Below are 41,881 nucleotides of genomic sequence, written 5' to 3'. Positions count from 1 at the left end.
TTTCTTCCCATAAATATTTTTTTTTTTTCTTTGTTTGTTTTGGGCGCTTCGTCTAAACCTTGTACCCCAAAACCCCCAACAACGTACATTTTTACTTTGACTGATGCTGAGAAACTAATTTAGTAAATTCTTGCAAAGCTCGATCGTATTCTTTACCTGCTGCATCTTTAAAATCATTATGTCCAGCAGTTTCCACAACTAAAACTCGCTTCGGTTCATTGGCAGCAGCAAACAGTTCTCTTCCGTGCCAATATGGAATAACTCGATCGGCTTTACCATACATGATTAACACTGGCGATCGCACCTTTTTAATTTTTTCGATATTATTGAACTTATCAAAAGGAAACAGCGTAATCTGTGTTACCACTCGAAAAGTACTGACAAAAGTATTCTCTAAAATTAACCCTCCTACAGGTTTCCGACTCGCTAAATCTACAGATGGCCCACCACCAACAGAACGACCATAGAGTATAATTTTGTTGGGACTTACACCTAACTTTTGTGTTAGATAATCATAAGCAGCATCAATATCTTTATAAGCATTTTTTTCGGTGGGATTTCCTTGACTCGTACCATATCCGCGATAATCATAAGCAAATACCGCAAATCCCAAGTTTCGCAACTGTTCCAGTATGATCAGACTGTCGCCTAAATCTTCTGCATTCCCATGACTGTAGAGAATGGTAAACTTAGCTTGAGGATTAGGTAAGTAGACTGCAGAGATTTTCACCCCATCTTTAGTAGTTAACTTGAGAATCTGATTGTTATCTTGGTAAGTGGATGGTTGGGGTAAAAAAATCATCCGATCGCTAAAAAAATAAGCATATAAGCCAACACAAGCATAGATAAAAATGATCGATCGCATAACTCGTAACCAAGAAAATTCACCTATTAGCAGTTTTTTCAAAATTTGTTTATTCATAATGAGTAGCTAACAATCAGGCTGATAAAATTAGCTTTCAGGGGAAATAACCCGATAATCTGTACCTATATCCAAGATCTGTCAGTTCTGCCCAAAACGCAACTGCAAAATCATTAAATCTCTATCTTTGTGAGGAAGTTAAATGTCCCTCGAATATCCCGATGACCTGAAATACCTCGACACCCACGAATATATCCGTGTAGATGGCGAAATTGCTACGATCGGCATTAGCGCCTTCGCCGTAGACCAACTAGGTGACATCGTATTTCTGGACTTGTCAGAAATTGGCGACGCACTTAGCAAAGGAGAATCTTTCGGAACAGTTGAATCCGTAAAAGCAGTAGAAGACCTCAAAGCCCCTGTTACCGGGACAGTCGTCGAACGCAACGAAGCAATGATTCAAACACCAGAAGAAATAGGCGAAGACCCCTACGGCGAAGGATGGTTACTCAAAGTCCGCATCGACGACCCCGACGAAATCAATGATGCCCTATCCGCTGACGAGTATCGCGCCCAAGTTGAAGGCGAGTAGGGACTGGGGACTGGGGACTCTTGGGACAAGGGGACTCTTGAGACAAGGGGACAATTTAATTCGCACCTGCACCCCTGCACCCCTGCCCCCTGCACCCCTGCCCCCCCTGCACCCCTGCCCTATATGGCAAATACTTGTTAAAACTTAATTAAGTCAATTGTGGAGAATCATTAAGTGGCAACTTCTAGCCCTTCTACCAAGTCTAGCCTTCAAGTCGGACAAACAGACAGTTTTGCTACCAGGCATATTGGCCCCAGCCCAGAAGAAATTAAACAAATGCTGGAATTATTGGGGCTTTCTAGCTTAGATGAACTCATAGAAAAAACTATTCCCCAAGCAATTCGCATCTCTCGTCCCTTACAATTACCAACCGCCCAAAGTGAATATACAGCCCTTGCCAATTTAAAAGAAATTGCTTCCAAAAATCAGATATTTCGCTCTTTTATTGGCATGGGTTATTCTGATTGCATCACCCCACCTGTTATTCTGAGAAACATTTTAGAAAATCCCGGTTGGTACACAGCTTACACACCCTACCAAGCAGAAATTGCCCAAGGAAGATTAGAAGCATTATTAAATTTTCAAACCATGATTATCGAATTAACAGGTTTGGAAATTGCCAACGCTTCCTTATTAGATGAAGCTACCGCAGCCGCCGAAGCCATGACCTTGAGTTATGGTGTATCTAAAAATAAAGCTAAAGCTTTCTTCGTTTCTCAAGATTGCCATCCCCAAACAATTGAAGTCGTCCAAACTCGCGCCTATCCTTTAGGAATTGAAGTCATCGTTGGCAACCATGAAAATTTCGCCTTTGACCAACCAATTTTCGGCGCGTTACTACAATATCCCGCAACCGATGGCACAATTTATGATTACCGGAAATTCATCGAACAAGCACATAAAGTTGGTGCATTAGTCACAGTAGCCGCAGATATTTTAAGCTTAACTTTACTCACTCCCCCCGGCGAATTCGGTGCTGATATTGCCGTAGGAAATACCCAGCGTTTTGGCGTACCTTTAGGTTATGGTGGCCCTCACGCCGCATATTTCGCCACCAAAGAAGAGTTTAAACGCCAAGTTCCGGGCAGAATTGTTGGTGTTTCTAAAGATGCTAATGGAAAACCAGCTTTACGTTTAGCATTGCAAACTCGCGAACAGCATATTCGCCGGGAAAAAGCTACAAGTAATATTTGTACTGCCCAAGTTCTACTAGCCGTAATTGCTAGTATGTATGCGGTTTATCATGGGGCGGCTGGAATAAAGAGAATTGCTGGAAATATTCATCAGTTAACAAACCTTTTAGCTGAAGGATTAAAGCAGTTAGGTTACAAAATCACTGGCGAATATTTCTTTGATACGATTCGGGTAGACTTGGGAAGTCGCAGTCTAACAGAAATTCTCCAAGCTGCGGAAGTTCAGCAAATCAACCTGCGAGTCTTTGATGACAAATCTGTGGGTATTTCCTTAGACGAAACTACCACTATCAAAGATTTACAAGACATTTGGCAAATCTTCGCACTAGGGGAAGATTTACCTTTTAATGCGGCAGAATTTGTCGGTGTAATTCATGAATGTGTAGGGGTAATTCATGAATTACCCCTACACATTCCCAATTCTTTAACTCGAAATAGCAATTACTTAACTCATCCCGTCTTTAACCAATATCATTCGGAAACCGAACTATTGCGTTATCTCCATCGTTTACAAGCCAAAGATTTATCATTGACAACTTCAATGATTCCTTTAGGTTCTTGTACCATGAAGTTAAACTCAACGGCGGAAATGATTCCCGTAACTTGGGCGGAGTTTGGGAAAATTCACCCCTTTGCACCCCTTTCCCAAACTAGGGGTTATCAAGTAATGTTCCAGCAGTTAGAAGAATGGTTGGCGGAAATTACAGGTTTTGCGGCAGTTTCTTTGCAACCAAATGCAGGTTCTCAAGGTGAATATGCTGGGCTTTTAGTGATTCGAGAATATCATGAAAATCGGGGAGAAAATCATCGCAATGTTTGTTTAATTCCGCAGTCTGCACATGGGACAAACCCCGCTAGTGCGGTAATGTGTGGTTTAAAAGTTGTGCCTATTAATTGCGATGAACAGGGAAATATTGATGTTGCAGATTTGAAAAATAAGGCGGAAAAACACAGCAAAGAATTAGCCGCTTTAATGGTGACTTATCCTTCTACTCACGGGGTTTTTGAGTCAGAAATTAAGGATATTTGTGAAATAGTTCACTCTCACGGCGGACAAGTTTATATGGATGGGGCTAATATGAATGCCCAAGTAGGTTTGTGTCGTCCGGGAGATTTTGGCGCTGATGTTTGCCATTTGAACTTACACAAAACTTTCTGTATTCCTCATGGTGGTGGTGGTCCCGGAATGGGTCCGATCGCAGTATCATCCCATTTAGCACCTTTCCTCCCCAGTCATTCTGTAGTAAAAATGGGAGAACAAACTGGAATAGGCGCGGTTTCTGCGGCACCTTGGGGTAGTTCTAGTATCCTGCCAATTTCTTGGATGTACATCGCAATGATGGGCGGGGAAGGGTTAACTGAAGCTACCAAAGTGGCGATTCTTAATGCTAATTATATGGCTCGTCGTTTACAAGATTATTATCCAGTTTTGTACAAGGGAAATAATGGTTTTGTGGCGCATGAGTGTATTTTGGATTTGCGATCGCTCAAAAAATCTGCTGCCATAGAAGTAGATGATATCGCTAAGCGATTAATGGATTATGGTTTTCACGCCCCTACCGTTTCTTGGCCTGTTGCAGGTACAGTAATGGTAGAACCAACCGAAAGCGAATCAAAAGCAGAATTAGACCGTTTTTGTGATGCCATGATCGCCATTCGTCAGGAAATCGCCGAGATTGAAACAGGCAAAGTTGATGCGGAAAATAATGTCTTGAAAAATGCACCTCATACCGCAGAAACTTTAATTACTGATGATTGGAATCGTCCCTATTCTCGCACTCAAGCAGCTTATCCAGCACCTTGGTTAAAAGAATACAAATATTGGCCTCCTGTCAGTAGAATTGATAATGCTTTTGGCGATCGTAATTTTGTCTGTTCCTGTTTACCGATGTCAGCTTATAACGAGTAAGTAGGTAGATATAAGAAAACTGAGGCGGGCAGGATGCCCACCCCACAAGAAAGCTGCAACTCTTGTGGGGTGGGCATCTTGCCCGCCTCATCCAAAGATAACTATTCTTACTTTATTTATTTACACCTACTTAATTGGTGATTAGGGACTTCGCATCAGCAAAGTTGAATATTGCTAGATATCCTGGCAATATGTCTGTGATTCCAGCTTGGAACTTTTCCTTTTAGTTTAAGAGCATAATTATATTACCCTGAAAATGGTATTTATCAATACCAAACTATTTAAAAAAAATATAAAGTTTTTATATGTTAATCATAGATTTTTTTATAAATTAATTATATTTTTTCTTCTACCAACAAAAAGTTTATTAGTGTTAAAATTATAATAGCTCTTTATTTGAGCCTTTTAGGGTGATACTGAACCAAGCCATTTTCACAGAATAAACTGGGTTTGCTGGCATTATTATCGGGGTGTGCCAGCATTGTTGTCCAGATAGTGAACCAAGCCATTTTCATAGAATAAACTGGGTTTGCTGGCATTATTATCGGGGTGTGCCAGCATTGTTGTCCAGATAGTGAACCAAGCCATTTTCACAGAATAAAGTAGGTTTGCTGGCATTATTATCGGGGTGTGCCAGGATTGTTGTCCAGATAGTGAACCAATCCATTTTCACAGAATAAAGTAGGTTTGCTGGCATTATTATCGGGGTGTGCCAGCATTGTTGTCCAGATAAAAGATTGACTGCGCTTTGATTTGTTCATTCTCAAAGTCCAGTCGAAATTTTTATACCTGCCTATAAATAATTATCAAGGCAATTCACCTGAATTGCTAATTGATAGTCGAGCATTTCGTTGATTTTCATCTCTTTAAAATCGACTCACTATTTATGCACACTCCACTCTCTAAAAAGATTGATCGACTTGAAAAAGCCTTAGCTCCTTTACATGAAAAATACGATCGATTAGCCAAAATGTTAAGAGTTCCATTTCGGGCGATCGGATTTTTCAAATTTCTTCAAGGCATTACCGTACACCCAACCCGTGAATCACTCCGCTATGCAGTAGCTCTGATGGATACAGAAGATCCTCAAATGTATCAGCGAGCCAGAGAAATAATACAACAAATCTTAAATTTACAAGACAAAGATTCCCACAGCAAAACTTATGGAATTTGGCCGAAATATCTCGAAGAAAAACCTTTTAAAATAGTTCAGCCCGATCCAAACTGGCGTGAATTTTTAGCTACACAACTACTACAACTCGCACTTTATCATCGTCCTAACTTACCTGTTAAGTTAATGGCTCAAGTCGATCGCGCTATCCTCTGCGCTGCAAGTAATATTCAACAGCGTGATACCCCTCTTGATTACACCAACATTGCCATTATGGGCATTTATGTAACCTTAGTTACAGGTCAAATCTACGAAATCAATGATTTGTACAATTATGGAATAAATCGTCTTCAGGAATTCTCTCAACACATCCTAGAACAAAATAATTTTACTGAATACAACAGTCCAGATTATACAGTTATTACCTTAGAAATTTTAGGTCGTCTGAGGCTATATGCCAACAATTTTAACAATGTCACAATAGCAGAACTAGTTGAACCACTCTATCGTTTAACTTGGACAGAAATAGCTGTTCATTTCCATCCCCCTACTCGCCAATGGGCAGGTCCCCATAGCCGAAGCTACAGCACCTTACTCCCAATAGAAGTATTAGCATTAATAGAACGCTCTACCTCAGAATTAATAGATTTTGGCACTTTGGAAAAGTACCCAGCCCTAGATGAATATCGCCTCCCCTTACCTTGTCCCGGAGATTTAGAAACACTATTTCTCCACTTAAATGAACCTCGGACTGTAACTCAAATCTTGTCTAAAAGATTACCCAATCAGGTTCTAACAACTTATCTTGCTCCCGCTTTTACCTTGGGAAGTGTTAATTACAGTGACTTTTGGCATCAGCGGCGACCTTTAATGATCTATTGGGGAACATATCAAGACCCAAGTTATTTAAGAGTACGCTGTTTATACAACAATGTAGATTACGCAGCAGCACAATTTTTCAGCGTGCAAAATGAGGGAAAAATTCTCAGCGGTGTTTCTTTTGCTACTGATATTAACCCGAGCAATCCTTACATTAGCCAAAAGAAGAAACATAATTCTCAATTACCGATCGAAGATTTGCGGTTGCGTTTTGAGTTTGGCGGTTCTATTGATAGGAAAAATCTCAAAGCTCAGCTTTCATCATTAGCTACTCTAAACTCAACTGTCTGTCTATCCTTTGGCGATTTAAATATTCAGATCCAAATTCCCTACGCACAATTTGGTCAATCAACAGGCAAATGGCAAATTCATCAAGACTCACAATGTTTTTATCTGGATGTGTTGCTATATTCTGGGAAGAACCAAGTATTTAATCTTTCTCATCTTAGCCAAAGCGCGATCGCATTTGCCCTCAAAGTAACAACTGAAAAAATTTTATCCTCTGAAGTCTCAATCAATATTGTTGATAACTGGCTAGAAATGGAGTGGGAAAATCTCAATCTTAAACTTTGGACTAAACCCGCCCAACAGCACTTTTTAAATATATCAGCTTGCTCATCCGTTGCAGGTAAAACAGTGTTTTGAAATATCTAAATCTTGGTGACAGACAATAAATAGGAGGTGGGGAGATACATAGCATTATTTTTTCCAGGACTTACGCAACTGGCACAATTAGTAGGGTGCTCTACTACACTCAAACCCTGATGCTGTCCATCAAATTTAAGGTCTGACGCACCCTACAACAAAAATTCAAGTGTGACACGCAGCTTTAGTCCTGTTTTCAATTTCGCAATAATCAAGTTTGCGGTGCTTCTCATGGATTAGGACTTACGCAATTCCACCAGTCTGTTGATTTGCTGATAACGTCTGTGTATGTGAGGAATACTTAAGGAATCCCAGCGGCATTATTTAGCAATTCTTCAACGTCTAGCAAAAATCACTGAGGCTTCAGACGTGAAAATGAAGTTATGGTAAAAAAATTTTAAAGAATTGGTTTAGACCAATAAAATTAAGCACAACTACTATGCAACTACTAGTAAAATTTGAACAGCAGTTGATTTAAGTCTCTATGACCATTATTGCCAATTAACCTTAACTAACCTTACATCTATTTAGTTCCACCTACTCAATAGCTAGCTAAACCAATGCGAATCCTGACAGTTCATAATTACTACCAACAACCTGGGGGCGAGGAGCAAATCTGGTCAACAGAGAGTGCATTGTTGGAATCTTACGGTCATGAAGTCCTGCGCTATACCTTAGATAATCATGATATCAAAGGGATGAATCCGTTGCTGTTGGCAAAAAATACGGTGTGGAACAGCAGGGCTTACCGAGATCTCCGATCGCTCATCCGCGACCAAAAACCGCAAATTGCTCACTTTCACAACACCTTCCCGCTAATTTCTCCCTCTGCCTATCATGCTGTCAAAGATGAAGGCATCCCAGTAGTCAAAACTTTACACAACTACCGATTACTCTGTCCTAATGCCCTATTTTTCCGTGAAGGAAAAGTCTGTGAGGATTGCTTAGGGAAACCGTTTCCCCTACCCGGAATCATTCACGCTTGTTATCGGGGTAGTAAATACAATAGCGCAATGGTTGCCACAACAATGAGCCTTCACTCGCTTTTGGGTACTTGGACTCAGGTCGTGGATGTATTTATTGCCTACAGTAAGTTTGCGATGGATAAATTCGTCGAGGGAGGAATACCCGCAGAAAAACTGGCATTCAAGACAAATTTTCTCCATCCTGCACCTCAACCTGGAGAAGGGAAAGGCGGGTACGGAGTGTTTGTCGGAAGGTTATCAGTGGAAAAAGGGCTGGGGGTAATGCTGGATGCTTGGAGACAACTAGGAGGTAAAGTTCCGCTCAAAATCGTGGGTGATGGCCCAATGAGAGGATTAGTCACGGAAGCAATCAAAGAAATGCCAGAGATTGAGTGGATGGGACGAATCCCTCTAGAACAAGTTTATGAAGTCATGGGGAATGCGGCGTTTTTTGTGTTTCCTTCCGAGTGGTACGAGACATTTGGGCGAGTGGCGATCGAAGCCTTTGCCAAAGGTACACCCGTCGTCGCCTCAAACATCGGGGCAATCAGCGAACTCATCGATCACGAACGCACTGGCTTACTTTTCAATCCTAGCGATCCTACCGACTTAGCAGCAAAAATCAATTGGCTATTAGCTAATCCCGATGCACTCAGTAAAATGCGTCAAGAAGTCCGTGCTGAATTTGAAGCAAAATATACAGCAGCCGACAATTACAAACGACTAATGGAAATCTATGAATCTGCTCTCTCGCAAAAAATCTCTGATGGGTGTTTGATAAAGATCGCCAATTAATTATCTTTAATCGATTTACCCAATCCCATAACAATTAAGTCATCAAGTGGGCAGAAAATTTTTGGCTTACCTGAGATAAATTTATCATGGACTTCACCAAAAAAAACCTTACCAAAAACATTACCAAAGTAGCAATATGGTTGAGGTTTTCTCATCATCAATAGCCCTAGAATATTTGCCTTTTCGTTTAAGATTGTATATAAATAATAAATCAAGGGAAAATCAAAGTAACTCCCAAATGCCAAGTATTTTTATTCAGGCTTTGTCCTGATATATTTAATGCTTAATAATGGCTGTAATGCTTATTTTGTAAGGATTAGATAGAAAATAATAAATATGTTTTGTTTTAAAAATTGATGGATTAAATGTATTTATAGCTGAGAAATTGGGGAAAATATGTGGTTTAATATTATTGGAAATAGGTTAGAAAAGCAAACCACAATAGGTTTGGTTTCTTTAATATCTATTAGTTTGTTGCTATTTTTATTAAGGTCAATGGATATAATTGGAAATGGCTTGCGTGGCGAGTACTTTGATAATGAGAACCTAACTAATCTCAAACTAACTCGCACAGATAGTATAGTGGATTTTAATTGGGGTACAGGTTCGCCCAATTCAGCGATCGGCTCCGATTATTTTTCAGTCCGCTGGACAGGACAGGTACAAGCTACAACCACTGGTAACTATACGTTTTTTGTTTCAGCAGATGATGGAGTCAGGCTGTGGGTAAATGGACAACAACTAATCAACGACTGGGAAGACTGGGGAACAGTCAGGGAGAGAAGCGGTTCAATCAGCCTCACTGGTGGTCAGAAATACGATATCCGGTTGGAATATTTAGAGGAAAATAATCAGGCGGTTGCCCGACTGCTGTGGTCGGGGCCTTCTGTGTCTAAGCAGGTGATTCCCCAAAGTCAGTTATATTCCACTCCCTTGGGAGGTACCACTCCCCCGGCTCCCCCGGCAGACACCACTCCACCAACCGCCAGTCTGACAGCCCCAGACATCTTGACTGAGGGCGGTACAACATACCAATTTAATGTCACATATTCGGACAATACAGCAATGAATGTAGCCACATTCGATGGGGGAGATATTTTAGTAACGGGTCCCAATGGCTTTAGCCAGATGGCAGCTTTGGTGAGTGTGAACAACAATACCAATGGCACACCACGCACGGCGACCTACCGAATCAGTGTTCCTGGTGGTACTTGGACGATCGACGATAACGGCACTTACACCTTCGCCTTACAACCCAACCAAGTCAGTGATACGAGTAACAATTTTGTGACTGCATCCACGTTGGGCAGTTTCCTGGTGAATGTGCCAGCACCACCAACCACAAATCCACCACCAAGTACCGGGAATAATGAAAATATAGTCTTTCCTGCTGATGCTGGGGTAATCAATGTCAAAACCCAGTTTGGTGCCAAGGGAGATGGGGTCACAGATGATACAGCGGCAATTCAAGCAGCGTTGAATGCCTATCCCAATGGCGGGAGAATTATTTATTTGCCAAACGGAACTTACCTGGTTTCCAATACCTTAAGTTGGCCCGCAGGCACTCCGGGTACAGGAAATGACTACAAGAACACAATTCTGCAAGGGCAAAGCCAGCAGGGGACGATCGTCAAGCTAAGGGATAATGCCCCTGGGTACACAAACACCAGCACACCGAAATCAGTAATTTACACCGGACCCAGCCCAGCCCAACGGTTTCGTAACTCGATTCGGAACTTGACACTGGATACAGGAGTGGGAAATGCTGGAGCGATCGGCATTCAGTTCAACGCCAACAACCAAGGAACCCTGCGGGAAGTAACGATTCGATCGAGAGATAGACAGGGAATCAATGGCTTGGATATGAATTTTACCGATGAAATCGGTCCGTTGTTGGTTAAAAACGTAACTGTTGATGGATTCCAATACGGCGTTCGCACTGGCTTCAACGTCAACAGCATGACCTTTGAAAATATCACCCTGCGGAACCAAAGCGTGTATGGATTCTACAATACAGGTCAGGTAGTCAATATCCGGGGATTAAACAGTACAAATGCCGTGACTGGGGTCTTCAATGCCGGAGGAAGAATGACTTTGATTGATTCCTCCTTAACTGGTACTGCTGGCGCAGCTAACAGACCAGCTATTGAAAGCAATTTCCAAAATGATTTACTAGCTCGCAACATTACAACTTCCGGTTATCAAGCTGCTCTCCGCAACGCCAATGTGACACAGGCTGGAGCGAATATCACGGAATTTGTCGGCGGTGGCGTGACGAGTCTGTTTACTTCACCGCAGCGAACTCTGAATCTGCCAATCAAGGAAACTCCTGATGTGCCTTGGGACGATCCGATCGCAACTCCTTGGGCAAATGTCACTTCTTTTGGCGCAATACCTAACGATGGGCTCGATGATACGGCGGCGATTCAAAGAGCGATCGATTCGGGAAGAACAACAGTTTACTTCCCCAATGGAACTTACCACTTGGGCGGTACAGTTCTCGTCCGCAACAATGTACGCCGCGTCATTGGTACTGAGGCAGGTATAATTGTCGGCAGTCAATCCAACCAAACCTATCCCGGCTTCAGATTAGTAGAAGGCAATAGCCCAGTAGTTGTATTTGAGCGGTTTTGGGGCGGTTTCTTCGCCAATCCAACTTTTGAGAATGCTTCTTCTCGGACGATCGTGATTCGTCACTCTTCAAATGTGTCGGGTAATATGACAGGTACCGGAGATGTATTTCTCGAAGATGTAGTCTCCAATCCTGTTTCCAACTGGACATTCAACAAGCAAAATATCTGGGCACGCCAACTCAACGTAGAGAATCAAGGAACCCACATCATCAATAATGGCGGAAATCTTTGGATTTTCGGGCTAAAAACCGAGCGGGGCGGTACACTAATTGATACGAGAGCAGGTGGAAAAACTGAGTTACTCGGTGGGTTTGCCTACACCACAACTACTGCTCCCAATGGTCAACAGAACGACCCGATGTTCATTAATAATGAGTCTTCGATTTCCATCAGTATGGCAGAAATTCAATTTGAAGACGATGAGGATTTTCAATACACCACCTACGTTCGGGAAACAAGGAACGGAGTGACCCGGAATCTAACTCGTAACGGTGTACTAAACTATATTAGTGGAAAACAAATTCCCCTTTACGTTGGCTACCTTGGTAACTAGAGTAGTCTATCGACTAGTATTGATAGTATTGACGATCGATTTATTTTCCCTGTCGTGTTTCTGCTCCGAGATAAATCAGTTCAGTCTCGAACTCCCAGAGGTTTTTAGATGACTAGAACATTAGAATCCGCTACCGCTAAAAAACCAAAAGGATACGTCACCAACGCGAATCTAACACTGTTTGGCATTGCTACCGCCCTATTTCCCCGGGTTCTCACAGCACTAAAAATTCCTTCTGCTATTAACTTTTTGCACTTTGCGGCAATACCATTTGCCTGTTGGTCAGTGGTAACAACATCCCGCAGCAAAGATCGCAAACAAATAGAGATTTCCCGGCAACTTTTGATTGGGATATTTCTGTTTTTCACCGTTACGATCGCCAGTGCTTTGCTCAATAATGCCGGAATAGTCAACGCTATCCTCAGCTTTTTGCTGTTGGGAGAACCTTTTATTTTGATCTTGACCATTGTATGTATGCCCATGTCGGCGGAGGGATTTCAGCGCTTCCGAAGTTATATTCTCGCATTTGCAATGATTAATATGCTCTTTGCCTATGTCCAGAAATATGTTTTTCGCATGGAAAACCTGATTGGTTTGGAAGACAATATTAAAGGAATTTTTATTGGGCAAGGGGCAGGTCATGTGATTGGTGGTTCCGTTGCCATGACCTTTGCCGTGTATTATTTTGTGAGTGCCAAGACTAAGCCACTTTGGTTTCGGATCGCGATCGTCCTTGCTTGTTTCAACCACATCGTGATCTCAGATACAAAACAAGTCTTACTTTCCTTTATTATTGGATATGTTCTTCTTTACCTGATCAATGTAAAAGACCTTGGCAAGACTTTGACCTATCTAATTCTTGGTGCTATCTTTCTAGGTGTCTTCTACTGGGCTATTTACAATATTGAAGCTCTTAAGGCTTTTACAACTTGGATCAGACCCGAACTCTACGGGCCTGATGGCGAAGCAACAAAGTTAAAATTTGCCACATTTCGCATCGTTCCTACCTACTTTGAATCTCCACTCAATTGGTTATTCGGTCTAGGCCCAGGGCATACTGTAGGACGATTAGGTGGCTGGATGTTAGAGAGTTACTGGAATTTACTACAACCTCTGGGCGCAACCATGCACCCTGCCAGCGTAGCTGTTTGGAGAGCCGTAAGTCAAAGTTGGTTAGGCGACCAATCCAGCCTATTTTCCCCTTTGTTCGGTTGGGCTGGCATCTGGGGAGATTTGGGAATTTTAGGACTGGGAACTTACTTCTACCTGGCATTTCTGATATGGTGCCATGTCTGCGTTATCGATCTTTCTAAGTACCTGATGCTAACCGTATTTGTGTTTGGCTTAGTGTTTTCCCAATTGGAAGAACCGGGCTATACTCTTTTCGTTGCCAGTATGATCGGCTTAGGATGGCAAGAACATAAATTTGAGACCCAGAAGAAATGAAACCCACAAAATTAAGCTGCTTTGAACCTATACCCTGGCTTAATCAAAACATGGTTTAGAAAGGCTCGTTGTTCACCAGTTCATTTGTCTATACGTTGAGAGGCTGGCTTACGGTAAATCAAAGTATGCCAGCACCTTCAGCACAACAGCCGTTACCACAATTTGTACAATTACTTGAACAGGTGTTTGTGCATTTCCACCGCCCTCACCACCTCCCCCTCCCCCTGCTAGAGCAGCAGATGTATAGATTGTGTTCAGTAACAAAGTAGTACAAACAGCGATTTTTAATAATTTAGATTTCATCATAAATTTATGAGGTCTAACAAACCAAATCATGTTACAGCAAAGCAAAATCATGCAACTTTCGGCGAAAGTTTGCTTTTGTATGATGGTATTGTATTCTCTGTAAATATACTATAATAATTTCATTCCTTAACATAAAGTTTATAAAATCAGGTACTTTCCTTAATAATTTCTTGAAAAAAGATGAGTTCCATAAAAAAACAACTAAAAAGTATATGGAGACTGGGTTGGCCAGCAGAAAATAGTTGTTTTAGGGTTAAACACATAATCTTTGCCAATGCTAAACTAGCTTCAGAATCTTTAGTTGGTAAACTGGTTCAAAAGCAAATTATTTGGCATCAAGGTGAAAATTTTGTTCCTCCGTACAACCTGTACTAAGGAGCTTACCCTGATTCTCGTCTCCCTGATAAGACTTGAATTTTTGTGGTACTACCTATGAGCAACCGCGCAGAGAGAAATCAAAATGGAGAACGAACAGCAGCTTCAGAAGATAACAATTCCAGTACCAGATCGTCGCTTTCAGAGGTTGCCCCAAGCCAGTAATTATTCGCAGTCCGGTAAGGATGGGGATGACGAAGGGGGATTAAACCTTGGGCAGGTTGTGGATGCTCTGCGTCGGAGGGTTTTAATCATTGCTGGGATGGCTGTAGTTGTTGCCGTCGCTGCTTCGGTGAAGGCGCGTGACACCAAACCGATCTATCAAGCAAGTTTCGAGATTTTGACTAAGCCAGTCACTGTGGAAACGCAGGTGATTTCGTCTGTTCCACAAACCTTGAGCAATAAAGAAGACCAGCAATCTGCCAAAGGAGTTGATCCGACAAAACTGAAAGTGTTGAAGAGCCCATCGGTTTTGTCCCCGATCGCCAAAAAACTGGAATCTGAGTACCCCGATATGGGTTACGATGAAATTGCCGCTAACCTGGTAGTCACTCCCGATCCAGCAAGTGAAATTTTGGCGGTGAGTTACCAAGACCAAGACCCAAAAAAAGTTAAAGCAATATTAGACCTAGTTGCAGAAGCCTATTTAAAATACAGCCTAGAAGAACGTCTAGCTGATGTCCGGCAAGGGATTCAGTTCGTGGATAATCAACTGCCACAACTGCAAAAGCGAGTGGAAACTATTCAAGATCAGCTACAGAAATTTCGACAGCAGTACAACCTGATCGATCCAGACTCGCAAGGAAAACAACTAACGGATCAGATAGCCAAGGTCGGACAACAGCGATTTGATGTCCAAGTTAAACTCAATGAAACGCGAACAATTTATGATAACTTGATCCGGGAGTTAGCAAAAGAAACAGATAGTACGGCAGCTTCCTCAGCATTAAGTGGAAATCCTAACTACCAGAAATTATTAAGTCAGATCCAGGATATAAAAGCCCAGGCGGCAAGAGATGGTTCTGTGTTTCAAGAGATCAGCCCAAAAATTCAAGTCTTGCGAGAGCAAGAAAAAAATCTGCTGCCGTTGTTAAAAAAGGAAGGGCAAAGAGTAGAGGCAGAGCTAGCTGGGAAAATTCGCGAATTAGAAGCCCAAGAGCAATTTTTTGCTCAGACAGAAAAAGATTTGATTCAGAGTATCAAACAATTATCAGCAGTTTCCCGTCAGTATACTGATATTCAAAGGGAGTTAAAAATCTCTACAGACAACCTGGATCAATTTTTAACGAAACGGGAAGCCCTTCGCATTGATGCTGGACAACGAAAAACTCCCTGGCAAATCCTTACCCCCCCGACAAACCCAACACCTTCTTCTGCTGATGTCAAGCGTAGTGGTATATTAGGGGCGGTTCTGGGACTGCTGCTTGGTGTAGGGGTGGCACTGCTACTGGAAAAACTCACTAATGCGATCCGCTCTGTCGATCAACTCAAGCTGTTGGCTAAGCTGCCAATTTTAGGGGTAATTCCTTACAATAAAGCACTGACTGGAGAAAAGCAAGAGTTAATTTCGCTCAAAACAATTACTTCTCTGGTCAGCAGATCTGGGATGGTTAAGCAAGTGCAGCAAAGGTTTGGGTTCAAGAGCGGTCATAATGGTATATTACGAGATTACACAAAATCTGCGTTTGTCGAAGCTTTTCGATCGCTCCATACCAATATCTTACTCCTGAGCCCAGATGCAAGAATTCGATCGATAGTTATTAGTTCTTCCATGCCGGGAGAAGGCAAATCTACAGTGTCAATTTATCTAGCACAAGCGGCAGCAGTGTTGGGTCAAAAAGTATTGCTAGTAGATGCGGATTTACGATTACCTAAGCTTCATCAACGCCTGGAGTTAGACAACTCTTTTGGTCTTAGTACATTAATTGCTTCGGAGAATCTGGACTTTGATATGGTAGTGCAAAGTTCTTATCTGGATAGTAATCTATCTGTTCTAACTTCGGGACAGGTTCCCCCTGATTCGACCAAACTGTTATCTTCTAAAAAGATGCAAGCTTTGATGCAGAAGTTTGAAGAAACCTACGACTTGGTTATTTACGATATGCCGCCCTTTGGGTTAGCAGATGTCAAAATACTTGCTCCCAATGTCGATGGAATCATTATGGTAGTTGGACTGAATAAAACAAAAGCTTCTATGTTGACAAATACACTAGAAGAACTGAGGTCATCGGCTATCAGTGTGTTGGGCATCGTTGCCAATGGCTCAAAGGATCAAAGTTCCTCAATGGATTCTTACAATCAGTATTATGAGTCTTCTGCAAAAACCCCGGTTTTTTCCATCAACGCAGCTAATACAAGTCTGGAACAGAATCCGGCTAAACTGACGACACTCGATTAAAAATAAAGTGGGAGGGTGAGAACCCCTGGATAAATCTCAGGGTATGAAACCCAACTCAAATATTTGCCAATCCAACAATAAGACTAGAACATGGGAGTCGGAGACACTTTAATTGTTAAATTAAAAACAATTATCGTTCGCTGGTGTCGATATTATTTGAATGTTGATTTTGATTCAGGTCTTGCTGTGATAGCAAGTTTTTGTGTTAAGAAAATTTGGGAGAAAATGTATATTGATTGTATAATTTTCTCAATCGTAAATAGAGTAACTTTAACTTTTGGAACTAGGTAAAATTTTCTTGAAGAATTGTTTTTCCCCAAAAATAACCGTTTTTGCTTGTAATAAATAATTGTATCTACGATGGAAGTACTAATTGTTCTGGTATTGATTGGGATTGTTTGGATGGTCAGCCCTAAACGGTGGCGAAAAAGATTTCTGCTTCCCTTCTGTGTGACGCTGGTGCTTTGTCTGGCAATTATGTCACCTTGGGGAGTGGATTTGGCAACTCAGGGAATGCTGGCTAACTTGCCACAGGATACTGGGGAAACTGTCCAAGCGATCGTAGTATTGGGGCGCGGGGATGACTTGCGCCAAAGACGGATTGAAAAGGTGGAAAAGCTCTGGCAACAGCAACGGTCATCTAGAGTGTTTGCCAGCGGGATGCTAGATGCTGAGTTCATGCTGGAACAGTTTGAGAAGAACGGGATTCCCAAAACAGCTTTGAGTGGAGAGCGCTGCTCTCAATCCACCGAGGAAAATGCTCTGTTTACATCAGCAGTGCTGTACCCTCAGCAAGTGCAGAAAATTATCCTGATTACCGATAGTCCTCATATAATGCGATCGATGTTAGTGTTTCAGGCTTCTGGATTTCAGGTCATTCCTCATCCGGTACCTCTGCCCGATCATTGGAGTGCTCCTCGTAAATCACTGTTACTGCTACGAGAATACGCAGGTCTAGTGAAATATTCTCTAACCGATCGGTTTCGGCAACGGACTGCTGAAGAATTGCGAAATCCGCCAGCTGATGTGGCTGATAAGCTAGTAAAGTGGAATTGTCAGTTGCCGATGGTCGATCGATCTTAAAAACGGGTGAAAGAGAAGTGCTTAAGCGTTACTTTACAAAAAATCTCTTAGCTTTGAAGATTCCATAAAGATAGGTGAGTTTGCTACCCAGATTTTTGATGAAGTAGATTACTAAACGTAAAATTGATGAAGCACTTCCCAGAAACCTAAGTAAATAGTTAGAACCATCAAACGGTTTATTAATACAGAAGACCTATGATAATTGATGCTCGCTCCCTACCACCCGATGAAGTTCTGGAAACGCACGTTTGTATCGTTGGTGCAGGCCCAGCAGGGATTACCTTAGCCTTGGAGTTTGCTAACCAAAATTTCCAGGTTTGTTTGGTGGAAAGTGGTGGATTTGACTACGATCAAGAAACTCAATCTCTATTGGATGGAGTGGTCGTTGGCGATCCCTATCCCCGCTTGCATGAAGGTCGCCGTCGTCAGTTTGGCGGAGCCTCTCATTGGTGGGGAGCGCCAAATAGTCACAAGGATGCTGGCTTTCGCTGTATCCCCCTCGATCCGATCGATTTTGAACAACGAGATTGGCTACCCTACAGTGGTTGGGCAATAAATAAAACTGATTTAGACCCCTATTATGAGCGGGCGCACCAACTTTGTAAGATTGGCCCTTATACCTACGAACCCGAAGATTGGGAAGATAAACGAGCAGTGCGGTTGCCTTTTAAGAGCGATCGCATGACCACCCGAATCAGCCAGTTTGGTTCCAAAACTCCTTTCACCCAAGAGTATCGCGAAACAATTAAGCAGTCAAAAAATATCACCACCCTGCTTTATGCCAATGTGGTGGAACTGGAAACTGATGAAAGTACGCAAGCAGTGTCTCGCCTCCGCATTGTCTGTTTATCTAATAAGCAAGTTTGGTTGAAGGCAAAAGTAGTAATTTTAGCCACAGGGGGATTGGAAAACGCCCGATTATTGTTAGCATCGAATCGGCAACAGCCAGCAGGATTAGGGAACCAAAACGATCTGGTGGGTCGCTATTTTATGGATCGGCCCATTCTTAGTGCTAAGATAATTCCCTCCAATCACCAGCTGTTCGATCTTACTGCCCTGTACGACATCTACACCGTGAGAGGCGTGCCGATTATGGGGTGGGTGAAACTGACAGAGGAAGTGATTCGCCGGGAACGCTTACTGAACAACGGCGCACAACTATTTCCCAGACCACTAGCACATCAAAAAGAAGCTACCCTGGCTTTGCGAGCGCTGATCTCATCGATTCGCGAAGGCAAATCGCCCCAAGATTTATCCAAGTATCTGAGTGTAGCGCTGCAAGGGGTTGATTATCTTGTAGCAGCAGGCTTTTGGGCTGCTGTGAGAAAGTTGCCATCCTTGCAACGTGGCGATTGGTCTTATTTGCCTTACGAAAAACGGCGGTTCTCGGAATTTGAAATATTTTACCAAATGGAGCAAGCCCCCGACCCTAACAACCGGGTTATGCTTAGTTCAGAACGCGATCGCTTGGGTCAACCGAAAACCGAAGTTCATTGGCGCTTGAATCGAATTGATATTGACAATGCTAGACGAGTTCAAGAAATTTGGGCCGAAGAATTTGCCAAAGCTGGATATGGACAGTTAGTGTTTTCCAAAGAAGGGGAACCGCTGAAATTTGAAAAAGAAGCGATGCACCATCACATGGGAACAACGCGAATGCACGTTAATCCAAAACAGGGCGTGGTAGACGCGAACTGTCAGGTTCATGGTATCCCGAATCTGTTCGTTGCTAGTTGCTCGGTCTTCCCAACAGCGGGCTATTCCAACCCAACTCTGACTATCCTGGCGCTGTCCATCAGAGTTGCAGATCATGTTAAGACATTGATGAACTGAGTTTAAGGGAATCGCAAAAACAAAGGAGCGAGTAGGTTTGTGGGGAATCGATCGAGCGAACTCTTTCACTGTAACGCGCTGGAAGTAGAAGCGAGCGATCGATTCGCACTTAAGTAATTAAAAGCAACGCTCAAATCGCTTTTACCATTCCTATTGATTCACAAATGTTAAAAAGCCCTAAGCTGTTGAGCATTTAAATTTTTTCCCTGAAAGCTTTGCTAAAAGGAATCCTAAGTTGCCAAAATTACAGTTTAAATGCCTGTTTGCTGCTCTAAGTTTATCTATGTTGTCCTAAATTATCTTCATCTGAAAACGACAAAACAGTACTAATGTAAAGGAAATGTCAAGATTGGACAAAGATAATCAGTAAAATCGACAATGCTTATGCCAATGTGATATTGTTTAATGGAGAGCAATAAATATTAACACCTACTGAACAAATATTTGTACTTAATTCAGGCGAAAAAGCTCGAAACAAGTTAGTTAAAAAGCAAATTACTGGATGGTAAAAATGGGACAGTTTAGCCATTACATTCTCACTAAGTTCAACGTCAGAAATTTCCCAGACCTAAGACCAGGCTGTGACCCAGCTTGGCTAGAAAGGAGATTTAAACTATTCGACCAATATTGTTTCCCATCGGTATCCAGTCAATCCAACCAAAACTTTCAATGGTTGGTTTTTTTTGATGTAGATACACCTGAGCCATTCAAACAGAAGATTTCTGAATACGCTAACAAGTGGAAGAACTTCGTTCCAGTCTACCTAGATTGTCCGTTCCCTTATGGTCAATTTACTGATGAAGTAAGAGCAGTCGTCCGCAACTACATTCCAGCTGAGTGTGAATACCTGATTACGACTTGGCTAGATAATGATGATGCGATCCACAAAGATTATGTCCAGATGATTCAGGACAACTTCAATCAGCAAGAATGTGAGACTGTTAACTTCTTCTTTGGCTACCAACTGGCGGAAGGTAAGCTTTACTTTGATTTTGAACTGGCAAGTCACTTCATTAGCTTGATTGAAAAATACAATCCAGATTCATTCAATACAGTTCATAGTAGACCACACAAAGAATTATATGAAGTGTGTAAATCTGCGAAGAAAGTATTTTGTAAACCAGCTTGGATCGAAGTGGTGCATGGTACCAATTACATGAATCTTTATCGGAAAGGTTTTCGAGTTCCAACAGGAAATATTTTGGAGAATTTTTCCATCAAAACTGAGCAACCGAAAGATGGCGAAAAAACCATTCCGTTTCTGCTAGAACAAGCAAAAATTACGGTTTTCTTTCCTTATTACTTCCTGAGAAAAGTGTTTCTCCGAATCAAACATAAGCAACTCACAGAGTTAGCAATGAGTCGCTTCGCAGTTAAAAGTTACTAATTGGGATTGGGGTAGGGGCGATTCATGAATCGCCCCTACGATTGGGGAAGATTTTACCCAATGACAAATGACAAACAACTAATGACAAATGGGAAAATTATGAAAATTTTGATTACTGGTGGTGCAGGTTTTATTGGTAAGTGGCTGATTGAAAAGATGCCATCTGATGTAGAAGTTGTGATCGTTGATTCTCTGGATGAACAAGTTCATCGGAGATCTAAGGATTTTGCACCTGAGTTATTAGCCCGTGCTAAATGTATCAAAGCAGATGTTCAGGATATTGGGGAACACAAAGAGGCGATCGAAGGAACAGACGTAGTAATTCACCTGGCGGCGCAAACTGGCACAGGTCAATCAATGTATGAAATCAGTAGATATGTACAACAGAATGCAAATGGGACTGCAAAGCTGTTAGAACTGATTTCCAGCCTAGAACACAAACCGCGCCGAATTGTAGTGTCCTCCAGTCGAGCAGTTTACGGGGATGGCGCTTACAGTGATGGGAAATCGATTCTTTATTCTCAAGGGCGACGAGTAGAAGATTTGCAAAACGGGATTTGGGAAGTTTGTGGCGCTGATGGTCAACCTTTAAAATCCCTGCCAATGCACGAAAGTCACCTGACTAAACCGACATCTGTATATGGGTTTACAAAATTGTGGCAGGAGCAATTATTACAAGTTTACTGTGAGAGTCAGGGGATCGATCTAGTAACTTTGAGATTTCAAAATGTGTATGGGCCGAAGCAAGAATTGGGCAATCCTTACACGGGAATTATTGGTATTTTTACAAATGCGATCGTCCAAGGAAACCGTCTAGAACTTTTTGAAGATGGTAAGGTAACGCGAGATTTCGTGTTTGTTGGCGATATTGCTGATGCAGTACTCGAATGTGCTACCTACGAAAAACCCTTAAACACCATCCTGAATGTTGGTAGCGGTGTAGCAGTAACTTTAGTAGAAGTTGTAGAAACGATCGCGGAAGTAATTGGCAAAAAAGCAGAGTATACTATCTCTGGTCGGTTCAGAGTCGGAGATGTACGCCATGCGATCGCAGACATGGAAAATTACAAAACCACATTGGGACACTGGACACCCACATCCCTGAAAGAGGGAATTTCTCAATACTTAAAGTGGTACTTGAATCAGGAACCACTAGAACAAGCTACTCTAGAAGCATCCCTGCGCGAAATGGAGCAAAAGGGTTTGTTGTTAGCCAAGAAATAACCTATCAGCCGTTGGTCATTAGTTATTAGTCATTTGCCAATGACCAATGACCAATGACCAATGACCAATGACCAACGACCAACAAATATGGACATTTTACATCTAAGTACATCTGATATTGATAACGGAGGAGCAAGGGCTGCCTATCGGCTGCACGATGGATTGCGATCGATCGGTTGCACCTCTAAAATGTTGGTACGCGCCAAATTTAGTTCCGATCCCACAGTGATACCTGAAGGATCGCCACTTACCAAGCTGGGTCCTCCCATATCGGGACTTCCGTTGCGGTTGTACCCAAAGTGCAACTCTTCAATGTTCTCTACCCAATGGTTTCCTGATGTCCTTGCTAAGAGAGTTAGTCAGTTCAATCCAGACATTGTTCATTTGCACTGGATTTGCAACGGCTATCTCCGAATCGAAACACTGCCTAAATTTAGTCAACCTCTGGTTTGGACTCTGCATGATATGTGGCCGTTCACCGGAGGATGTGACTATAACCGGGACTGTGAAAAATACAAAAAGTCTTGCGGTGAATGTCCGCAGTTAGAGAGTTCTCGAGCGTCGGATCTCTCCCGTTGGGTGTGGAATCGGAAAGCTAAATTCTGGCAAAACGCTAATTTGACCATTGTAGCAACAACTTCATGGATGGCTGATTGTGCCCGTTCTAGCTCATTATTCAAAAACAGAAGGATCGAAGTGATTCCTTTAGGATTGGATACTGAGAAATACAAACCAATTAATCGGCAAGTTGCGCGTGAATTACTGAATCTTCCCCAAGATAAACAACTAGTTCTCTTTGGAGCTATTAATTCTACATCAGATGCTAGAAAAGGATTTCAGTTTCTACTTCCGGCTTTGCAAAGACTTAGCGTCTCTGGTTGGAAAGATCAGATAGAACTTGTGGTTTTTGGTGCCTCGAAACCGGAAAAACCGATCGACTTAGGGTTTAACACTCATTACTTGGGGCGTGTTCATGATGATATTTCCCTGGCGTTGATATATTCAGCGGCAGATGTAATGGTTGTGCCATCAGTACAAGAAGCCTTTGGTCAAACTGCTTCTGAGGCGTTTTCCTGTGGGACTCCAGTAGTTGCTTTTGATGGTACTGGATTGAAGGATATTGTTGACCATCAACAAAATGGTTATCTAGCGACTCCCTTTGAAGTGGACGATTTAGCGAAAGGCATTGCTTGGATACTCGAAGATGGAGAACGTCAGCAAAAATTACGGTTTGAGGCCAGACAAAAAAGTTTGCGAGAATTCGCTAAGGAAGTCCAAGCCCGCCGTTATCTCTCTCTATACGAAGAAATTAAGGGAGCATCAGTGTCAGAAGGCTTTGTTAAAAGTTCGTAATGTGAGAAAATATAGAACAATTAGGGGCATACGAGTTTAATTAAACTGGTTCACGTCACAAGCAGGAAAGAATCAATGAGGTATTTGTCACAGTTTCTATATGTTATCTCAGCTAAAAAATTTGAACTTATACTGCTACTAATTGCTTTCCTCACAGTTTCACTTATGGATGCTCTGGGGATTGGATTAGTTGGGCCGTTTATGGGCTTGGCAACGAATCCGACACTGATTTATAAAAATGTCTTTCTAGCCAACACCTACAGAGCTTTAGGATTAAAAAGTACCAGCCAGTTTATCGGGTTAATGGGACTAACAATCGTCGTCATTTTTTACTTAAAATCTTTCTTTTATTACCAAATTCAGCGCTATGTATTTCGATTTTGCTTTACACAACAGGTGAAGCTGCGTCTGCGACTTCTGCACACTTATCTATTCCTGCCCTATACGTTTCATCTAAAAACCAACTCCGCTAATTTGATTCAAAATATTATAAATGAATCCCAAAATTTTAGCTATTCAGTAGCAATTCCGCTGCTAGGTTCGATCTCGAATCTTTTTGTTTTGGTGGTTCTGGTTTTGTTACTGATGAAAACAGACTTTGCCGCTACCGTAACTGTAATCGGAATTCTATTAGGTACTTACCTACCATTCCACTTATTCCGGAACAAAATTGTTCGCTGGGGTAAGGAAGGGGTGGAAGCAAACACAGAAATGCTACGCATCGTAAATCACGCGATCGGAGGACTGAAGGAAACACGAGTAATTGGCTGCGAGGAGTATTTTGAGAACCAATTGAACAGTCAGGTAAATCGGTTTGCCAAAGTCGCCACATTGTTTCACGTATTTCAAATCCTGCCGAGAATCACGATCGAAGCTCTGTTAATCACGTTTGTGGTTGGTTTGGTTTCAGTTTCCCTGTTGTTTGAGCAACGTTCACAAGACTTGGTTTCGGTTTTGGGGATTTTTGCGATCGCCTCAATTCGCCTCTTACCCTCTGCCAGTCAACTCATGTCCAATATGGGTGTGCTGCGAAACTTCAAGCCGACCTTGGATCGACTGTACATGGACTTGAAAGAAATTGAAAAGCCAGAAGCAATTAACTATTTGAAGATATCCCAGGGTTTTGTTCCCACTAAAGGGGTGAAGTTTGAGAGCCAAAAGTCTATCAAACCGATGCCAATGTCCTTTACGGACAAAATCGTTATCGATCGAATTAATTATGCTTATCCAGAAGCTGCCTCAAAGTCACTGACAGATGTTTCTTTGACTCTGAAAAAAGGCGAATCGATCGCCTTAATTGGTAAGTCAGGTGCAGGAAAAACAACCCTGGTGGATGTTTTCTTAGGCTTGTTAATTCCGCAGTCAGGCGATATTCAAGTAGATGGCTTATCAGTATATAATTCTTTGCGTTCCTGGCAAAATTTGATCGGTTACATTCCCCAATCGATCTTTCTCACAGATGACACGATCGAACGAAACATTGCCTTTGGTGTTCCAGACGATCAAATCGATCAGCAACGGTTGAATAACGCAATTCGATCGGCACAACTAGCAGATTTAATTGCCCAATTACCTGAAGGTACACAAACAATGGTTGGCGAACATGGCGTTCGTCTTTCGGGAGGACAGCGCCAGAGAATTGGCATTGCTCGTGCTTTGTATCATGAACGTGAAATTCTGGTTTTAGATGAAGCGACTTCTGCTCTAGACAACGAGACAGAAAACTTGATTAGCAAAGCTATTCAAGATTTGAGTGGCACTAAGACAATGATTATTATCGCTCACCGATTGACTACGGTTGAACATTGCGATCGCATTTACCAGATGGAGAAAGGCCAGGTTGTTAAGTGTGGCACCTATCAAGAAGTTGTTTTGGCACAGAACACCTAATTCCCGATCGGGGAACAAAAAACTTTTAAGGCATGGCTTTTTGCCTTGGACTTATTACCGTTACTGGGAGATAAAGATCGGATTGTATCTTGGTTAGCTGTACCATTACCGATATATTTTAAGGAGAATTAACAATGTCTGACAAAACTTCTCGTGTTGCTCTTTTCCTTGGGTTCTTCGGAGGAGGAGGAATTGAGCGGATTACAGCTAATCTGGCTCATGGTTTTGTTAAGTCAGGGATAGAAATTGATTTGTTGCATTATGACAGAGAAAGCCCTCATTTATGGCGTTTACCTTCTGAAACCAGAATCATACCTCTAAAGGCTTCAACTGTTTATCAAACTCTTCCTGGAATTGTTTCTTACTTAAGGCGGGAACCTCCCTCTGCGTTACTTTCAGCATCTCATTACATGAATGAAATATCTGTCCTAGCTAAAATTATCTCTGGTTCCCAGACAAGATTAATAGTAGCAGAGCATAACCAACTTTCTAAAACAACTCGCAATGCAACTAAGCTCAAAGATCGCTTGAGTCCTCTTGCTTCACGTCTTCTCTACCCCTGGGCTGATGGTATTGTGGCTGTTTCAGATGGTGTTGCCAAAGACCTGGCTCAGATTTCTCATTTGCCTCTAGATAAAATTCAAACCATTTATAACCCAGTCATTACAAAAGAGATGTTAGCAAATGCAGCAGAACCTGTAGATCATCCTTGGCTTACTGAAAAAAAATGTCCAGTTATCTTAGGCGTAGGCAAATTAGAAGCACAAAAAGATTTTCCCAACTTAATTCGTGCCTTTGCAAAGATTCGGGCTGTGCGAGAAGCGCGGCTGATTATTCTAGGTTGGGGACCTGACCGTCCAGAATTAGAAGCTCTAGTTAAAGAATTAAATTTAGAAGATGACGTAGATTTGCCCGGTTATGTACAGAACCCTTATGCTTATATGGCTAAAGCTTCAGTCTTTGTCTTGTCATCGGCCTGGGAAGGTTTACCAACAGTCCTAATAGAAGCTATGGCATTGGGAACACCAGTTGTTTCTACTGACTGCGAGAGTGGCCCTTCAGAAATCTTGGCAGGTGGTAAATATGGTTACTTAGTTCCTGTTGGTGATAGTCAAGCTCTGGCAGATGCGATTTTACAAGTTTTATCTGGTAATTCAAAGTCGGTTGATTCAAATTGGCTGGCTCAGTTTACCCTAGAAACTGCAACTCAAAAATATCTAAGCATTTTAGGTGTTGACTCTAACTAATTTTAATTACTAAATAAGAGAACAAGCTAGAGGATTCCGAGAAATTCTAGTAACTAAAATAGTTGCAGTCCACTTCCGTATTAAAAGGAGATAACTAATGAACTTAGCTATATTGTTTTGGTTCTATAAAGAACCGGAAATTTGCCAAAACCGTCTAGAACTAATTCGGAAATACAATCCGACAATTCCTATTTATGGATTGTATGGAGGAGATTTATCAACTGTAGAACAGTACAAAGTATCATTGGGCAAATATCTTGATGATTTTTATGTTTTTACTGGAAACCAAGACTCGCAATGGAAGTGGCTACAGGGAGATTTACTATTAACTGACTGGTATCTGAAGCGGGGTAAGAATTTAACTTGGGATACGGTAGTAGTAGTCCAATGGGATATGTTGGTATTTGGAGAAATTGAGAAACTTTTCTCAATGCTCAAAAAAGATGAAATCTTGCTCTCTGGACTTAGACCTATTAAAGAGGTAGAAAAAGATTGGATGTGGGTAACTCCAAAAATCCCAGATCATAGACAACAATATCTTACATTTTTAGAATATGTCCAGAAAACTTATAATTATAAATTAGACCCATTAGGGTGTATATTTATTGTGATATGTTTACCAAGAGTTTTTCTTGATAAATATTCAACAGTACAACAACCTGAGTTAGGATTTCTGGAATATCGAATTCCTATGTACGCTCAAATATTTGGAATTCCTTTTTGCGAAAACCATCCTTTTAATGCTTGGTGGTTGGATTGTGATTCATTATACAATCATAACAAGCAGCCAATAAAAAGATTCCTTAATACGCTTCGGTCGAAATTCAATTCCCCTTCACTGTCTGCATCACGAACTAATGTTTCCCTAATATCTATATTTAGGCAGTTAAATTCTCAGAGGGGCGCTAGGATTTTTCATCCTTATCAACATTTAATTCCTTTGAGGAATGGACAATGGTTGTCAGCTTTTTTTAAAGAATGGAGAAGAGACTTAAATTGGTTAAATAAAAAATTTTCGAGATAATCAGATAAAATTTAAAGTTGGCCTTTTGGCCTGAGCTAATCGAGGTTATGAACCACACAGATCTTTGATTGTGTGATTCTTTAGATTGTGCTTTTAATTGCCAAGGAAATTTATTTACTTTGGTGTAGTGTCAATACTGCTCGGTTAGGGATTTTTTCCCTTTGGGCGGACGCGAGTGCGTGCCGTAGGCATCAGCAATCGGAGTAGAAAATCTAGGGTTTGAGTCATAAATTGTAGCCCGAATGCCTAGCCCCTACCCAAGACCCAAGGAGTATCGGGTGTAGTGTGATTTTTATTTAATTTTATTACATTAGGAGCGACGCAAGTAAAGAGAACGAATTATAATTAAAAAATCGGAATGTGAAAGTTTTTCAAATGAAATTTAATCCTATTCAAAATATTTTCACGGCTAAAGATAAGCCTGCGTTTACAGTATTGGTTTATGCGATCGCTGTTCTCCTTGCCGTAGTTCTACCAATTGTACTTTGGCCGTTAAACCTATCATTTATATCCAGAACCTATGATGGCAGCGTTCCGGGTATGGTAGATACCGAGCCTTTTGAACTATTTGGTCTATTTATTTCAATTGTATTAATTGCTTTTACCTGGTCTAGACTGGGAATATCGAAAAGATTAAACTTAAATAGTTTTATTCTAGTCATTTTGCCACTTCTTGTCAGCTTAAATATTCTTTGGATATTAATCGATATATCATATCACAAAGCTAGCGATTACTTGTGTTACGAGAATGCGGCTCGCTCAATTTTAAATGAACTAAATCCTTATCTAGCAGAGCCAAGGTGTTATCTGTATCCACCTTTGCCAGCACAAGTACTTGCCTTTTTATACAAATTAGTTAACTCAACTAATTTGCTGCCAAAAGGAGATACATTAAAAGTTTGGAATACTGTTTTCTACTTATATCAATGTGGTCAGTTTTTCCAGATTATCCTGGCATATTATTTAACCTACCACCTGGCTCGAAGAATGGGCTTGAAAAATATTTTAGCTTCATTGATTGTATCGGGATTATTTCTGTTTAACGAGCCGCTCTTTAGAACAATAAAATTTGATCAGATTAATGTCTGGGTCTTAAACACTTTCCTCCTGGCGCTCCTGTTCCTCCGGTCTCGTCCCTTTGTTAGCGGTTTAGCAGTCGCCTTGGGCGCACATATCAAGCTGTATACTCTCGCTCTATTACTCCCTTGGAGTTTTATCAAGAGGCGGCGTGCTATTTTGGCGGTAGTTGTAGGATTTTTTGCTATTTCACTGATTCAGACTAATTGGGGGCAAGACTGGACGTTGTGGCAGCAATTTCTCATCTATTTCCAAAGCCCCGAAAAACCCAATAACTACCGAAATAGTAGTATACGGAGCTTTGTTTACAATTTATTTAAGATACCTGCAACATTTATAGATAAGTCTTATTTTAATTTTGTTCCTACGATCGTAGCGGTCATAAACCTTTTGATTCTTGTTTGGTTTGTTGTTAGGATGATCAAGCGTGAGAGAGGCTATAGGCAGCTTAAGAAAGATAGTCTTTCTAGGAACGGACAACTACCGAATGATTTGTTTATACTTTATGGGCATTCGATCGATGCGATCGCCCTGGGGTTGCTAATTTCACCGTCTGTCTGGGAACATCACTACGTCATAGCGATACCCCTTGCTCTATGGGCTATTACAACAGGTCGCTGGGAGCGACGCAGGTTAGTTGGAGTTGGTACATTCTTGATTTTTTGCTTACCAACTTTTGATGTTTTTCCTTTAGGCCATTGTAGAATGGTTGGACTGTTGATTCTTATCTATGCAACTTCTCCCAACTTTGTTGGGCAATACTTTCTGCTGGAAAACAACAGAAATATTGATGGGTTAGGGTTAGTTGACTAAAGTTTCAAAGCAAAGGTTCACTGCTTCGCCAGTGCTTCATACAATAGATTTAGTCAGGGCTAGGCGCAACACTTATACAGCAGCGCTGTCCAAAGATCGGCTGGCTCGGAGTAGTACTCGATCGCTTCTACCCGATAGCGAATCCCTTGTTTTGTAAGTATGATATAGTCTTTAACATTGATTCCTTTACCATAGCCAGTCATCTGTCCTCTTCTACCATCTATCTCTTCAAACTCATAATTCACGCTCATCTTCTGTTTAGTGAAGTTATGAGTTCTGGGCTTAGGCGAAGATGGCAAGACTTGAGCAAAAAGTCTGTCGAAAAAATTTAAGTCGGTGACTTTATGTTCGGTTTTGCTTAACATAATCATTGCAGAAATCCTTATGGTACATATTATTGGACAATTGAGAAATAAGTTAGTAAACTTAGTAAGCCTTAACAGTTTGGGATAAAATTCATTTTTTCAAAGCTTTACTGGAAGTTAACTATGTAACAAACTTAGCCAACCTTGATTAGGAAATTATCTACCCATTGACGCAGGTTTTGGATCGAGCCCTTGTCTTTGGTGAACCGCAGATAGAGACTTGCTGGGTTGGATAAAAAACGGCTCTGTAGTAATTGCAATGGGAAACCCTGATGCAAGGGGCTGGGGGCTAGGCTTCCGTCTTGGACTTCGGCGAACGCTCAGTCGAGCCGTCAGCCCAACGGGACTAGGAACCCGGATTTGTGATCAAGCAAACACTTCATTGTTTAATTTAGGCTTACTGATCACCATAAGTAGGGGAGAACCATAAGTCTCTCTCTTGAGGGAACATTTGCTGTCTATGGTTAATCAGTTGCACTGGAGAACACCACCAATCCTTTTACTGCCTACATTAAAACCATATCATTAATATTTTTGGAAAGCTTCCGGGTTTCTACGCTGTAAGTCTACTGAGAGAAAACATTACTGTAATTACCATTACTCTTCAAAAGAATTTAATAAAAAAGCGAAATTTATGAATTTTGGATAAAGATGTGAAACTGACTCTGGTATTTTTACAGAGAAATCCCATAACATTCTATTTAACGACTCTTAGGAGTTTTACAGAATCACGTAAGTAAAACGGTTACGGTTTTAACTTCTCAATACGGAAAATACTAATTAAATATATGACACCAGTAATGACACAAGTAATGACTCAAGTAAATCCTCCATCTCAGCCAGTTATCGGCTTTCCAGTTACCGCCCTACCATTCGAGTCCCAAATGGCTGTGATATTAGAATGGGCTAAGCAGGGTTTAAGCAAAACAGTTTGTATTGCTAACGTTCATATGCTGGTGGAAGCCTATCGAAACTCTAGTTTTGCCAGTGTATTGCAAAAAGCGGATATGGTAACTCCAGACGGAATGCCTTTAGTTTGGATGCTTAGGTTGTTGGGAGTTCGCAAACAAGACCGTGTAGCGGGTTTAGATGTATTACAGGCGCTATGCGAGCAATCAACAAAGGCTGGAGTTAAAGTATTTTTCCTCGGTTCCCAGTCAGTAGTTCTTGATAAAATGCGCCAACGGTTAAATGAAGAGTTTCCCAAGCTCCAGATTGCCGGAATGGAACCCTTACCATTTCGCCCCATGACTCCAGAAGAAGATGAAGCCCTGGTAGAAATGCTCAACCAAAGCGGCGCGGGAATCGTATTTGTGTGTTTGGGTTGTCCGAAGCAGGAAATTTGGATGGCTAACCATAAAGACCGTGTAAATGCGGTGATGATTGGATTGGGCGGTGCTTTTCCTGTTTATGCTGGACTTCACAAACGGGCTCCTGGTTTTGTGCGATCGGCTGGCTTTGAATGGCTCTATCGTTTATTACAAGAACCTCGTCGGCTTTGGGGACGCTACAGCAGCACCATCCCAGTCTTCATTTGGTTAGCCTGCAAGCAGTTGTTGACAGCGCAGCGCCAACAACTCCTCGAAGACTATAACGATGCAACAATTTAAAAGTTTAGAGCCTGTCCTCAGTGAGAAGTACTCAGGGTGCAATCATATTTGGCTCTAACTTCCACAGGATGGGAAAAAACGAAGCGGATCTGTAGCAATACAACCTGATACTAATATTCTGTGATAATTCTTGCCTGTTCTACCGGATTGTAGTAACTTGCGTGCTCTACCCGATGTTTTTAGTAAAAAGTAACATCTGATCCTAATCTCTAGATAATGAAGGTTGACAATCTATATAAGGGTATATCATAACCTTGCATTATCAAGTCATTTACAGGAGAGCCAAAATATAGAGTGAAGCTTGATATCAAACTTACTTCACTACATTTATTGTCTATAGTTTTTGGCTCATGACTACTACTTAATCTGGATGAGGTAATGAATATGGCTACTCCCCCTGCCAATTTGGAACTGTTGCAAAAGACTAGTGAATCTCTAGCCCAGCAGGAAGCAAAGAAATCAAACAAAAATATAGAAGGTTTCGATTTCTTGCGTGCTATCTTTTCAATTGCAATAGTGGCGCTGAAAAGTAACTTGTTTGTAGTAGTAGAAATATTAGTTTCGGGTGCGTTGGCTTATGCTCTGATGGCTAAAGTAGCTTATCTAGCAGTTCCAGTCTTTTTTCAGATGTCCTTATTCTTGCTATATTTAAAGAGTGAGAAAACAAGTAGTTTATATTTGCTGAAAAAGCGCCTACCCAAACTAATCTTACTTTATGGTTTTTGGGTAGGCGCAAAAGTTTTGTATGACATTTTTATCAAGGGGAATTTTACAGTAATTAATGATGCAACCTCATCACCTGGAAGATTGGTTGAGTTTATAGTAAGTGGAGGTCAATCACCTTTCTTCTTTTTATTCGGTCTAATTTTCTTGACTAGCCTAGCTGGAATTATAATTGCTTGGTTTAGAAAGATAAGAAGCAATTCGGTAAAGCTCTTTATTAGCTATGGCTTACTATTTGTTTCCTGCTTGCTAATTTTCTCTCTTTCGGTGACTGAGATTGTGGTTAGCAATCTTGGTGGTAACTCGGAAACAGGAATTGTGCGTTCAATATCAAGCATTGCCTTCTGGGATTATAATCTACTTTGTTTTTTACCCTATCTCTTTACGGCGCTGATAGTCACGCAAGAGTTTAATGAAGGAAAATTGAAGCGTTGGTCTGACTCTATTAAGCTAAAACTATGTCTATTACTAGCTTCCTTCATCTTCTTCCTGATTTTAGAACTGCATCTATTTGAAAAACTGCTTCACTATTCAAGGCTTTCTCTTGTATTTGGTTCTTGGCTCTTACTATATCTTGCCTTGCTATCTCCACTTAAGGCTCCTCCGGCAATCAAGTTTCTTTCTTCATGCTCTCTAGGAATTTATGGATTTCACGTTTTCTTTACTGATATTGTCTTATCTACTATAGAGAACAACAAGTTTATTAAGAATATTTTCCAGACAGTTTCAGGTTTAGAAATCGCGATCGGGTTTGTGGTTGTTTTAGCTTGTTCCATTGCTCTAACCTGGCTTTTTAAAAGAATTAAAGGTTTGAGAGATTTTGTCTAAATGATTAGTTAATCTAACAGGTATTTTAACAGAGAAGTTTAAACTCCATACTCTTTGCAGCGTACCAACCCAAGCTGGTATAATGCTAAAAAATACCTGTTCCTTTCTCTCAACAAATTTGGCAATTTTAAACAATTATCCCTATTGGCAGCAAGGTTTTTGGCAAGACATTTTAAATACTGGAAACTTAACTGAATTACCTGTCTGAAATACTTTGGAGATATTGATGTTTGTTTTACTACCAATATTTGCCTTTGTTCTTCTCTTCTTGAATGTCTATAGTAGACGAAAGAGGTGCTGGCGTAGTTCTTTCCTCATATCATCTCTGGTATGGGGAGTTTTAGTAACCGCGATAACTGAAATTTTAAGTATTTTTCAATTGTTAACTTTTGGTTGGTTATCGGGTACATGGTTATTAATCTGTTCTCTGCTAGGGTTTCTATATCAGCGCTCTGCTAAGAAAAGCAAGTTAATTGATAGCGCCAGAAAAGAAGCTTCATATTTGAACAATTCCCTAGATCAGGAAAGTTCCAGAGTAAATTTCTATATTCGTAATTGGCTGTTAGGAATTCTCTTTATTATCTCTGTAGTTGGCTTGGTTGCACTGATTGCTCCTCCTAATACTAATGACTCAATGGGCTACCATATGCCTCGTGTTATGCACTGGATACAAAATCAGAGTGTTAGGCATTTCCCAACTAATTATACAGCCCAACTATTTCTATCTCCTTGGTCAACGTTTACTATCCTACACTTCCAGATTTTAAGTGGTAGCGATCGCTTTGCCAATCTTGTCCAATGGTTCGCCATGATTGGCAGTATTATTGGAGTTTCCCTGATTGCTAAACAACTAGGCGCGAATCGTTATGGTCAAGCTTTTACCTCGGTTTTTTGTGCAACAATACCGATGGGTATTCTCCAAGGTTCAAGCACTCAAAATGATTATACAGTTGCTTTTTGGTTAGTTTGTTTAGTTTACTATATTTTATTATCATTGCAGGATGAAACAGGCAAGCATTATGTTTTACCAATTGGTGTTAGTTTAGCGCTGGCTACTTTCGCCAAACCAACTGCTTATCTCTACTCATTTCCCTTTTTGTTATGGCTTTTTATCGTCAAAGTAAAATTACTACGCTGGCAGATTTATCAGCCTGCTCTTCAATTAGCAATGCTAGTTTTTGCGGTTAACGGTTTTCATTGGGTACGTAACTTCCAAGTGTTCCGTAATCCGCTGGGTACATCACCTGATTATATTATTTACACCAATCGAGCTTTTAGTATTCCCATAGTTATCTCAAATATTATTAAAAATCTGGCTTTAGATATTTCTACGCCTGTTCCTTCTGTTAACCGTTTGTTATTGAATGTAATTTCTGGCATACATGAGTTGATTGGTGCAGATATTAATGACCCTCGCACAAGCTCTAGCAATTTTCAGCTTAATAGCTTGATAAATCAGGAAGATTTGGCTGGTAATGCGATCCATCTTTTGTTGATCTTTACTGCGATCGCTATCTTAGGCTTATCTTGGAAGAAGAAAAATTTTAATTACTCTCTACTAAACTATATTCTTTGTATAATTGCTGGGTTTATAGTATTTTGTATGCTCCTTGCCTGGACACCCTTTCACACCAGGCTTCACCTCAGCTTATTTGTTTTATCCTCTGCATTTGTAGGTGCTGTTTTATCAAAGCAATGGTCGTTAAAAGTAGTAAATTTGGTTGCTACTATCTTACTCATTTCATCATTATTCTGGCTCTTTTTCAATGAAACCAGACCACTTGTTGCCAATAGCAATTTGCTCAAAACTGGCAGGGTTGAAAATTTATTCATTAAGAGTAGAACTTATTGGTACTTTGTAGGACGACCATACTTTCGAGAATCAATGATAGGAGCAACTAAGTTTATAAAGTCTCAACAATGTACAGACATTGGCATATCTTTCAATAAATTAGATATTTATGAATATCCTCTTTGGGTCTTATTAAACGCAGACACAGATAAGAAATATCGCATCCAGCACGTAGCTGTAAAAAATGTGTCAGAGGTCAAACAAAATTTAGAGCCATTTAAACGCTTTAATCCCTGTATAATATTTGATTCCAGTGGCATAATTTTTGAAAAAATCCCCGAACAGAAGGGTAACTATGAGCAGAAATGGTTCCTTTCTCCAGTCAGTGTACTGGTAAAAACAAAGAATTAACTGTAGATGCCCTATAGATAGCCATTCTCAGGCTGATATGGTAAAGAGTTTCTAGTTTTAGAGAACTGAGAATGGGGAAAAGGGAACAGAAATTAAAACTTGGTGTACCTCAAAAGTTTGAGAAACGCTATAATTAGTTCGATCGCTCTAACCTGAATTTGCTAAAATTAAGGGTTGGATGAAGTTTGGGTAAGTAATTTATATTTTGTATGAATTTTGTATGAAGCCAAAAACAATTCTCAAAACGCTCCTTTGGCAATATCAAAAGAGGAGATTGGGTGAGCTAGGGAAGAATTCAGATGTTAGCTTACTGGCAGACTTAAGAGGTAACAGAAAGAATATTTTTATTGGTCAAGATAGTACTATATGTAAGTATTCGGCTCTGGAGGTAGATCCGAGCGACCACAGTGAGTCTAAAATAGTGATTGGCGATCGCACTCTGATTAGTTCTTTTGTGATTTTGCGAACCTACGGAGGTTCAATAATAATCGGAAATGGCTGTTTTGTCAATTCTTTTTCGGCGCTTTATGGTCACGGAAATTTGATAATTGGTAACAATTGTTTAATAGGGCCGCAGGTGACAATAATTCCGGTAAACTATGGTTTTAAAGAGCGAAATCTCCCTTTTAGAGAGCAAACGCCAACGAAGAAGGGAATTACGATCGGAGATGATGTCTGGATTGGTGCAGGTGTAACAATTGTCGATGGTTGTGCGATCGGTAATGGTTGCGTGATAGGAGCAGGTGCAGTTGTCACCAAAAGTATTGAAGCATACTCAATTGTTGCCGGAGTTCCGGCAAAGACGATAGCGATCCGAGAGTAAAACAACCGATTTCTAATGACTAGAATTTGGCTTTTAGGCTCGGTAATTTCTAAGTATTATGATTAGGCAGTGGATAAATGGATGCAAGCATAAGATTTAACTTTCAATCAATCAGATACAATCTGCCCAAGTGGCTGAAACAGCACCAGATAGATAGTTCAATTACTGTTATCCTTGCCATTGGGTTTGCCATTGTTAGCTACCTGAGCGCTCAACAGATTCCCAATGCAGCGATCGCGGATTTCTATGCTCAAGATGTCTGGTTTGGTAGCGACATTCCTACGGTGTTTGGGAATATGACCAGTATCGCCAGTGATAATGGTCGCAATAATAAACACCCTTTATTTCCCTTACTAGTCTTTCCGTTAGTCTTCGGATTGGGAAAAATATTTAACCTCGATCCAGTGGCAGCTGCAAGACTGGTAACTGCTTTGATTGCAGGAGTTTGGATAGGAGCGCTTTATGTTTTATTCCGGCTAATGCGTTGTCCGCGATTGGATGCTAGCATCTTTAGCTTATTAGGAATTGTTAGTTCGGCGGCGGTTTTTTGGTTTGTGGTGCCAGAATCTTTTTCCTCTGGTTCGCTTTCCTTATTATTGCCTTTAATTCTGCTGCCATTGGCTGAAATTCAGAAAGTATCGACCGTTTGGTATGTGTTACTGAGCGGGTTTTCAGTAAGCATTACAATCACCAACTGGATGTCGGGACTGCTGGCGACATTTGTTAGCTTTCGCCCGAAAAAAGCGTTTCAAATTACGATCGTAACTTTTGCGATCGTGAATGTGCTTTGGATTCTGCAACGATTAGTTTTTACTAATGCTGGATTTCCCTTTGCTCCCAAGACATTTATTGGCGAAAAGAAGTTCATGTCGGCACCAGAGTCCGACAGTGTGTTATCGGCTATTAGTTCCTTTTTCTATCAAACGATCGTCATGCCTGCGATCGAAATTAAAGACTCACCAATTCGACCAGATTGGGTTAAGCTGGCAACTAATACCTTAACTCCTGGTTCAGGGGGAATTTGGGGTACAGTAGCAGCAATATGCTGGACGGGGTTGCTATTAATTGGAATCTGGGCATTCTTCACCACCAAAAAACAGCCTAAACTGCGAATTGCTCTGGGTCTTACCATTGTCGGACAACTGCTGATCCACAGCGTTTACGGAGCCAGAGAAACCTTTATTTATTCGCTACACTTCGCCCCATTATTGCTAATTTTGGTAGCGTTTAGTTCCCTAACTCGTCTGCGTTTGGTGGCGTTAGTTTTGGCAGGATTGGTTGTAGTCAGTGCGGGAATTAATAATCGATCGCAATACAACCAAGTCACGGCAACATTGCAATACTACGGCACTCCCCAACAACAAGTAGAACAACAAATGCGTCTCCGTCCGGGAGATCCCTGGCTTCGCAATGCTGGACATATTGTATTAGGAACTCCCGGTAGCCGCGCCCAAGACAAAGCATACTATGAACCAGGTGGCAGCTTTAGCCCCGTAGCTGGCAGTTTCGGGGTTTCGATCTGGGTGGTAGATAAAAATGGCAACCTGAAAGCCACCAGCGACAATATCCCCCTAGATAAAATCAAGCAACAATTTGCTAATCTCCCCGACAAACAGATTCCGGGAATTTTTACCACAACTGAATACTATCAAACCTACTGGTCTGCCCCAAAACCGGGAACTTGGGATTTAAACTTGAAAACCCCGGCTAATGCACAAACTCGACCTGTATTGGTGATTCGCAGTGTGGGGCCAGCAGGCGGCTCCATCAAATCATTAAACTGGGATGGTCAGAGGTTGCTGATCAATAATCGTTGGTCTGTGAAACTCAGTCGCACTCCAGCTAAAGTACATCTGGGTAGCGAAACCTCACCGAGTTGGATTTCCCAATCATCAGTTGTCAAGCAATGGGAAGATAAATGGGGTTGGGGCTATGCGCGGATCGAACTGGCTCCAGGCGAAAATAGCATTGAGCTAGCAAACTTTACTCCTGCACCGACTACCCTAAACGCGACTAAAGCCTCGTCGGATCTGGTTTTGGATTTACCCGATCGCAGATTTGTCGAAACCGTTAACGCCCAAGTTGCTCATCTGATGATGGGGCTTGTGGGCAATCGTACCACTCCTAGCGACCCCATAAGCTACCCGCTGCCACGTTTCCAAGATGGCGCTTATCAAATGGTTGCTCTGGCGCGTGCTGGAAAATTAGATGTAGCAAGGGAGTTATCCGGTTACTTTGCAGAAACCGACTTTCTTGATGGGATTCAATGGAAAGCGAATGTTCCGGCTTTGGGAATCTGGGCATTGGCAGAAGTTGCCGAGCAAGTGAATCAGCCAGAGTACGATCGCTACCTGTGGCCCCACATTCAACGTAAAGCCCAGTTGATTATGGATCTGCTCACCACAAACCGACCGGGCTACCCAGTGGTGGATAAATCAAAGGCTCCTTTTGCCGAACATCCAGACTTTCTGGAAACCGATTTGATTGCAGGCAGAATGGACAATCAACCGGATCTGATTACCCTCGATCCCTCGGCAAGCATGATGAGCTATCGTGCGTTGTTGGATGCGGCGACGATCGCCGATCGAGTTGGTCAAAGTGCGATGGGGAAAACTTGGCGTTCCGAAGCTGGGAAATTACAAGCAGCTTGGGAGGAAAAATTTAAATTCGTCTTCGCTACTACTCCTGAAACTTACACTACTAGTTTGTGGCCTAGTGGGATTGGAACTTCTAATCGGGATGTGTTGACTCAAGAATTGGAAAGACGCTGGAATGAATCCCACGATGCTAACGGATCTTTGCGCCAACCTGTATCTCCATTTCTCAATTTGGCAGAAACTCACCAATGGCTAGTTTTGGATAAGAACGATCGAGTCTGGGATAATCTGCAATGGTTTTGGCAAAATCAAGCTTCCCCTGGTTTATATACTTGGTGGGGAGATAACAATCAAATCGGTGAGCTACCCAAGAGTTTCTCCCAATGGCATCGTTATCGCGGTTGGATTAATCCTCCCAACGTTACGCCCCATTACGGAAGTGCTGCCCAAATGCTACTTTTGCAATTGGATATGTTGACTTATGTCGATCGTTCCAAGAGTCAACCAACCTTAGTCATTGGTGCCGGAATTCCTAAAGCATGGCTTAAGCAACCAATCAACGTTAAGGGATTACAAATTGGCGGAAGTTTGGTTAATTGGACTTGGGATGGTAAACAAATCAACCTGGAGATCAAAGGGAAGAAAATGAATGTTCAGCTGGGTTCGGCTTTCCCTGCCAATACACCAGTGAATCTAAACCCAGCCCAAAAAACATCATAACTTTAAGTAATTAAATAGGCACTCCTGATATAGTAAATGTAACAGCAAATTAAATTTAATTTTTAATTTGCTAAAAAGCCCAACTGCTTAGTATAAGCTGCATTTATTACCAAAGATATCAGGAGACCTATTTTTAGGTATCTACCAGGCTTTAATTTAAGCCTCCAAGGGAAACCCGATGTCTGATAAACCTAAACATAAAGAGTGACTTTTGTCCAGAAGATTACTTGGGGTGAAAATCCAAAAGTTATCCAAAGTTTAACAACTCCTAAGTAAATTTCAAGTTGTTTACAAACAGAAAATCAGCGTATGAAATCTCCTTATTTAGCAGCGCTTAGACCCCGCCAGTGGACAAAAAATCTCATTGTTTTTGCTGCTCCTCTATTTGCTTTTAGTGTGAATCTAGAATCGATTTTGGGCAGTTTTCTGGCATTTGCACTATTTTGTGCAGCTTCTAGTAGTTTTTACTTACTGAATGACATTGTAGATGTAGAAGCTGACCGGAAGCATCCCGTCAAGTGTAAACGTCCGATCGCGTCGGGAGCAGTAAGTATTCCGGTGGCGATCGCAATGGCAGTAGTTTTATTGGGTGGAGCAGTAATTATTGGTTGGATGCGATCGCGCTGGCTAGGAGCAACTATCATTAGCTATGCGCTACTGCAAGTCGCCTACAACTTAAAGCTGAAGCGGACTGTAATTTTGGATGTGGTAGCGATCGCAATGGGATTTGTCTTCCGCGCTTATGCAGGTGGGGCAGCTACTAAAATTCCTCTATCTCCCTGGTTCTTGCTTTGTACCGCTATGCTAGCTCTGTTTTTGGGTGTGGAAAAGCGCAAAGCAGAATTAAGGTTGATAAAAATCAGTGGTGGGAAAACCAGGGCTGTTCTGAGACGCTACTCTTTTGGGCTACTCGAACGCATGGAGAGCGTTGTAACTAACGGCGCTATTCTAACTTATGCAATTTGGAGTTCAGGCCCGCAAGTTAACGGCGCTTCCACTCCCTGGATGATGCTAACATTACCCTTTGTGATGTATGGCATTTTTCGCTATCAACTCCTGAGCGATCCCGAAGAAATTGCCCGCCGAACCGAAGTCGGAAATGAAGGCGAAGTTGGTGGTCAAAGCGAAAGACCGGAAGAAGTTTTATTAAAAGATCGACCAATTCTATTAACTGTTGTCGGTTGGGTGCTCACAAGTTTTGCGATTCTCTGGTTAAAAACTCAGGGCATCATCATCAGATAAGTTATTTTTTTATTCACCAAGGAGTTGATTATCAAAGTGGGAAAGCGCTATTTTCCAAAAACAGATTATCGGCTGGCGACGATAAAAATTGAATCACTAGAAGCCTCTGGAATAAAAGGTGTGATCTTAGATTTGGATAATACAATTGTTTCAGAGGACGATCGCTATCTATCCCCTGGCGCTGAAGCTTGGATTAAGCAAGCCAAATTAGCCGGATTCAAGTTTTATATTCTCTCCAATGGCAAGCGTCGCTACCGCGTAAAATATTGGTCTTATCGTCTGGATATACCAGCTATTAATCCAGCTAAAAAACCATTTCCTTTTGCCTTTTGGAAAGCGATAAAATTAATGAAACTAAAACCAAAACAAGTAGTTGTTATTGGTGATAGTCGTCATACCGATGTTTTAGGAGCATGGCTCGTCGGTTGTCCCAGCATCCAAGTTGCCACACTTCCCCATCCTTTTCGCTGGTGGGAAAAGCTATTTGGCAAAAGGGTACAAACACCTTATCCTTTGGCTCACGAACTGGAAGATTTTGATGCAAATTCTTATCCAACTTGAAATGGCAAAAAATCTTTACCTAAAAATGTCGGATGAATGCCCCGTTGTAGGGGTAATTCATGAATTACCCCTACAACGGGGGTTTCTAAAACTAATAAGCAAGGACATTAATTATGCCAAGTAATTTTGTATTTTTTATTTTAATCCTGCTCTCAGTTGCTCTAAACAGCGGGGCGCAAACTCTATTAAAACTAGGAGCAGGACAAAATCCTCTGAATATATATTTATTTGGCGGTCTAGCTGCTTACGGAATCAGCACAATATTTTACATTTTGGTTTTAGGTAAGTTTAATTTGTCTGTAGCCTATCCAGTTGTGATTGGATTAACTGTTTTAGCAACTACAATGTCAGGGGCGATTATATTAGGTGAACAAGTTTCAAAAGTGGGATGGATAGGAGTGGGATTGATGATTAGTGGAATTTTTGCGATCGCCTTTGGCAAAATTAGCTGAAATACAGGGCTTTCTCCGGCTTGTGTTAAATCGGACGCACCAAAGCATAAATTTCCATGAGCCTGCGGTAGTTTTGTTGAGCGGTGTACTTAGCCTCATACTCGGCCCTTGCCTGTTGACGCATTAATTCCCATTCTTGTTGATGTTGTAAGACCCATTCTACT

The 41,881-nt window shown here is 41.4% G+C and carries 28 protein-coding genes; 24 read left to right on the top strand and 4 right to left on the bottom strand.

Annotated elements, in window-relative coordinates:
• Positions 1–91: 91 nt before the first annotated feature.
• Complete coding sequence (locus ACE1CC_RS14490) at positions 92–922, bottom strand: alpha/beta hydrolase (protein ID WP_413271141.1); 831 nt, start codon at positions 920–922, stop codon at positions 92–94.
• 142 nt (positions 923–1,064) lie between these two features.
• Here ACE1CC_RS14490 and gcvH point away from each other — a divergent pair, with 142 nt between their 5' ends.
• The gene (gene gcvH, locus ACE1CC_RS14485; RefSeq protein ID WP_413271140.1) at positions 1,065–1,454 is read left to right on the top strand and encodes a glycine cleavage system protein GcvH; all 390 of its coding nucleotides are present in this window, start codon (positions 1,065–1,067) and stop codon (positions 1,452–1,454) included.
• Between the two features lie 174 nt (positions 1,455–1,628).
• Positions 1,629–4,556 carry an aminomethyl-transferring glycine dehydrogenase gene (gene gcvP, locus ACE1CC_RS14480; protein ID WP_413271139.1) on the top strand — a complete coding sequence of 976 codons (2,928 nt, stop codon included), beginning with the start codon at positions 1,629–1,631 and terminating at the stop codon, positions 4,554–4,556.
• Positions 4,557–5,018: 462 nt separating this feature from the next.
• On the opposite strand, the gene ACE1CC_RS14475 is transcribed toward gcvP, so the two are convergent.
• The gene (locus ACE1CC_RS14475) at positions 5,019–5,174 is read right to left on the bottom strand and encodes a hypothetical protein (protein WP_413271138.1); all 156 of its coding nucleotides are present in this window, start codon (positions 5,172–5,174) and stop codon (positions 5,019–5,021) included.
• Positions 5,175–5,442: 268 nt separating this feature from the next.
• Here ACE1CC_RS14475 and ACE1CC_RS14470 point away from each other — a divergent pair, with 268 nt between their 5' ends.
• From ACE1CC_RS14470 to ACE1CC_RS14455, 4 genes are all read left to right on the top strand, one after another.
• Positions 5,443–7,191, top strand: coding sequence for a hypothetical protein (locus ACE1CC_RS14470; protein WP_413271137.1), 1,749 nt, complete (start codon positions 5,443–5,445; stop codon positions 7,189–7,191).
• Positions 7,192–7,751: 560 nt separating this feature from the next.
• Complete coding sequence (locus ACE1CC_RS14465) at positions 7,752–8,951, top strand: glycosyltransferase (RefSeq protein ID WP_413271136.1); 1,200 nt, start codon at positions 7,752–7,754, stop codon at positions 8,949–8,951.
• 396 nt (positions 8,952–9,347) lie between these two features.
• Positions 9,348–12,137: a glycosyl hydrolase family 28-related protein gene (locus tag ACE1CC_RS14460; RefSeq protein WP_413271135.1), complete on the top strand. Its 2,790-nt coding sequence runs from the start codon at positions 9,348–9,350 to the stop codon at positions 12,135–12,137.
• A 108-nt stretch (positions 12,138–12,245) separates the two neighbouring features.
• Complete coding sequence (locus ACE1CC_RS14455) at positions 12,246–13,583, top strand: hypothetical protein (protein WP_413271134.1); 1,338 nt, start codon at positions 12,246–12,248, stop codon at positions 13,581–13,583.
• 108 nt (positions 13,584–13,691) lie between these two features.
• Here ACE1CC_RS14455 and ACE1CC_RS14450 read toward each other — a convergent pair whose 3' ends face one another.
• On the bottom strand, positions 13,692–13,889 hold the full coding sequence (locus ACE1CC_RS14450) for a hypothetical protein (RefSeq protein WP_413271133.1): 198 nt from the start codon (positions 13,887–13,889) through the stop codon (positions 13,692–13,694).
• A 460-nt stretch (positions 13,890–14,349) separates the two neighbouring features.
• Between ACE1CC_RS14450 and ACE1CC_RS14445 the strand changes: the two genes are divergently transcribed.
• The 10 genes from ACE1CC_RS14445 (at position 14,350) to ACE1CC_RS14400 (ending at position 29,593) form a co-directional block, all read left to right on the top strand.
• Entirely contained in the window at positions 14,350–16,662 is a 2,313-nt protein-coding gene (locus ACE1CC_RS14445; RefSeq protein WP_413271132.1) for a GumC family protein, read from the top strand.
• Positions 16,663–17,022: 360 nt separating this feature from the next.
• Positions 17,023–17,745 (top strand): YdcF family protein, encoded by a 723-nt coding sequence (locus tag ACE1CC_RS14440; RefSeq protein WP_413271131.1) that lies wholly within the window; start codon positions 17,023–17,025, stop codon positions 17,743–17,745.
• Between the two features lie 195 nt (positions 17,746–17,940).
• Complete coding sequence (locus tag ACE1CC_RS14435; RefSeq protein ID WP_413271130.1) at positions 17,941–19,578, top strand: GMC oxidoreductase; 1,638 nt, start codon at positions 17,941–17,943, stop codon at positions 19,576–19,578.
• 511 nt (positions 19,579–20,089) lie between these two features.
• Entirely contained in the window at positions 20,090–20,965 is an 876-nt protein-coding gene (locus ACE1CC_RS14430) for a glycosyltransferase (protein ID WP_413271129.1), read from the top strand.
• A 60-nt stretch (positions 20,966–21,025) separates the two neighbouring features.
• On the top strand, positions 21,026–22,189 hold the full coding sequence (locus ACE1CC_RS14425) for an NAD-dependent epimerase/dehydratase family protein (protein WP_413271128.1): 1,164 nt from the start codon (positions 21,026–21,028) through the stop codon (positions 22,187–22,189).
• Positions 22,190–22,276: 87 nt separating this feature from the next.
• Positions 22,277–23,542 carry a glycosyltransferase family 4 protein gene (locus ACE1CC_RS14420; RefSeq protein WP_413271142.1) on the top strand — a complete coding sequence of 422 codons (1,266 nt, stop codon included), beginning with the start codon at positions 22,277–22,279 and terminating at the stop codon, positions 23,540–23,542.
• A 75-nt stretch (positions 23,543–23,617) separates the two neighbouring features.
• On the top strand, positions 23,618–25,432 hold the full coding sequence (locus tag ACE1CC_RS14415) for an ABC transporter ATP-binding protein (protein ID WP_413271127.1): 1,815 nt from the start codon (positions 23,618–23,620) through the stop codon (positions 25,430–25,432).
• A 134-nt stretch (positions 25,433–25,566) separates the two neighbouring features.
• A complete protein-coding gene (locus tag ACE1CC_RS14410) occupies positions 25,567–26,679 on the top strand; it encodes a glycosyltransferase (protein ID WP_413271126.1) in 1,113 nt (370 codons plus the stop codon).
• Between the two features lie 97 nt (positions 26,680–26,776).
• Positions 26,777–27,703: a hypothetical protein gene (locus ACE1CC_RS14405; protein ID WP_413271125.1), complete on the top strand. Its 927-nt coding sequence runs from the start codon at positions 26,777–26,779 to the stop codon at positions 27,701–27,703.
• Positions 27,704–28,078: 375 nt separating this feature from the next.
• Positions 28,079–29,593, top strand: coding sequence for a glycosyltransferase family 87 protein (locus tag ACE1CC_RS14400; protein WP_413271124.1), 1,515 nt, complete (start codon positions 28,079–28,081; stop codon positions 29,591–29,593).
• Between the two features lie 59 nt (positions 29,594–29,652).
• On the opposite strand, the gene ACE1CC_RS14395 is transcribed toward ACE1CC_RS14400, so the two are convergent.
• A complete protein-coding gene (locus ACE1CC_RS14395) occupies positions 29,653–29,964 on the bottom strand; it encodes a hypothetical protein (RefSeq protein WP_413271123.1) in 312 nt (103 codons plus the stop codon).
• Between the two features lie 782 nt (positions 29,965–30,746).
• Between ACE1CC_RS14395 and ACE1CC_RS14390 the strand changes: the two genes are divergently transcribed.
• The 8 genes from ACE1CC_RS14390 (at position 30,747) to ACE1CC_RS14355 (ending at position 41,717) form a co-directional block, all read left to right on the top strand.
• The gene (locus ACE1CC_RS14390; protein WP_413271122.1) at positions 30,747–31,568 is read left to right on the top strand and encodes a WecB/TagA/CpsF family glycosyltransferase; all 822 of its coding nucleotides are present in this window, start codon (positions 30,747–30,749) and stop codon (positions 31,566–31,568) included.
• 384 nt (positions 31,569–31,952) lie between these two features.
• A complete protein-coding gene (locus ACE1CC_RS14385) occupies positions 31,953–33,119 on the top strand; it encodes an acyltransferase family protein (protein ID WP_413271121.1) in 1,167 nt (388 codons plus the stop codon).
• Positions 33,120–33,621: 502 nt separating this feature from the next.
• A complete protein-coding gene (locus tag ACE1CC_RS14380) occupies positions 33,622–35,322 on the top strand; it encodes a glycosyltransferase family 39 protein (RefSeq protein WP_413271120.1) in 1,701 nt (566 codons plus the stop codon).
• Between the two features lie 220 nt (positions 35,323–35,542).
• Positions 35,543–36,145, top strand: coding sequence for an acyltransferase (locus ACE1CC_RS14375; protein ID WP_413271119.1), 603 nt, complete (start codon positions 35,543–35,545; stop codon positions 36,143–36,145).
• A 77-nt stretch (positions 36,146–36,222) separates the two neighbouring features.
• The gene (locus ACE1CC_RS14370) at positions 36,223–39,462 is read left to right on the top strand and encodes an MFS transporter (protein ID WP_413271118.1); all 3,240 of its coding nucleotides are present in this window, start codon (positions 36,223–36,225) and stop codon (positions 39,460–39,462) included.
• Positions 39,463–39,771: 309 nt separating this feature from the next.
• The gene (locus ACE1CC_RS14365) at positions 39,772–40,704 is read left to right on the top strand and encodes a decaprenyl-phosphate phosphoribosyltransferase (protein WP_413271117.1); all 933 of its coding nucleotides are present in this window, start codon (positions 39,772–39,774) and stop codon (positions 40,702–40,704) included.
• A 36-nt stretch (positions 40,705–40,740) separates the two neighbouring features.
• Positions 40,741–41,265: a YqeG family HAD IIIA-type phosphatase gene (locus tag ACE1CC_RS14360; RefSeq protein ID WP_413271116.1), complete on the top strand. Its 525-nt coding sequence runs from the start codon at positions 40,741–40,743 to the stop codon at positions 41,263–41,265.
• Between the two features lie 113 nt (positions 41,266–41,378).
• Positions 41,379–41,717 (top strand): SMR family transporter, encoded by a 339-nt coding sequence (locus ACE1CC_RS14355; RefSeq protein WP_413271115.1) that lies wholly within the window; start codon positions 41,379–41,381, stop codon positions 41,715–41,717.
• Positions 41,718–41,881 lie beyond the last annotated feature (164 nt).

The organism is Floridaenema aerugineum BLCC-F46 (genome assembly GCF_041929345.1).
Lineage (GTDB): Bacteria > Cyanobacteriota > Cyanobacteriia > Cyanobacteriales > Aerosakkonemataceae > Floridanema > Floridanema aerugineum.
Note: the sequence above shows the minus strand (reverse complement) of the source record. Positions and strands in the feature narration are given on the sequence as shown.

Coding starts and splice junctions, on each gene's coding strand:
- ACE1CC_RS14490 (WP_413271141.1), bottom strand. CDS start 922: ATGAATAAACAAATTTTGAAAAAACTGCTAATAGGTGAATTTTCTTGG.
- gcvH (WP_413271140.1), top strand. CDS start 1,065: ATGTCCCTCGAATATCCCGATGACCTGAAATACCTCGACACCCACGAA.
- ACE1CC_RS14475 (WP_413271138.1), bottom strand. CDS start 5,174: ATGCCAGCAAACCTACTTTATTCTGTGAAAATGGCTTGGTTCACTATC.
- ACE1CC_RS14470 (WP_413271137.1), top strand. CDS start 5,443: ATGCACACTCCACTCTCTAAAAAGATTGATCGACTTGAAAAAGCCTTA.
- ACE1CC_RS14465 (WP_413271136.1), top strand. CDS start 7,752: ATGCGAATCCTGACAGTTCATAATTACTACCAACAACCTGGGGGCGAG.
- ACE1CC_RS14460 (WP_413271135.1), top strand. CDS start 9,348: ATGTGGTTTAATATTATTGGAAATAGGTTAGAAAAGCAAACCACAATA.
- ACE1CC_RS14455 (WP_413271134.1), top strand. CDS start 12,246: ATGACTAGAACATTAGAATCCGCTACCGCTAAAAAACCAAAAGGATAC.
- ACE1CC_RS14450 (WP_413271133.1), bottom strand. CDS start 13,889: ATGATGAAATCTAAATTATTAAAAATCGCTGTTTGTACTACTTTGTTA.
- ACE1CC_RS14445 (WP_413271132.1), top strand. CDS start 14,350: ATGGAGAACGAACAGCAGCTTCAGAAGATAACAATTCCAGTACCAGAT.
- ACE1CC_RS14440 (WP_413271131.1), top strand. CDS start 17,023: ATGGAAGTACTAATTGTTCTGGTATTGATTGGGATTGTTTGGATGGTC.
- ACE1CC_RS14435 (WP_413271130.1), top strand. CDS start 17,941: ATGATAATTGATGCTCGCTCCCTACCACCCGATGAAGTTCTGGAAACG.
- ACE1CC_RS14430 (WP_413271129.1), top strand. CDS start 20,090: ATGGGACAGTTTAGCCATTACATTCTCACTAAGTTCAACGTCAGAAAT.
- ACE1CC_RS14425 (WP_413271128.1), top strand. CDS start 21,026: ATGACAAATGACAAACAACTAATGACAAATGGGAAAATTATGAAAATT.
- ACE1CC_RS14420 (WP_413271142.1), top strand. CDS start 22,277: ATGGACATTTTACATCTAAGTACATCTGATATTGATAACGGAGGAGCA.
- ACE1CC_RS14415 (WP_413271127.1), top strand. CDS start 23,618: ATGAGGTATTTGTCACAGTTTCTATATGTTATCTCAGCTAAAAAATTT.
- ACE1CC_RS14410 (WP_413271126.1), top strand. CDS start 25,567: ATGTCTGACAAAACTTCTCGTGTTGCTCTTTTCCTTGGGTTCTTCGGA.
- ACE1CC_RS14405 (WP_413271125.1), top strand. CDS start 26,777: ATGAACTTAGCTATATTGTTTTGGTTCTATAAAGAACCGGAAATTTGC.
- ACE1CC_RS14400 (WP_413271124.1), top strand. CDS start 28,079: ATGAAATTTAATCCTATTCAAAATATTTTCACGGCTAAAGATAAGCCT.
- ACE1CC_RS14395 (WP_413271123.1), bottom strand. CDS start 29,964: ATGATTATGTTAAGCAAAACCGAACATAAAGTCACCGACTTAAATTTT.
- ACE1CC_RS14390 (WP_413271122.1), top strand. CDS start 30,747: ATGACACCAGTAATGACACAAGTAATGACTCAAGTAAATCCTCCATCT.
- ACE1CC_RS14385 (WP_413271121.1), top strand. CDS start 31,953: ATGGCTACTCCCCCTGCCAATTTGGAACTGTTGCAAAAGACTAGTGAA.
- ACE1CC_RS14375 (WP_413271119.1), top strand. CDS start 35,543: ATGAAGCCAAAAACAATTCTCAAAACGCTCCTTTGGCAATATCAAAAG.
- ACE1CC_RS14370 (WP_413271118.1), top strand. CDS start 36,223: ATGGATGCAAGCATAAGATTTAACTTTCAATCAATCAGATACAATCTG.
- ACE1CC_RS14365 (WP_413271117.1), top strand. CDS start 39,772: ATGAAATCTCCTTATTTAGCAGCGCTTAGACCCCGCCAGTGGACAAAA.
- ACE1CC_RS14355 (WP_413271115.1), top strand. CDS start 41,379: ATGCCAAGTAATTTTGTATTTTTTATTTTAATCCTGCTCTCAGTTGCT.